The sequence below is a fragment of the Ruminococcus sp. AF37-20 genome, from assembly GCF_003460465.1.
Lineage (GTDB): Bacteria > Bacillota > Clostridia > Oscillospirales > Ruminococcaceae > Hominimerdicola > Hominimerdicola aceti.
The window spans coordinates 1-57,671 of sequence record NZ_QTVE01000013.1; the positions used below are offsets into that span (position 1 = coordinate 1).

Below are 57,671 nucleotides of genomic sequence, written 5' to 3' on the forward strand. Positions count from 1 at the left end.
CTTTTCTTTTTTCTTAATTTTGTCCAATATCTATTGTAGCACTACACTCCCCTCCTCACTTAAACTCCCCTCCCCCTTGATTTTTCCCGTAATATGTAGTATAATAAATGAAATAGTGCATAATAACAGAAAAATTCTTACAGAGAGGATCTTTATAAAATGGAAATAATCAATAAGTCCGATGAAAAACTCCTTGCAGAATATGAACAGTTCGCAAGCACCAGCAAATACGGCAATTTCATGCAATCCCTTAAATGGCCGAAGGTAAAGGACAACTGGGGCTGGGACGCTGTTATCTCCCGTGACGCTGACGGCAATATCCGTGGAACTTGCCTTATCATAATCAAAAAAGTACCTATCTTCGGTGTTACTTTTATGTATGCCCCTCATGGCCCTGTTTGCGACTGGTCTGATAAAGAGATCATGACCGACCTTTTCGAGGGCGTAAAGGTGCTTGCAAAGAAATACAAATGCTACCAGTTTATGTGGGACCCTTGTTTTGAGGAGGGCGACGACAAGTGTACAAAGCTTATCGAGGACATGGGCTTCAAGCACATACACAAAGCGGCTGAGCTGACCACTATTCAGGCTCGTAATAACTATATGCTCAGAAATATCGAGGGCAAGACCCCTGACGAGGTCATGGCTACTTTCAAGCCTGACTGGAGAAACCGTATCAGAAAAGCCCCTAGAAAGGGCGTTTACTGCAAGGCTTGCGGCACTGAGGCTCTTGACGATTTCTACCCTCTCATGCAGGCAACAGGTATCAGAGATGGCTTCTCTATCCGTTCAAAGGAGTATTTTGTAAAAATGCTCAATGGTCTTGGTCCTGAACACTGCCGACTTTTCATGTGCTATGTTGACGAGGACGGCAAGCAGATACCGTTGTCAGGTGCAGTAACAACACAGTATGCAGGCAAGACCTGCTATGTTTACGGTGCTTCCGCAAACCACCACAGAAACCTCTACCCTAACTATCTCATGCAGTGGACGATGATAAACTGGGCCTTGGAGGGCAAAAACTATATCTATGATTTTCAGGGCATACCATTCTACAACGATGAAACAAACCCTAACTACGGCGTATACAAGTTCAAAAAGGGCTTTAACGGCGAGGTCGTTACCTATGAGGGCGAATTTTTCTACATTTTCAAGCCTTTCATGAAGAAAGTCGTAGACTTCTGCGAAAAGATAGTTATGGATAGACACGAACGCAAAAGACAGAAGCTTCTCAAAAACAGAAATAAGGATATGCAGTAGACGGCAATAGATTAAATTTAAAAATTTTTGAACAGTTTATACATTTTTACCCATTCTTTACACAGACAACATTTGATCTTTACTTATATGTGATATGATTTACAAAGAGGTGAGCAAGGTGCATAAAGGCGTTATAAGGACCTTGTGGCTCATTGCCGCATTGAGCCTGGTGCTGAGTTATGCTGTGATGTGCATTGCATGGCTTTCAAAGGGCTGTCGCTATGGAGCGCAGTTTTGCATAAACGTTTTTATGAGAGCGCTCCCTCTTTGTCTTATATTCCTGTGCATCGTTGAGCTTGCAGGGCTTTTCATATGGGTATTCAAAATAAAAAAGCTCGAAAGGCTCTACGCTAAAAAGGGCGGCTGTGACGAATATTTTGAGCTTCTTGAAAAATATCTTCTCAGGCAGAACAAAGATAAGGGTCACGGGCTTTTGAAGCTTGCCGCCGTTTACATTTCAGAAAAACGCTTTGAAAACTGTTTTCTCACACTTGACCGCATAGCTTTTGATAAGCTTACCCCCTCAGATCAGAACAAGTATTTTGAACTGCTTCTTTACGGCAGGCTCATGTCAGGTGATATTTCTCAGGCAAACGAGATATTTGTTTCGGCAGAGCATTACTTCAAGCGAGGTCTTCTCGGTAAACGCAATGGGCAAATGCTTTTCACACTTGGTCTGCTGGAATATTTCAACGAACGCTTTGAAGCGGCGGTGAAGTTTTTTGATAGTGCAGAGAAAAGCCGTGACGCTGACAAAACGCTTAGGTGCAACTGTGAGCTTTACAAGGGCGAGTGTTTTCTCGCTCAGGGTGATGTGAGATCGGCAAAGGCTTCGGCTGAAAAAAGTGCGGCGCTCGTTAGTGACGATAAGCAGGAAGCACAGCTTGGAAAACTTATGACACAGGTAGAAAAAGCTTACATCAGAACAAAAGAAAAGTCTGCTGATACGAAAGCAGACAACACCACGGAAGGAGGATATGCCTTTTAAGGCATAGAAACAAGTATGATAATAAACGCACTCAGAGGCTTTTGCATGGCTCTTGCGGACAGCGTCCCCGGAGTTTCGGGAGGAACGATAGCGTTCCTGCTGGGCTTTTATGACAGCTTCATAAATTCCCTTAACGACATTATGGGACGTGACAATGCAAAGCGTAAAAAAGCATTTTTCTTTCTTATAAAGCTTGGCGTGGGCTGGGTGATCGGTATGCTTCTTGCAGTAAGCGTTCTTGCAAACGTGTTTGAAAGCGGCATCTACAAGGTAAGCTCGCTGTTTCTGGGCTTTATCATTCTGGCGATACCGGTCATGATAATGGAAGAAAAAGAGAGCATAAAGGGCAAATATTACAACATCGTATGGGCTGTTATCGGCATTGCTATCGTTGTGGGCATTTCCCTTATAAATCCCTCCGGCAGCGGTGCTGACGTTTCTCACATGAATATAGGCACAGTGATATTCGTTGTTCTTGCAGGAATGTGCGCAATATCTGCAATGGTGCTTCCCGGCATTTCAGGCTCCACCATACTTCTCACATTCGGTCTTTATATGCCTGTTATCACGGGAATAAAAGAGTTCCTTCATCTGAATTTCGAGTATTTCGGACTTCTCTGCTCTTTGGGTATCGGCATTATCCTCGGGGTGTTCATTACCCTCAGGCTTATCAAAAAGGCTCTTGAAAAGTTCAGAAGCCAGACTATCTACTGCGTTATCGGCATGATGATAGGCTCGCTGTACGCCATAGTTATAGGTCCTACAACGCTTAAAGAGCCTAAAGACCCTATGTCCTTCGGCACATTCAGCATCGTATTTTTTATCATCGGTGCGGCGATCGTGTTCGGTATTCAGGTAGCAAAGAGTGTGTTTGACAAGAAACAGCTTGCAAAGGCTGAGAAAAAGATAGAGGAAGAAAAAACGTAATAAAATGATATCATAACAAAACGGGCGACCTCAGGTCGCCCCTACTTTTTGCAGAATTTTCTCACAGGTAGGGTGCGGTCCGGGTCGCCCGTTTTTATATCGCTTTATTGTTTTGTATCCTTTTTTACGGCAAAATACATCGCCAGGAACATAAATGAAAGTCCCCATGTTTCGCCGCCTGAAAACAGCTTTGGCAGCAGTGTGCTGTCAGTTGCCGCAGTGAGCAACGCCTTTATGATGTTGAAGATAACATACAGCACCACAGGGCCGCAGATAAGCCATTTTTTGCTCACAGGGATAAGCTTTTTCACCACCATTATTATATACGTCACCGCCACAAGCAGATCGGCGATAGTCTGCCATGCTGTGCCTATCATGAACGGCATCACAAGCACTGTGAAATGCTCGTCTATCTGCTCAGGGGTCAGTCCTGAACCTGCCGCCGCTCTCAGTGCAATGACTGCCATTGTGCAAATGCTGTGTATGCCGAAGATGCCAAGGGACATCATCACCGCACCAAAGCCGTAGGTTTTCAAAAGCTTTTGGTGCTCCCCTGCAAAACTATCCTTTATGTAGGAATACATCGCCCTTGAACCAAGCCAATAACCCACCATTGCGATTATGCCGATGAAAAATGACAGCTGATAAAAAATAAGCGGCACTTCACTTATGTTCATGGAAATTATCCCGCTTATGGCTTTCGGCACACCCTCGCCTCTGAATGAAAAGAGTATATCGCCGATACCGCACAGGAACATTCCTACAAAGCCTGCCAGCAAATAGGCTTTGCGTTTGCTTTTTTCTACATATCCCATATTGCTCTCCTAAAAGTTATCTTAAACTAACTTTACTCTATGATATTCTTCGTGAACATTATATATTAAAAACCTTTCATTGTCAACAGGAACACACTTTATACCCGTAGCAAATTCATATTCTTGTGATTATATAAAAACTACCGCCCCTACTGCCCCCTTTTGCTGTTCATTCTTCCAAAATCAGCATTTTATACAATTGAACGCCTTGACAATTATGCAACTATACCATATAATAAAATTAGGCAAATACTATATCCTGTATTATATTCCAAACATAATATGACAGCTATTGCAGAAATAACATATCATCGTCTATGATTTCTACAAATCATATGCCTGCCCTATGTAAAAAGTGTTTAAATTTTAGGGGCGTTTGGCATTTTTTCTTGCAAAAATTGTCGGCTTGTGGTATAATTATCAGGAGTAGGGGCGTGCTATCCCCTCAATGGGTGAAAACTATCCTTATTTCTTAAACGTTTTCGCCAATATAGTAATAAAGGTGCAGAGCGCAAAGCTCGGCTTGAAAGTATATAGGAGGTAAAGATTTATGGCAAATAGTGCTGTAGAAAAAACAATTTCCACGCAGGAACTTAAAGAAAAGCTTCTTGACGTTCTTCACAACGATTTCCAGACAACACCTGAGGACGCTTCCGATCAGCAGGTATACGAGGCTCTTTCTAAGATCGTTGTAGGCATTCTTAAAGCTAAGAGAAGAAAGTTCACTGTTAAAACTCAGTCTGAGGGCAAGAAGAAGGTCTACTATCTTTCAATGGAATTTCTTATGGGAAGAAGCCTTAAGACTTCTCTTTATAACCTTGAAATGCAGAAGCAGGCTACAAAGGTCCTTAAGGACATGGGCATTTCTATAAACGGCATTTACGAGTGTGAGCCTGACGCAGGTCTTGGAAACGGTGGTCTTGGAAGACTTGCTGCCTGCTATCTTGACGCTCTTGCAGCCGACGGCTATCATGCTACAGGCTATTCTATCTGCTATGAATACGGTATCTTCAAGCAGAAGCTGGAGGACGGCTGGCAGACCGAGCTTCCTGACAACTGGCTCCCGGGCGGCTCTGTATGGCTCGTTCCTGTTCCGTCAAAGGCTGTCGAGGTTCGTTTTGACGGCGAGCTTAAGGAATACTGGGACAATCAGTATCACTGCGTAACTCACGAGAACTACACATCAGTTATGGCTGTTCCATACGATCTGTTCGTATCAGGCTACAACAGCGAAGCAGTTTCAAAGCTCAGACTTTGGAAAGCTGAAATGGCTGATTTTGATATGTCAATGTTCAATCAGGGCGACTATCAGAAGGCTCTTAGCAAGAACATCATTTCACAGGCTATCACAAAGGTGCTTTATCCTAACGACAACCACGCAGAGGGCAAGTCACTCAGACTCAGACAGCAGTATTTCCTTTGCGCTGCTTCTATCGGCGATATTGTAAATCAGCACATGAGCGTTTACGGCACACTTGACAACCTCCACGAAAAGGTAGCTATCCACATCAACGATACTCACCCGACACTTGCTATCCCTGAGCTTATGAGAGTTCTTCTTGATGATTGCGGCTATTCATGGGACAAGGCTTGGCATATCGTTACAAACACATTTGCATACACAAACCACACTGTAATGCCTGAGGCTTTGGAGAAGTGGGACTGCAACCTCCTCAAGAGCGTTTGCCCTAGAATCTTCTCTATCATTATCGAGATAAACGAGCGTTACTGCAAGGATCTTTGGGAGAGATACAAGGATCAGGCTAAGGTTTCACATATGTCTATCGTTGAGGACAACAAGGTGAAAATGGCTACACTTTGCGTACACGCTTGCCACAGCGTAAACGGCGTTGCAAAGATACACTCTGAGATCATCAAGAAAGAAACCTTCAAGGACGAGTATCTTGACACACCAACAAAGTTCAAGAACGTTACAAACGGTATCGCATACAGAAGATGGCTCTATCAGTCTAACGAGGGTTTGACAGATCTTCTTTGCGAGAAGATAGGCGACGGCTTCCTCAAGAATGCCGCTGAGCTTTCAAAGCTTGCTGTATTCAAGGACGACAAGGACGTTCTTGACAGACTTGCAAAGATCAAGCTTGACAACAAGAAGAGTTTTGCAAAGTATGTAAAGAATCAGTACGGCGTTGTTCTCAACACTGACTCTATCTTTGACGTTCAGGTAAAAAGACTTCACGAATACAAGAGACAGCAGCTCAACGCTTTGAACATCATTGCACAGTACAACTACCTCAAGGCTAATCCAAACGCTGATTTTGTACCAAAGACATATATCTTTGCTGCAAAGGCTGCTCCTGGCTACTACATGGCAAAGCAGATCATCAAGCTTATCTGGAACATTTCTCAGGAGCTGAAAAAAGACAAAAAGCTCAACGAGAAGCTCAACGTTATCTTCCTCGAGGACTACAACGTATCACTTTCTGAGATACTCATGCCGGCAGCTAACATCTCTGAGCAGATCTCACTTGCTGGTACAGAGGCATCTGGTACAGGTAACATGAAGCTTATGATAAACGGCGCTATCACACTTGGTACTCTTGACGGAGCAAACGTTGAGATACACGAGCAGGTAGGCGACGACAACATCATAATCTTCGGTATGAACGTTGACGAGGTAAACGCTTGCAAGTCAGGCTACAAGCCTATGGACATCTACAACTCAAACACAGTTGTTAAGCAGGCTATCGACACACTTCAGTACGGCATCAACGGACAGCAGTTCAATGAGATCGCTGACAGCCTGAAGAACTCTGACCCATACATGGCTCTCAAGGACTTCGATTCTTACCAGAAGGCACAGGCTTACGCTTCTGAGTGCTACAAGGATCAGACAAAGTGGCAGAAGATGAGCCTTGCTAACATTGCAGGCGCAGGCATTTTCTCCGCAGACCGTTCTGTTGAGGACTACGCTAGAGATATTTGGGGTCTTTCAAAGTAATTTATTAATACAAAAAATTATCGGACAGTTGCTTGGTGCGGCTGTCCGATTTTTTTGTACATATATGCAATTCATAAAGCCATAGATTTGTAGGGCGACATAACGGGCGAGAATATCGGGACGTCGGGGGCGCCGTCCCCTACATTGTTTGTGCAATATTTATACAATGTGAAAATCAACATAAATAGTTACGTGCGAGAAAAGCGGGCTGTCGAGGGCGCCAGCCCCTACATTGTTTGTGCGATGTTTATTCAATGTGAAAAGCAACATAAATAGTGACGTGCGAGAAAGGCGGGCTGTCGAGGGCGCCAGCCCCTACATTTTTTTTACACACAAAAAAGGACGGCTTTTCTTCACCGTCCTTTTGATTTCTAATTTAGTCCTCGTCAGCAAGTGCAAAATCTATCTTGCCCGAGTTTACATTTGCGTTTATCACCTTTACTCTGATAGAGTCGCCCACACGATATTCCATTCCGTTTGTAAGGTTTTTCAGGCTCACCATATCGTCGCAGACATACTCACCGTCAGGCATATTGTCCGTATGAAGAAGTCCCTCGCAGGTGTCAGGAAGTGCGATAAACAGACCGAACTCAACGGCTGAAACCACTGTTCCCTGAAACTCCTCACCGATATGAGCGTTCATATACTCAGCCTTGTAGCAATCCTCACAGCTACGTTCAACTTGCATTGCGGTAAGCTCCGTCTTTGTGGACTGGTCGGCGGAGGCGTAAACGAACTTGTTGAACTTTGTGGCGCACTCCTCTGCACTGCTGCCACTGAGAAAAGCTGACATTATTCTATGGATAGTCAGGTCAGGGTAACGTCTGATAGGCGAGGTGAAGTGGGCATAGTCCTCCAGTGCAAGTCCGAAGTGACCCACAGGCTCGGTGGAATATCTTGCCTTTGACATACTCCTCAGAACGATATTGTTCATGATAAGGTCAATATCAGTACCCTTTGCGGCTTTTAGTATCTCCGACATATCCCCAGGGCAAGCCTTTTCGCCCAGCTTATACTGGACGTTGAGCTTGACAAGGGCTTCTCTCAGGGATTCAAGCTTCTCGTCTGACGGCTCTTCGTGGATACGATAAACGAACGGCAGGTTATTATCCATGCCAAATCTTGCGGCACACTCGTTTGCAACAAGCATGAAGTCCTCTATTATCTCCTCGCTTCTTCCACGGGTACGCCTCTCAACGCCCACGCAGATATCCTCGTCATTGATGATAAGCTTGCTCTCAGAGGTTTCAAGCTCAGGACAGCCACGGTTTTTCTTGTTCTTGTACAAAATATCCGCAAGCTCCTTTATAATAGGAAGCTGACCTGAAACTTCGGCATATTTTTCTTTAAGTTCAGCATCGTCACTGCCTGCCAAAAGTGAATTTATCTCGGAATAAACGCCCTTTACACGGGAGCGGATAACAGTTTTTGCAAACTTATACTCGGTGATATTGCCCTGCTTGTCAAGCTCGCAAAGACATGAGAACGCAAGTCTGTCCTCCTGCGGATTAAGGGAGCAGATGCCGTTTGAAAGCTCCTTAGGGAGCATTGGGATAACACGGTTTGCGTAATAAACGCTTGTGCCACGTTTGAAAGCTTCGTTATCCAGCTGTGACTTTGGCTGAACATAGTGGGAAACGTCGGCAATGTGAACGCCAAGGAGATAACCTGTTTTGGTTAGTTCAACAGAAATTGCGTCGTCGATATCCTTTGTATCTGCGCCGTCAATGGTGAATATCGGCTTGTCACGGAGGTCAAGGCGGCCCGGTATCTCCTCTTTTATCCTGGAATAATCAGACACTTCCCTAGCTTCATAGATGACCTCGCTTGGGAAAACAGGGGTCAGACCATTGACCTCAAGGACGCTCATTGCGCAGGCAGAGGCTTTCATGGAGCTTCCATAGCTTGAAACTATCTCACAGACGTGTTCAGAGTGCCTGTTTCCACGCTTTGTGACCTGCGCCACAACCTTATCGCCCTCGTGAAGCTCAAGCCTCATAGGGTTCTCAAAGGTCATTGCATATTTAGACAGCATATCAGGGACTATTTTCAGCACGCCGAACTCGCTCACAAGTTCGCCTGTAAATTTAGCAAAATTCTCCTCCACAATGCTCATGACCTCGCCCTCGGTACAAGCACCCTCGCCCTTGAAGGTTCTCACAAGGACGATATCGTGTGGCATTGCGCCTTTGAGGTACTTGCCCACAACAAAAATTTCCTCGTCAGTGTCAAGATTTTTCACAAAGCCGTAGGTCTTATTGAGCCTTACCACCTCGCACTTAACGAATTTCTTAGGGTCAACGAGCCTTATGCCGAATTTATCTTCCATTATCTCGCCGTTTTTCTTCATTTTGTCAACGGCTTTTGTAAACTTCTCAAACTCAAAGCCCTTTCCTCTGCATGATCTCAGCAGTTCTTTGAAAGTCAGTGGCTTTTTGCCTGCTTTTTTAAGCTTTGAGTATATTATTTTTCTGTAATCTAACTTCATAAATTTCCTTTCTTTTACTTATATTCCAACGCTATGTATTCATCTCTGAACACAAAGCCCATTTTCTGTGCTATTGAAAGCGAGGTGAGATTTCGTGCGTCCCAGTGAGGTGTAAGCCCACGGCGTACACATTCCAGCAAAAACGCCGCCGCAGTTATCTGTGCAAGACCTTTCAGGCGGTATTCTTTACGGGTTGAAACTTCTATCTCAACGCCTTTATCGTAGTATGAGAACGCAGAAGTTCCGCTGACTATCCTGCCATTATCAGTGAGCACAAAGCCAAAGCCATGGGCTGAAAAGTCCGCAAAGTCTTTGAAATTGCACACAAAGGACTTCGACCACTGCTCTGCCAAGGCTTTCTTATAAAGTTCTTCATCTATCATTGACAGTTTAAGCTGTCCCATATTTTGTACTCTTGATAATGTTTCACGCAGTTTGTCGGTATCAAAGTCGTTTTCAGGCGGACAGGTGTGATATCTTTTGACTATTTTAAGCTGTCCGTCGCAGGCACACAAGGCTTTTGCAAGCTCCTCGCTGTCAGGAACTATGACTGCGTTTTTGTTGTCGCTGCAAAATGTGAGCATATCATCAGCACAGCTTTTATCCCCTGCGGCAAAATAAAAGTCGCCGCAGCATATGACCGCCGCCGTGGGTGCGGTTGTATCGTCGCAAAAGGCATTGCCGAAAATGCCGTCAAAATATGAAAACATCAGCGAGTCATAAAGATCCGCAAAAAGCGGTCTTATCTTATTCTTTACACCGTCTGCACATTTCATTACATTCTTTTCCCCGTTCTTACTTTCTGCAAAGAAAAAGCCCTGCACGGAGCAGGGCGGGCAATTATTTCTTGATCTGATAAATGATATTTACAGCAAGAGTTATCACGAATATCAGTATCGCACTTATCCTTGTCAGTCTGTTAAGCTTAGCGTCCTTGGTGTTTGAACCGTTCTTTCCATAGAAAGAATCGTTATATCCACCGCCGATAGCAGATGTAAGACCCTGCTCTTTGGTGTCCTGCGCAAGAACTACAAGTATGATAACGAGGCTGGCTACGATCAGCAGTGCGCCTGCAACGATCTCAATTACGCTCATTTTTGTTCCTCCAAAACATAATTATACATTTTAATATATTATAGCACACATCTTCTCAGATTGCAAGGGGTTTTCAGAATTTTTTCAATTCTTTTTCTTTTTATCGGTGCTTTCAGCCTTTGAGGTGGTATCTTTCTGCTTCTCCACCTGCTGGATAACTGTGACGTTTGACACGTCAAGACGTTTTTTCAGAAGCTCTGTGACAGTTTTGAGCTGTTCATCGGTAAGAGCCTTGTTCTCATATAGCACCACTGTTATGCCATTAACTGTTGTGGGCGAGCCTACTGAATGGCTGCTCATATGACCGCCTGCCGCTCCTGTTATGTTTGGATAAACGATAGCAAGCTCCTCGGCGATATCGCTCATGTCTATATCATAGCTCTGATAGCTGTCAAGCTGTGCTTTCAGATTTTCATTCTCGGCTTTAAGGTCGTCGTTTTCTTTCTGCGCAAGCACCTGTGCCACCTTGTTCTGTGTTTCCTCATCGTCGGCATTCTTTTCAAGCATCTTTTCGACCTCGTCAGCGGTAACACCGCTTTCCACCTCAGTCTGTGTTATCACAAGCTTATAATCCCCCAATCCGAAAGCTTTCAGCTCGCTTTGAAGTGCCTTTGTATCGGCAGTGCTTATCTTCTTGCCAAGAAGTGCCACTTCTATCATACGTTTATCGGTATCTATAGTTTTCTGCACTATCTGAGTGCCGTCAAAGTCAAAATTCTCGGTGATAAACTTCTCTGCACTGCTGTTATCCATTGTCTTTTTCACAATATCATAGCCAAGATAAATACTAGGCAGCATGGTAATAACTGTAATAAAAGCGATATTTCTGTGTATCTTTTTCAAAGCCTTCGGGGAAATATCGTTGCCGTGAGGCAGCCTTAAAAGCTTCAGCACAACGATAGCCGCAAGGCAGATGAAAAAGCTGTTTATGAAAAAGAGATACAATGCACCGCCGAAATAGTCAAGGCGATGTCTTGCCAAGCCGTAGCCTGCGGTACAAAGGGGCGGCATGAGTGCTGTTGCGATAGCCACGCCTGGGATAACGTTGCTTTTCTCCTTACGGGTCTGACCTATTATGCCGGCAAGTCCGCCAAAAAGGGCAATAAGAACGTCCCATGCTGTAGGTGTGGTTCGGGCGAGAAGCTCGGAAGAGGCTGTGGTGATAGGTGAGATAGTAAAGTAAATAGTCGAGGTGATAAGGCAAATGACCACTTGTATGCCAAGTCTTATTGCCGCACCCTTTGAAAGAGTCAGGTCATTGGTGGCGATTCCGTAGCCTATGGCTGTTATACCGCCCATAAGAGGCGAGATGAGCATAGCACCAATTATAACGGCGGTGGAGTTCATATTCAGACCTATGGAAGCTATAAGTATGGCAAGCATGAGGATACACATATTCGTACCCTGAAGCTTTGCGCCGGATATTATCGTATTATGTATCTCATCAGGGTCAGCCATATCCCAGCGCAGGCTGAACATATTTCTAAGCCCTTGTATAAATCTGCCTTCCTGTAATTTCAAATCTCAGACCTCCCCTGCTTATTTTACTGCACCCCATGCGATGTTCTGCAAACGCCTTGCAGAATCGGTGGTGCCTGCGCCTGTCTGCTGGATAAAATATAGTATGCAGAGCTGTTCTTTTGGGTCAAGGCTGAAATAGCAACCCATCCAGCCGTCCCAGCCGAAAGAGCCTTCTGACTGGATAAGTCCTGCGGCGGAAGGGTCGTCAAGGATACGCATGAAGTTACCGTAGCCGTGACCCTTTGTGCTGTCCCAGTTAAGGGTCTTGAGCTGTCCAGGTGTAAGACCGTTTCTTGTCATGAAATCGACCGTGTTTCTGCCAAGTATCCTCACGCCGTCAAGCTCGCCCTTGTTCATAAGCATTTTGGCAAACTTTGCATAGTCCTCTACAGTGGAAACAAGACCTGCTCCGCCCGACTCAAAGGCAGGAGGTACAGTGTAATCAGTAAGACAAAGGTGGAAGTGAGTGAACGGCTCGTTTCCGCCATTTTTGTATTCATAACACTGGGCAAGTCGGCTGTACTTTTCCGCTGGGATATAGAAGCCTGTATCGTTCATACCGAGGGGTTCAAAGATCTCTTTTCTAAGAAAATCTCCGAACTTCATGCCAGAAACCACTTCGATAACAGCACCCATGATGTCAGCAGATGCACCGTACATCCACTTTTCTCCAGGGGTGAACATAAGAGGACGCTTGCCCATTTCTTTGGCAAAGCTTACGGTATCCAGAAGCTTTTCGCCCTTGAGATATTTTTCAGACTGCTCGCCCCAAAGCGCACCCATTTTCTGACCTGCGGGAGTGCCGTCAGGATAAGGGATACCGGAAGTCATGGTGAGCAGGTCGCCTATGGTTATATCTCTGTTAGCAGGACGCTCACCGTTCTCATCAAGAACCACAGGGTCGGAAAACTCAGGAATAAACCACTTGAGCAGGTGACGAGTGTCGAGCAGACCACGCTCGATAAGTATCATTGCGGCAGCGGCTGTGACAGGCTTTGACATAGAAAAAAGTCTGAAAATGCTGTCAGTTTTCATAGGGATATTTTTCTCCTTGTCAGCAAGACCAAAGCTTTTGAGATAGACAGTTTCGCCTTTATGGATAACGCTGAGAACTGAGCCTGAGAAAACACCGTTGGTTATCTCTTTTTGTGCAGCAGCGTCGAGATATTTAAAATTTTCGTACATGATAGGCCTCCGTGTTATGATGTTTGATATATAGGATTATAACACAGTTCGGGTGGAAATGCAAGATTTTGTGTGGCAACAAAAAAATCCGCCCTACCACAGTAAGGCGGAATCAGGTGCAGGGGCACGCCCCCTACATTGTAAAGTTTACAAACAAACTTATTGAGCGGGACTGAAGTTTGATAACAAAAAAGCCATGACGGACAATGCCCGTCACGGCGAGCATCAAACCCTCCCAGCGTATCATACCTATGGGCGGGAGCAAAAAAATCCGCTACCATAAATGATAGCGGATCGGGTGCAGGGGCACGCCCCTGCTGGCGGAGATGGAGAGATTTGAACTCTCGCTACGGTTTTGCCGTACTACCGCATTTCGAGTGCGGACCCTTCAGCCACTTGGGTACATCTCCTTGTGTCAACTATACTATTATACAAGTAATCACAAAAAAAGTCAAGCCCTTTGTGCAAATTTAAGCACAAAGAGCTTGTCCGTTATCTATTGCTGAGCACGCCTCTGCATCTCCTTAACATATGCAAGCGTTTCAGGAGTGTAGCCTACCATTGCGTTGGGACAACATTGGGAGATCAATTGCATAAGCCCCATGGCGGTGTCCTTGCCCTTGGCGTATACGTTAAAACTCAGTACATTCTTCTTGTGTTTCGTGCAGACGATTATCTCGTTGGTGTAGCTGATGAAATTCATACTCGCTGTGTGCTGGTAAATGCCGTAGGCTTCCTCTCGCCAGCACATCTGAAATGGCGCTTTCTTGTTGGCAAGCACTCTGTCGGATACGATAATATGATCGTCCTGATATTGTATGTTGGCGTAAAGCTCGTCAGCCTGCTGTAAAAGATCGGGATTGGCTTTGAATATGCCGCTCTTTTCAGGGTGCGTCCTCCGTGACGTACCAAATATAAGAAAAATAACACCAGGCGTAAGCGCAAAAAGTCCAAGTATCAATACGCTGTATTCACCGGCTACTACCGCCGCAAATGAGATAAATCCACCCATTAGCGTGAGTATCACACCGCCAACTATCATTGCTATCATTCTTTTTCGTATGTTGGCAAATACTGCTTCTCGTCCCATTTTCGTTACCCCTCTTTACTTTTTATCCGTGATTCTGCTTTGCCACAAGGCTCTCTCCGCAGTATATCTTCCTGAGCTTCGGCTTCTCTATCTTGCCCGTCGGGTTTCTCGGTATGTCTGCAAAGATTATCTTGTGCGGACGCTTGTATCTCGGAAGCTTCTGGCAGAACGCCATTATCTCTTCCTCTGTGCATGGGTGGTCTGGCTTTAGTTCGATTATTGCCGCCGCTATCTCGCCCAAACGCTGGTCAGGCAGACCAATTACTGCCACGTCCCTGATAGCGTCGTGACTTCTCAAAAAGTCTTCTATCTGTACAGGGTAAAGATTTTCTCCACCACTTATAATAACGTCCTTTTTGCGGTCAACAAGGTAAATAAATCCGTCCTCGTCCTCCTGAGCCATGTCGCCCGTGAAAAGCCAGCCGTCCTTGAGAGTTTCAGCCGTCGCCTTTGGATCTCTGTAGTAGCAGGTCATAACGCCGGGACCTTTTACGCAAAGCTCGCCCACTTCGCCACGCTTTACAGTGTTGCCCTTATCATCAACTATCTTGACCTTCCAGCCAAAGCCTGCCTTGCCTATTGCGCCTACCTTGTCAATGTTATCAACCCCAAGGTGTACACAGCCCGGGCCTATAGATTCGCTAAGACCATAGTTAGTGTCATATTTGTGGTTAGGGAAAACCTTTTTCCAGCGTGCAATAAGTGACGGCGGAACAGGCTGTGCGCCTATGTGCATAAGCCTCCACTGCGAAAGCTCATACTTTGAAAGTGTCACCTCACCGCTGTCAATAGCGTCAAGGATATCCTGCGCCCATGGCACAAGAAGCCATACTATAGTACACTTTTCCCTCGATACAGTATCAAGTATAAATTCAGGCTTCACGCCCTTGAGAAGCACCGCCTTGCCCCCTGAGATAAGGCTTCCGAACCAGTGCATCTTCGCACCTGTGTGATAAAGCGGAGGGATACAAAGGAATACATCATCCTTTGTCTGACCGTGATGATTCTGTTCAACTCTTGCGGCGTGCATAAGGCTCTCGTGATTGTGCAGGATAGCCTTCGGGAAGCCGGTTGTGCCTGACGAGAAGTAAATTGCCGCATCGTCCTCATCAGTAAGCTCTATGTACGGAGTAGTGCTTGCACAATTTGCAGTGAGTCTGTCATAATGCTCCGCAAATGACGGACAGTTCTCGCCAACATAGAAAAGAAGTCTGTTCTTGCTTATCTCATCAGCTATCTCCTCAACTCTGCCGATAAACTCAGGGCCAAATACAAGAATATCCACCTCGGCAAGGTCAAGACAGTATTTTATCTCTTCAGGAGTGTATCTGAAATTCAGCGGCACTGCAAGCGCACCCGTCTTGAGGATACCAAAATAAATAGGCAGCCATTCAAGACAGTTCATAAGCAGGATACCCACCTTGTCACCCTTTTTTACCCCACGGGACAAAAGCAGATTGGCAAAGCGGTTAGCCTTTTCGTTGAAAACGCTCCAGGTTATCTCACGGCGATAATGACAGACCGGGTTAGGCTCGATAAGCTCATATTCCTTCCAAGTCACACGTCTGGTTTCTCTGATCTCAGGATTGACCTCTACCAGAGCAACATCGTTTCCGAACTCTCTTGCGTTACGCTCCAGTATCTCGGTTATAGGCATACAAAAACTTCCTTTCATAATTAAAAGCTTGAAAGCTAGAAAACTTAAAAGCTTAAAAGTATTCACAAACATATATGTTATTATTTTATCATATGATGACAAAAAAGTAAAGAGATTTGAAACAGAATAAGTGACAAAGTGAAAGATAAATAATTGTGGAGTTTTTACAGAAGAAAAGTGTTTGCCCCTACCTGAATTTGAGCGAATACCGTCAAAAAAGATAACCAACAAAAAAGACAGCCCCACATGGGAGCTGTCCCTTAACTTAAAAAGTGTACCGTTTCAGATCTTATTCTTCTGCCTTTTCTTCCTCTTTGCTCGCCTCAGCCGCCTGCTGTGCCTTGAGAAGATCCCTGATCTCTGTAAGAAGCACTATGTCCACCGGTGGCTCTGCAGGCTTTTCAGGCTCTTCATGCTTGCCAAGTGACGCAAGCTTGTTTATGACCTTCATTATTACAAAAATAACGAACGCCATGATTATGAAGTTGATGACTGCCGTCAGAAATGCGCCGTAGTTTATGTACTGACTTCCTAGTAAATGTATCTTGCCCTCTACGTCAGCACCGCCTATACAGCCTATTATCGGGTTGATAAAATTCTCAGTAAATGACGTCACGATATTCTGAAACGCAGCGCCTATGATAACGCCCACTGCCAAGTCCATGACGTTTCCTTTGAGAGCAAACGCCTTGAACTCATTTACAAACTTCTTGATAAAACCTTTTTTCTTCTCTTCCATAACGGTTACGACCTTTCGTTTTTTGTTCCGAGCCACGCTCTTATGGTCATTTTATCACATATTTTGACCATTTTCAATAGTTTTTCTACAAAGCCGTACGGTTTTACGTCGTTTTGCCCATATATGTTAATGTACTGTAAATGCTTTGTAAACAAACATGAAAAGGTATTGCATTTCCCGAAATGGTGTGCTATAATGATTAAGCTGTTTGAGTGAGGGACATGACGATGGGATATAGCCAAGAGGTAAGGCAGCGGACTTTGACTCCGTCATTCCGATGGTTCGAATCCATCTATCCCAACCAAAAACAAGCTAAATCGAACAAACATTGGGGTGTCGCCAAGTGGTAAGGCAACGGACTCTGACTCCGTCATTCCGAAGGTTCGAATCCTTCCACCCCAGCCACAAAAGGCCGTAGATTTTTCTGCGGCCTTTGTTTTTTATACATTCTTTCAGCAACCAAAAGAGAGGTCTTGCAATTGAGTATAAGTAAACATAAAAAACAAAATGTGAACAAAAATAATTCGGGATTGCGTGTTTACAAACCGGTAAAAACGTGTTATACTTAAAGTGCAAAAGGATTTCATCAAAGGAGGTCTGAAAAATGAAAAAGATAATAAACAGAAAAAATGCAGCGGCAGTGGCTTGCGCCGCTATGATGATATGTGCGGCAGGTGCTGTGCCTGACAGCGTGCTAAGTGTGAGTATGCCTGTGCAGGCGGCTGAAGCTGCGGAGCAGACAAGTCTGCCTCAGGTCACAGGGCTGACATCTAAAACGCCTGATATAAGCTCCATAAGACTTAGCTGGAACGCCGTGAATGGTGCGGACGGCTATTCTGTTGGAATGCGTTCAAAGGGTCAGTATCCTGAGATAGCAGACGTTACGGACACTACATATCTTGTTACAGGTCTGCCTGCGGCAACAAGGGAGAACTTCAAGGTAAGAGCCTATAAGATAGTGAACGGTCAAAAGGTCTACGGCGACTATTCAGTGAACTACAATTCCGCAACAAACCCACGCCCTATAAGCGGTCTTAAAGCTCAGACGGGCAATGCTTCTGTTAGCCTTTCATGGAAAAAAGTGGGCTGTTCAAACTATCGTGTCTTTATGCTGAAAAACGGCAAGTGGAAGCAGATAGCGCAGACGAATACAAACAGCTACACTGTCATAGGACTTGACGCAGGAAGCTATACATTTAAAGTAAGAGCCTGCAAGCGTGACGATAAGGGTGCAAATCACTACGGCAAATATTCGCAGGAGATAACGGCTCAGGCTGTCAAGGTGGACAAGGTCACAGGTTTGACCTCTAGGACTCCTAGCACAAGCTCTATAAAGCTTAGCTGGAACGCTGTGAGCGGTGCGGACGGCTATTCTGTAGGAATGCGTTCAAAGGGTAAATATCCTGAGATAGCTGACGTGAAAGGCACGACCTACCTTGTTACAGGTCTGCCTGCGGCAACAAGGGAGAATTTCAAGGTAAGAGCATATAAGATAGTAGACGGAGTTAAGATATACAGCGACTATTGCGAAAATTACAATTCCGCCACAAATCCAAGACAGGTAACAGGAGTAAAAGCTTCTGACATCACCGCTTCTACCCTTGACCTTAACTGGAAGTCTGTAGGCTGTACAAGCTACAAGGTGTTTATTTACACAAACGGCAAGTGGAAGAACATAGCTTCATCTACGGTAAATTCCTGCGCAATAAACGGACTTTACCCAAAGACTACATACAGATTCAAGGTAAGAGCCTGCAAGACGGACGATAAAGGTTCAAATCACTATGGTGCATATTCCGAGGAGATAACCGTTAAGACACCAAACCACACTGTCGAGGTCATAAACGGCATGAGCTATGTTGACGGAGTTCTTTTGGCGAACAAAACATATTCTCTCCCTGCAAGCTACGACCCAAAGGGTCTGACCAAAGAAACATCAGCGGCATTCAAAAAGATGCAGACCGCTGCATATAAAGACGGCATAAGCCTGTGGGTATGCTCAGGCTACCGCTCTTATTACGATCAGAGGTATCTTTATAATATGTACTGCAACCGTGACGGCAAGGCTGCGGCAGACACCTACTCCGCAAGACCCGGCTACAGCGACCATCAGACGGGCATGGCAATAGACGTAAACAACGCCAGCGACTCATTTAACGGTACAAGAGAAGCCAAGTGGCTTGCCAACAACTGTGCGAAATATGGTTTTATAATTCGTTATCCAAAGGGCAAAGAGGCTTACACCGGTTATCAGTATGAGTCTTGGCATATAAGATATGTAGGCACGCCTTTAGCACAAAACATAACCAACAGCGGACTTTCTCTTGAAGAATACTTCGGGATAACTTCGCAATACAAGGATTGACATATGGTTCAGACCGCTGTTCACAGGCATCTGTGGGCAGCGGTCTTTTGTTATTCTCCATGCTCACTTATCACTTGAAATCTTGCATTTCACCATGATCTGTGTTATACTATATTTAAGGCAATACCGCACAAAGATTGTGCGTCAGATGCGTAGTCAGATTTTTTTCAGATCGCATAAAAATTCCGCAGGCAGATGGCGTGCAAAGCCGTCAGGCGGGCTTTGTGCGGTGTTGCCTTATATATTCCACTAAGGAGGTCATCTCTATGCTTCTTTCAGGTAAGACGGTCGTTCTCGGCGTCAGCGGCAGCATTGCGGCTTACAAGATCCCAACTTTAGCAAGACTGCTTAAAAAGCAAGGCTGCAATGTTCAGGTACTCATGACACAGAACGCCACTCAATTTATAAACCCTATCACTTTTGAATCCCTCACAGGCAACAAGTGCCTTATAGATACTTTTGACAGAAATTTTCAATACAGTGTTGAACACGTTGCTCTTGCAAAGCAGGCTGACCTTGTTATGGTCGCTCCTGCTTCCGCTAACGTTATCGGCAAGATAGCATACGGCATTGCTGACGATATGCTCACCACCACTGTCATGGCTTGCCCTTGCAAGAAAATGATATCCCCTGCCATGAACCACAATATGTATCACAATCCTATCGTTCAGGACAATATCCGGAAGCTTGAGCGTTTCGGCTACGAGATGATCGCTCCTGACAGAGGTATGCTTGCAAACGGTGATGACGGCGACGGCAGAATGCCTGAGCCTGAGGTGCTTTTTGAATACATTCTTCGGGAGCTTGCTTTTGAAAAGGACCTTGCAGGCAAAAAGGTGCTTGTTACTGCCGGTGCGACCATGGAAGCTATCGACCCTGTGAGATACATCACAAATCATTCAAGCGGAAAAATGGGCTGTGCGGTGGCTAAAGCGGCTATGCAAAGAGGTGCAAAGGTAACGTTGGTGGCAGGTCATATGGAGGTTTTGCCGCCTATGTTCGTGGACGTTGTGAACGTAAAGTCTGCGGCGGATATGTTTGAAGCTGTCACAAAGCTTGCTCCTGAGCAGGATATTATCGTAAAGGCGGCGGCTGTGGCTGATTACACCCCTGTTGCGGTGGCTGACAACAAGATAAAGAAGTCTGACGATGACATGAAGATAGAGCTAAAACGCACGCAGGATATCCTCGGCTATCTTGGTCAGCACAAACGTGACGGTCAGGTCATATGCGGTTTTTCCATGGAAACGCAGGACGTTATCAAGAACTCTGAGAAAAAGCTCACCAACAAAAACTGCGATATGATATGCGCAAACTCACTAAAGACCGCTGGCGCAGGCTTCAAGACGGACACTAATGTTATCACCCTTATCACTGAGGGCGGTGCTGTGGAGCTGCCTATTATGACCAAAGAGCAAGCCGCTCACAGGATACTTGACGAGCTTTCGGCAATGATATAAGTGTACGATAATATGTACAGATAAATAGATCACGAAGGGAAATACCCAATATGAAACGTATTGAGATATATGAAAACGGCATTAATATAGTATTTGAGATAACAGACGAGAACGAGGCGAAGCTTTTGCACTTCTCTGCTCTGCCTTTTGATGAAGCCAAGACAGCTTCATACATGGGGCTGAAAACTTTCAGACCTGTAGAGATACAGGCGAGCGGTATTGACCGCCCTGACGAGCGTCACGGAAACAAATATATCGTGACCGCACCTGGCTGGAGAATGAAGTTCAAGGACTTCCGTGATGTGAACAATGATTACGGCAGAAAGCTTGAGCTTGTGACCTTTGATGAGGTCACAGGTCTTGAAGCTGTGTCCCACTATCAGTTTTACACCGGCACGTCTGTTGTACGCTGTTGGACTACCCTTACAAACAAGGGCAGCGAGGTACAGACCATTGAATATATGTCCTCCTTTGCGCTGACGGGCGTAGAAAAAGAGGGGATTAAAAAGCCTGAAGACAAGATGAAGATATGGGTATGCCACAACTCATGGCAGCGTGAATTGCAGTGGCAGGACTACACTCTTGAACAGGTGGGGCTTGCTTCATCTGCTAAGCCTACGGAACAGCGTTCATCAAAGGTATTTGCCTGCACAAACGTCGGAAACTGGTCGGCAAAGGAATACATACCAATGGGTGTGCTTGAAAACACAGAAGCAGGCTCGGTGCTGTTTTGGCAGATAGAGCAAAACGGCTCTTGGCACTGGGAGCTTTCGGACGTGGGAGGACACTTCTATTTACAGCTTTCTGGTCCGTCGGAGATAGAGTCACACTGGTATAAAAACCTTGCACCTAACGAGAGCATAGAAAGCGTGAAATGTGCAGTAGGCTCGGTGACAGGAAGCTTTGATAAGGCTATGGGCGAGCTGACGAAATACCGCAGAAAAATACGCCGCCGCAACAAGGACAATCAGAGGCTTGCGGTAATATTCAACGACTACATGAACTGTCTGTGGGGCGACCCAACGGCTGAAAAGGAGTTTCCCCTTGTGGACGCTGCGGCAGAGGCAGGCTGTGAATATTTCTGCATTGACGCAGGCTGGTATGCTGACGGCTTTTGGTGGGACGAGGTCGGCGAATGGAAAGAGAGCAGAAAGCGTTTTCCTAACGGCGTAAAGGAAGTTGCCGACTATATACGCAAAAAGGGCATGATACCTGGGCTTTGGCTTGAAATAGAGGTCATGGGAATAAAGTGTCCGCTTGTGGACAGTGTTTGCGATGACAGTTGGTTCTTCACACGTCACGGAAAGAGAGTCTATGACAGAAGCCGTTATCAGCTTGATTTCAGAAACCCGAAAGTCCGTCCCCACGCTGACGAGGTAATAGACAGGCTCGTTTCGGAATACGGCATTGGCTACATAAAAATGGATTACAACATAGAGCCTGGTATAGGCACTGAGCAGAACTGCGACAGCGTTGGCGAGGGTCTGTGGGGTCATGAAAAGGCTTACCTTGAATGGCTTGACGGTGTTTTTGCTCGTCACCCTGACCTTATTATAGAGAACTGCTCCAGCGGTGGGCTCAGAATGGACTATGCGATGCTTTCAAGATACTCCATTCAGTCCACATCAGATCAGGACGATTACAAAAAATACTGCACCATTGCGGCGAACTCCCCTACTGCCCTTTGCCCTGAGCAATCGGCTATCTGGGCTTATCCTATCACAACAGGTGACAGAGAAGAAGTTGTTTTCAACATGATTAACGCAATGCTTCTGCGTATCCACCAGAGCGGTCATCTTGGCAACATCGACCCTGAGCGCAAGGCGCTTGTTAAGGAAGCTATCAGCGTTTACAAGAAGATAAGGGCGGACATAAAGGAAGCAGTGCCGTTCTGGAGCTTGGGACTGTCCAAATTTTCGGACGACTGGGTATCTCTCGGTCTGAGAAACGGCAGCAAGGCTTATCTTGCCGTATGGAGGAGAGAGGGCAAGAGCGACACCTGCGTTTTGCCTATCGACTTCCTCAAGGGTGTTGACGCAAGAGTGAAGTGCATTTATCCTGATTTCAGCGAAACCCCTGTGGAGTTTTCAAAGGCGACAGGCAATGTTTCCGTTAAGTTTGACAGACCTTATATGGCCAGACTTTTTGAGATAGAGTGGTAAAAAAGTTACCTGCCAATAAGGGTAACTTTTCCCCACACCGCACCTTTTGCCTTGTCCGATTTTACGGACAGTTGCTCGCCTGTGGGAGATATTATCGCTGATATTCCGCAGTTTCCTGCACGGAGGACATATCTTCTGTTCTCAACGGCTCGCATTATGCAGTGGCGGTAATGCTGTTCACGGGCGGAGCTTTTGCCAAACCATGAATCGTTGGTGGAAACGCAAATTATCTGTGCGTCCTGCTCTTTCTGTCGGCTCACAAGGCTTGGGAAAATGGACTCTATACAGATAACAGAGCCTATGGTCATGCCGTCTGAGGCGAGGGGCTTGGTGTGTCTTTCGTCTGCACATTCGCTCATAGTGTCAAGGTGGAAAATGCCTGCAAAAGGTGTCTTTTCACCGAAAGGCACAAGCACTTGTTTCAGGTAGGGCGACGACGCAATGCCGTTTTTATCATAGGCGAAAAGGGCGTTGTAATCCTTGCCGTTTTCAAGATAGAACGAGCCTGTCACAAGGGTACATCCATGGGTGGCGGCAAAGTCTGATATAAGGGAAAATTCTTTTAGCTGTTCGTCATAGTCTTTCGACACGGCAGTTTCAGGAAGCAGAACAAGGTCAGTACCCCACCGCCAACAGCTTTCCATTATAGAAAGATAGGAGCGTGCTGAGTCAAGGGCTTTACGGTGTGATTTTTCCCTGCCCTCCAGACTATCCTGTGCGCAGATAACGTCTATCTGAGGGTAGATGTTATCAAGCTTTTTGTCCAGTTTTATGGAATACAGTCCGTAGCTTAAATTTGCCCCCTGCAAAAGCAGTGCAAAGGCGGTGTAGGCAAAACGCTTTTTGCCGGTATATATCTCCCCATGCAGACCGTTGAGCAGGAAAATTATAAAGCTTGTAAGGCGGCAGCTTATGAGCGTGGCGGATTGCAAAAGCAGCGGCGAGCTTGTTACAGTGAGCCATGCCGCAGACCACGGAAACGCCAAAATCGGAACTTTCTCTTGAAGCCACTCCCCTGCTGTCAAAAGCAGGCAGAGCAAAACTATCTCAGACAAACGGTGTTTGAGATGCGGTCGCAGGGGCAGGAAAAGGCTCAGTGGAAGATACATAAGGATACACTCCCACAAGGTCAGACCTAACCACGCTAAAGCGGCAAGAGGTATAGCGGCAAAGGGCGGCAGAGGGCATATTTTCCATATGGTGAGCATAAAAGTGAGCTGAAAAAGATAATACGGTGCAAAAAAGCACAGGAAATCAAGCCTGAAAGCCCTTTTTTCATGGCAGACTGACAGGCAATGCACCATTGGCGCAAAGATAAAAAACGCAAGCCACGGCAAATTCAAGATTGATTGCATAAGTGCGCTCACTATACCCGTGAGGGCGAGGAACGCTCTCCGTGAGATTTTGGGGTCAATTATTTTCGAGATATTCATGTAAATATTATGACCCGAAAGTCGCACATAATTCACAAAACTATAAAGGGAGGCAGTAAATTGGAGATCTTTATTCCGCAGTTTGTCAGAACGGCTCTTGACAGGCTGAACGAGTGCGGCTATGAGGGCTATATAGTCGGTGGCTGTGTAAGAGATAGTTTGCTTGGAAAAACGCCCCATGATTATGATGTCTGCACAAACTGCACCCCTGACAAAATGCTTGAAGTTTTCGCAGATTTCCGCACTATTGAAACTGGGCTGAAGCATGGCACGCTCACTGTTTTGATAGAGGGCGAGCCGGTGGAGATAACCTGTTATCGCAGTGACGGAGAATATATCGGTCACAGAAAGCCTGCTCATGTGACATTTCAAAGCTCGCTGGAGGAGGACTTAAAACGTCGTGACTTTACGGTGAACGCTATGGCATACTCACCAAAAGAGGGGCTTATTGACCTTTACGGTGGACAAGGCGACCTTGAAAAAGGCATTATAAAATGCGTTGGCGAGCCTGAAAAGCGTTTTGACGAGGACGCTTTGAGGATATTAAGAGGGCTGAGATTTTCCTCATGTCTTGGATTTGATATCGAGGAAAAGACCTCAAAGGCTATACTTGAACAACGTGGGCTTTTAAAAAGCATTTCTGCCGAACGCATTACGGCGGAGCTTAAAAAGCTTCTCTGTGGAAAGGGTGCAAGGAAGATATTGCTTGACTATCGTGAGGTCATAGCGGTGTTCATACCTGAACTTCGGGAAAGCTTTGATTTCAAGCAGAACAATCCCCACCATTTTCTTGATGTTTACGGTCACATTTGTTTGAGCGTTGAGAACGTCAGACCACAGTGGCAGATGAGGCTTACTATGCTTCTTCACGACATTGGCAAGCCGAGAATGCACACTGTTGACGAGAACGGCATTTCCCACTTTAAAAAGCACCAGTTCGAGGGTGCTTACATGGCGGAGAAGATATTAAAAAGGCTCAGGATAGACAACGCTTCGGCGAAATATATTTATGAGCTTATATGGGAGCATGACAACAGGATACCTGCCACGAAAAAGTCGGTTCGGAGATTTATGGCTCAGCATGACTTTGACTTTGTTATGGATTATCTGGAGGTGCGCAGGGCTGACACATATGCCCAGTCTGACTACAAACGGCAGGAAAAGCTTGCAGAACTTGACCATATCGCAGAGCTTGCAATGGAGATAAAAGAGGACAACGAGTGTATCCACATTTGCGACCTTGACATAAACGGCAAGGATCTTATACAAATGGGTTTCAAGGGCAAGGACATCGGCATTGGACTTGAGCTTGCATTGAATGGTGTTATAGACGAAAAGGTGGAAAACAAAAAAGAGGAGCTGAAAGGCTACATTGAAAGCAACTTCAAAAGGCAAGATAAAGATAATACTTAAAGGGTTGGCACTTATGCTGTGGTGCGTGGTGATATTCATGTTCTCGGCAAACAATGCTGACGAGTCCAACAAGCAGTCAAATGCGGTGTTTAACGCAGTGATAGAATTTGTCAACCCTGTATATGACAGCCTTGACGCTACAGCGCAGGCGGAATACAAGGTCACCGCCACGTTCATCATAAGAAAGCTTGCGCATTTCAGCGAATACGCCTTGCTTGGAATACTGGCGTTTATCAATCTTTCAAAGGTGAAAAAGCTTGTATACAGAGGGCTTTTTGCGGCAGTTTTTTCTTGCATCTACGCTTCAAGCGATGAGATACATCAGCTTTTCGTGCCGGGGCGTGCAGGGCAGGTGCGTGATGTTCTTATCGACACAAGCGGTGCAGCAGCAGGAATTTTACTTGCCATACTAATACGAAAAATATGGCTCAAAAGCCGTGGGAAAAAATCGTGATAACAAAAAATATCCGTGGGGGCATTTCGCTCTCACGGATATTTTATTCTAGCAAAACCTATTGCAAATCATATCGTGACCCATTGGTATCGCCTCATTCAAAGCCTTGGCTTTACTTAAATCACTTTATCTCAAGTCTTTTGGTTTCAGGCTTTACCTCCTGCATCTTTGGCAGGTCAAGGGTCAGGATACCATTCTTGTACTCTGCGGAGATATTGCCCGTATCAATGCCTGTAAGGTCAAAGCTTCTCTGGTAAGAACCGTATGTCCTCTCACGGCGGATATACTTGTCTTTCTTATCCTCTGTCTCTGCCTTATGCTCAGCTGTAAGAACAAGATCATTGCCTGAGATGTCAAGCTTGATATCGTCCTTATCAAAGCCCGGAAGCTCTGCTTCCATTACATATTTGTCGCCCTCGTCCTTGATATCGGTCTTGAAGCTCTGGAGTGCGTTTTCTCCAAAGAAATCATTCTCAAAATCATGGAATGCGTTAAACAGGTCGTAGCTCTTTCTTTCAAATGGTGTAAGTCCAAACATATAAATTCCTCCTTGATGTGTTATATCTTAAATTGTCTTGTAAGCTTTTATAATTTATTCTGCTCTTCCATTGGTATCATTTCCTTTCTTCATTGTCTTTATGATACCCCTGCTATATGTTCATTGTGTGAAGATATTGTGAACATTAGCTGAATTTTAGCACTCTCATTATGCGAGTGCTAGCATATTAGTTTTATGAGTGCTAAAACAACGTCATGACATGATATGATAATCAGCGGGCGAACGCTGTTCGCCCCTACTGCGTCAACGCCTATCACTGCTTATCGAAGCGGTCTTTAAGAAGCTTCAAGGCTTTCTTTTCTATCCTTGAAACATAGGAACGTGAGATACCAAGGCGTTTTGCGACTTCTCGCTGCGGCAGCTGCGGCTGACCGAAAAGACCATAGCGCAGAGTGACTATCTGTCTTTCACGCTCATCAAGAGAGCTTTCGATATAGCGGTAGAGCTGTTCACTGCGAATGGAAAGCTCTATTTTGTCGGCAACGTCCTCTCCGTCTGCGATTATGTCGATAAGGCAAAGCTGATTGCCGTCCTTATCGGAGTCAACAGGCTCGTCAAAGTGGATATCGTTGGCAGACTTTTTCTGTGAGCGGAAGTGCATTAGTATCTCGTTCTCCACGCACCTGCTCCCATAGGTGGCGAAGCGACAGCCTTTCTTGTGGTCAAATGTTGACACAGCTTTTATCAGACCGATAGTGCCGATAGAGATAAGATCCTCCTGATCTGTGGAATTTGAATAATACTTTTTTATAATGTGTGCCACAAGACGGAGATTGTGTTCGATAAGCTTATCCTTTGCCGCCTTGTCGCCCTGCGCCATTCTCTCAAAACACTCACGCTCCTCCTTCGCTGAAAGCGGTTTTGGAAACACGCTGCGGCTGTCAAAATGCAGTGCAAAAAATAGAAAATTCCCCGTAAGCAGTTCAAACAATGCTGAAAACATATTTGTCCCTCCTTATATAAAGTATCGCTCATACGCTTTTTAATCATATGTGCTTCGGGGATTGTACTATTCTGATTTTCACATAAGGTCGCAAAATGTTTCTGATTTGTTAAATTTGCTGAAATATTGATTGTCTTGTTTGCTAAAATCACGAATATTGTTAATAATCTGTAAATAGACGGCATTTTACTTTTATCGTTAATCAAATGGTGATATAATTATATCAGATAGGTATGTTTTTGGGGGTGAGCGCTCATGGTAAGCATAAAAGGACGGTCGGTATTCGGAAGCATTGCAAGAGGAAAGCTGACCTTTTATCATCGTGACGAATTTATCATCAACAAGATAAAAGTGTCCGACCCTGAACTTGAATACAAAAAATATATCAAGGCTAAAAACGCTGCTCTTGTAGAGCTTGGGGAGCTTTATGACCGTGCAAGGTTAAGCGTTGGGGAAGGCGACGCTCAAATATTTGTGATACACCAAATGCTTATCACCGACGAGCAATACGACAGCAGTATTCGCACAAAGATACTTGACGAGCATTTCAATGCCGATTATGCGGTCGCAAGCACTTCAAGAAGCTTTGCGGAAATGCTGGCACAGATGGACAGCGAATATATGCAAAGCAGAGCGGCTGACGTCAAGGACGTTTCAAACAGACTTTTAAGACACATATTAAATTGCGCCGACAAGCTTCCCATACTCAGAGAGAATGCCATTATCTGCACCGGTGACCTTATGCCCTCAGAAACCCTGCTCATGGACAAGGCGAAGATAAAGGGTTTCTGCACAAGGTCCGGTTCTGTGAACTCTCATACTGCGATACTTGCGAAAAATCTTGGCATACCTGCCATTGTGAACGTTGGAACGGAGCTTTCTGACGAATACGAGGGCAAGGAAGCCGTCCTTGACGGCTACAGCGGAACGCTTTACATAGAGCCTGATGAGCATACTCTAAGACAGCTTGAATACAAGGAAGCCGTTGAGGGCAGGAAAAAAGAACTTCTCACAAGGCTCAAAGGAAGAAAGAACATCACTCGTGATGGACATGAGATAAAGATATATGCGAATATACTCAACTCTGAGGAGCTTGAATCAGCGGTAAAAAACGACGCAGGCGGGATAGGTCTTTTCAGAACGGAGTTTATGTGCTTTGACAGACCTGCTTTTCCTGACGAGGATTTTCAGTTTTACATCTACCGCAAGGCATTGGAGGCAATGGAGGGTAAAGAGGTCATAATAGGCACTTATGATATAGGTGCAGACAAAATACCTGATTGTGCAGACATGAGTGCTGAGAGAAATCCCTCTATGGGCTGTAGGGGCATACGGTTTTGTCTTGAAAGAGAAAGCATATTCAAAACACAGCTAAGGGCGTTATACAGAGCGTCTGTTTACGGACAGCTTTCAATACTTCTGCCTATGGTCATAGACGTGAGCGAGATACTGAGGGTGAAAGAGCTTATCGTGCAGGTCAAGGCAGAGCTTATAAAAGAGGGCAGGAAATTTGCCGACAATGTTAAGCTCGGGGCAATGATAGAGACCCCTTCGGCGGTGATGACAAGCGATATCATAGCCAAAGAGGTGGACTTTTTCAACATCGGCACCAACGACCTTGAACAGTTCGCTTTCGGTCTTGACAGGCAAAACCCATGCTATGACAGAGTGTCCCCGAAAAATCACAGGGCACTGCTGAGAATGATAAAAATGGTGTGCGACAACGCCCATGCAAACGGCATAAAAGCGGGCATCTGCGGTGAGATAGCAGGCGACCCAACTCTCACAGAGATATTTCTGGAGCTTGACGTTGATATGCTGTCGGTAGTTCCGTCAAGGGTACTGCCGCTGAGAAAGGTGGTAAGGAGCATAAGTCTTAAAGACCCGAAAAAGGCAGAGAATGACCTGAAGCTGTTTTTATAAAAAGGATAATTTTCCTCATTCCATATAGGCGGTGGGATACGTTATCATGCGTGTTCCACCGCCTTTTTGCTTTGCTTGCAAATACGCTAATAAGGAGAGCGAACTGTTCGCCACTACAGATATTTAAACAAAGAACGTATTTTATCTTATGGTCTGTATGGTTGTCTTATGAAAATCTTAAGCGTTTCTTAAAGCGGTTGACAGTTGAAAAAGGCTATGATAAACTTATATATGCCACTAAAAAATACGTCTGAAAAAGATAAGACACAAGGAGGAGAAACTGTGAAACTAAGAAACATAAACAGAGGTTTGGTTCTTGGCGGTGTGCTTGCGCTGGGCGTTGTATGCTACTCAGTGTATGATAACAACCAGTTCAAGACTTCCAAGCCTGAGATAGAACAGACCATGAGGGATTATATCGCAGACTTGACAAGTGCAAACGTTGGAAGCAGTGATAAGTTAAAAAGTCAACTGACAGATTTTGTGAATAAGCATTATACTGACTACACCACTTCTGACAATGAGTACGCTTCGTCAAAGTCAGGACTTCTGGAGGAAATAAACCAAGCTGAAGTTGCAAAGCAGGGTGGAGATATCACCTCGGCTGAGTATGACATAAAAGAGATGTCAATAAACAAGAGTGGAGCTGACGGAGCAAAGGTCATTATGATATATAATGTGTGCTATGACGTGTCAAAGGGTGACCCGACTTTTCTCACAACCAACGGCATAAACACCATGACGAGCGGTAACTACACAAATTCCGACAACTATGAGCCTAGCAAATCTTCATACAAGGCGATTTTCAGCTATGAATATGCTGAATTTTATCTTTTGCGTACCTCTGACGGCTGGAAGATAGCAACGTCCAGCGACTACGGATATGGCGAGGATTACAACTTTGATGATAACAACAGTGACAGCGTGGCTGATGAAAGCAAGGCTGAGTCTGAGATAGTTCCGGACAGCAGTGCAGAAAAATCCGACAGCGAGGGGGCAGACAGCGTTGAGTGATACTATTCTAAAGATAAAGGGGCTTAACAAGACCCTTGGCAAAAAGCAGATACTTCACAGCATAGATATGGAGTGTTACAGCGGCGAGGTCTACGGCTTTCTCGGTCCTAACGGCGCAGGAAAGACCACAACTATAAAGATAGCAGTGGGACTTTTACAGCTTGACGAGGGTGAGATATCCATTGACGGAAAGGATATAAGAAAAGACTTTGAGGGAGCAATGGCGAACGTGGGCGGCATTGTTGAAAATCCTGAGATGTATAAATATCTTTCGGGCATGGAAAATCTCCGTCAGTATGCAAGAATGAGAGAGGGAGTAACTGAGGAGCGTATCAAAGAGGTGGTGGAGCTTGTAAGGCTTTCAAACCGCATTAATGACAAGGTGTCGAAATACTCTCTGGGCATGCGTCAGCGTCTTGGCGTTGCGCAGGCTATCCTGCACAGACCAAAGCTTCTTATACTTGACGAGCCTACAAACGGTCTTGACCCACAGGGCATAAAGGAGCTTCGTGACATACTCAAAGAGCTTGCTCACAAGGAAGGTACTTGCGTTGTGGTATCGTCACATCTCATGAGCGAAATGGAAATGATGTGCGACAGAGTGGGCATTATCGCAAACGGAAAAATGATAGGCTCATACACAATGGAGGAGCTTATCTCACAGTCTGACAGCAGTATGGCTGAATATGTACTTGAAGTTGACGACCCGCAAAAGGCTATGGGTCTTATAAAACTCGCAGACGAGGGCAAGCGTATCGACAAGGAAACAGGTGCAGTTGTACTTTCTATCCCTGTGGAGATAGAGAAGAAAAAGATAGCGTCGGTAAACAAGACGCTTATCGAGGGCGGAGTTTCACTTTACACTGTTCACCGCAGAGAGAACAAGAAGCTTGAGGACGTATTCATCGAGCTTACAGGAGGAAAGGAAGGGGGCGTACAGATTGGCTAGATTTTTCAGACTTGTGAAAAACGAGTACATAAAGGTTTTCAAAAAGCTATCCACAAAAATAATGATCGTGCTTATAATAATATGTGCGCTTGGACTTTCAGGCATTGCGCTTTTTGCAAAGCACAATATGGAGAGCAATAACTATTCAAGCTATGACGCAACCGGTGATTATCAGCAAACCATAGATTGGCTCAAAGACACAAACGGCGACCCTAACGAGATCGCAATGTGGCAGTATCTGATCGACAACGATATCGACAGCGATGATTGGAGATATGACGTACTGTCAGCCATGTTTGCAGACGGCACCGGTGATATGTCAGGGATAAAGAAGTATCTTGACGACAACGATTGGCGTGGCTTCTGTCAATACAGGCTGGATAATGACATACTCACAGAGGGCGAAAAGTGGGAATATCAATACAGGTTGGACAAGGATATTTCCTTTGACAAGTCAAACGAGAAGAAAAACGATCTTATCATGACAGTTGCAAACGCAAAAAACACCATTGCGACCATGGGCGACGCAAAGTCTGACGGACAGAACAGCAGAGCAAAGCTGGAGGATAATATAAAACTTGCACTCTATCAGCTTGACAATGATAAGCTCGACAACACAGCAAACCAAATGACGCTGTTTGAAACAAGCGAGCCTGAGCAGATAACATTCTGGACAGTGTTTCTCACAAGCACTTCCCTTGTAACAGTAGTCGCACTGCTTGCTATCGTTATTGCAGGCGGCATTGTATCCTCCGAATTTTCACAGGGGACTGTCAAGTTCCTGCTTATTAACCCTGTTAAACGCTGGAAGATACTCATGTCAAAATACTTCACTGTCATCACAGTGGGTTACATAATGCTTTGCATACTTTTCGTGGTAATGATACCTATTACAGGGCTTATGCTCGGCTTTGACGGCTTCTCAACGCCTTATATCTATGTAAGCGGCGGCGATGTAAAAGAAATGCCTACACTGCTTTATGCGGCAGAGCAATATCTGATGAAAAGCGTTGAAATGGTGGTAATGTCAACACTGGCGTTTGCTATCTCGTCACTTGTAAGAAGCACAGCCCTTGCTATCGGCGTCAGTGTATTCACAATGTGCATAGGCTCAACGGTCACACAGCTTTTGGGTCAGCTTGGACAGGATTGGGCAAGATTCCTTGTGTTCGCAAACACAGACCTTGCTTCTATCTCAAAGGGCTACTCAATATTTGCTCAGCACAGCCTGACCTTTGCCGTAGGCGTTCTTATAGCACACATGGTGGTGTTCCTGCTCACCGCATGGGACGGCTTTACAAAGCGTTCTGTATAAAACAGAATAAAAACATCAAACGGGAGGAGAAAATCCGCCCGTTTTTTGTTGCTGAAAAGGGTAAACAAATGAACAGATTATCATATAAACATAAGATTGACAAGGCTGAATAAATATTGTATAATAGTCGAGTTGACATAAAGACCGTTTTAAAACCATAGATAATTTACAGGAGATAGATATATGTTTGAAACTTTAGTTGACGTTTTTCTTGACGCATTAATAGACAGCCTTAAGATCCTGCCTTTTCTGTTCGGAGTTTATCTGCTTATAGAGTATATAGAACATCGTTCTGCCGACAAGCTTGGAAAGGCTCTTAGAAAAATGGGACCTTTTGGTGCGATAGGAGGAAGCATACTTGGAGCAGTGCCGCAGTGCGGATTTTCCGTTGTAGCTTCCAACCTTTACTCAGGCAGGCTCATCACAATGGGAACTCTCATTTCGGTATACCTTGCCACAAGTGACGAGGCAATACCAATGATGATAGCAAACCCTGCATTTGCCGGCAAGCTTTGGCAGCTTATTCTTATAAAGGTAGCTGTGGCTATAATAGCAGGTGTGCTTGTTGACCTTATCTTAAAGCTTATGGGCAAAAAGCAGGACGAAGAGCCTTTCAAGGAGATATGCGAGGACTGCGACTGCGAACACCACAGTATTTTGCACTCGGCACTTCACCACACTGTAAGCATAATACTTTTTATATTTGCGGTAAACCTTATTCTCGGTGCAGTAATGGAGTTTGCAGGAGAGGACACAGTAAAGACCCTGCTTATGTCTGACAGCATAGTTCAGCCGTTCATAGCAGGAATAATAGGCTTTATCCCGAACTGTGCGGCTTCTGTTGTTCTCACTCAGCTTTATATCGAGGGCGTTGTGAGCTTCGGCTCGCTTATCGCAGGACTTTGCACAGGAGCAGGAGTGGGACTTCTGGTGCTTTTCAAGACCAACAAGCACAACATGAAAGAGAATTTCGCCATAATGGGAATACTTTATGTTTTCGGTGTGGCAGCAGGCTTTGTGGCAAGTCTGTTCTAAAATATGATAGACAGATAAAAGGAGCAATTCGCAATGAACTGCTCCTTTTTGTTTGCAAAAATTCTTCGTATGTATAATGGGTTGTGATAGGCGGGCGACCCACGGTCGCACCTACACTACATCATATCCTCAATAAGATAAGGCAGGCTTATGCGGAAGCAAACGCCGCCTTTTTTCATATCGTTTTCTACCTCTATGCTGCCCTCGGAAAGCTCGATTATCCTTTTTACAAGTGCAAGTCCAAGACCGTTGCCCTCTGTTGCACGGGAGCGGTCGCCCTGATAGAACTTATCAAATATCTTCGCCTTTACGTCAGGGGCTATAGACGGACCGTTGTCCCATATCTCCGCCGAAATATTCTTCTCGCTGCGGAAAAGCTTCACGCTTATCTTTCCGCCCTCCGGGGTGAACTTGATAGCGTTGTTGATGATATTCTGCCATATCTGCGCCATAAGCTCCTCACTGCCCACATACATGATATCCTCAAGGTCGATATCAAGGTCGATTTTTTTCTTCGACCACTCAGGTTCAAGCACAAGAAGTATTTTTCTTATCTGCTCGTCAAGAGAAAATCTTGTCTTTTTGCCCACTGTTTTCTGATTTTCAAGCTTTGTGAGCCTCAAAATATTTGACGAAAGCTTTGAAAGCCGTGATGTTTCGTCGATTATTATCTGCGTGTATTCCTCACGCTCCTGCTCGGTTATATCGTCAGATTGCAGAAGCTTTGCAAAGCCCTGTATGGAAGCCAGAGGCGTTTTGAACTCGTGGGAAACGTTTGAGATAAAATCGCCTCTCAGCGTTTCCGTACCTGCAAGCTCCTCAGCCATTTTGTTAAAGTTCTGCGCAAGTATGCTGTATTCAGGATCAGACGGCTCTCTTACTCTTACCTTAAAATTGCCCTTTGCTATCTCAGCCGCCGCCGCACTAAGATCTCGTATAGGCTGTATAATGCTTCGGCTCATGAACGCTGTTATAATAGTACCGATAACGATACAGACCATAAAAGCTATGATGACAACAAGGTTTACTACCCAGTAAACGCTGTCGCTTGAAAAGCTGTCTATGATAACGAACTTATCATAGACCTGGGAGATTATAGTTGCGTTAGGCACAACACCCTCTGAGGACACATAATATCCCTTATGCACGATATCCGCAAAATGGTCGTGTACTCTTGAATCGTTTTTATCCACCACTGACAGACTATAGGCTGAATTGTTCACAATGGAAACTATCTCGTCAACAGTAAAACCGCCCTTTTCTTCAAGCTGATCCATTGCCATGGAAAGCTCCACCAACTGCTGTTCGGCATTGCTTTTCATTACAGGACTGCACACCATTACAAGCACTGACACCGATATAGAAGCCGACACCAGCATCACAAAGAAAAACATAAGAGTCAGCTTAAACTGCAAACTTGTTTTATTTTTGGTCTTTTTCTTATCCAAACCCCTCACCCCTCAGGCTTATCTATCACTGCTTTTTCACAGCCTTATAGCCAAGTCCACGAACCGTGACAATATCGAATGACTCACAGCTTCCGTAACGCTCTCTCAGCCTTTTAACGTGAACGTCAACAGTACGCTCATCAACGTCCTTATCCATGCCCCAAAGCTCGTCAAGGAGCTGACGGCGTGTGAATATCTTGTCAGGGTAGCTGAGCAGTTTAAAAAGCAGTTTGAACTCCATTTGCGGTATAGTTTCCGCCGCACCGCCGTCAACCGCCACGCTCATAGCGTCATAATCAAGCACGCAGTTTCCCACAGTAAGAGAATGTTCCGACGCCATTTTTGAACGCCTTAAAAGCGCACCCACACGGAGTATCATCTCATTTATATCAATAGGCTTTACCATATAATCGTCTGTGCCGGCAGAAAAGCCCTCCTGCTTGTCCTCGAAGGTCTCCTTTGCGGTGACCATAAGTATAGGCAGGTTGAAATCAGCCTTTCTGAGCTGTCTTGTAAGCTCATAGCCGTCCATATTCGGCATCATTATATCTGAAATTATAAGGTCAATATTCGTTTTTTCAAGAACGTCCAAAGCCTCCAGACCGTCATTTGCAAGAAAAGTCACATAGCCATGCTGTTTAAGTGCGGCAGACATGAGCTTTCTAAGGCTTGCGTCGTCCTCCACCACAAGTATCTGAAACATAAAATATCCTCCCTCGTAAAAAAGAATTCCCCAATAATGACATTATAGCTTATAATTGTGAACTGGTGATTAACATTTATTTTTTTCAAAAAACTCTCCGAAATCCCCTGAAAATTCATATTCGGTTCACACAGAACTGGTATTATATAATCACAGCAGAAGATACAAAAAAAGCTTTGGTAATTGGTAAAACTTAAAGTCAGGTTTTTATCTTCTTTCCCTCTGCGATTCCCCAAGTCGCTGATACATTTCCTCGTCTTTAGGTTTTACCAAATACCAAAGAATCCCTTTCATAATTCTATAAAAATTAATGCTCATTTCAGCCGATGGAAGTGGGTATTAATTTTTTTATTGCTCTTTTAAGACAAGATACGACAAAAAACCGCAGAAGCCATATAAAATGACCTCTGCGGATATTTTTTTGCCTTTATTAGCCGTTAGCTGCAAAGCTTTTCACGAAGCTCAGCCGCCTTTCCAAGAAGCGCACAGATGTAGCTGTCCACATCAGGCTTTGCAAATCCGCCAAGCGCTGAGCCTTTGAGCTTTCGCTGACCTGTTTCTCCGGGGATAACAAAGTTATCACCGTTCTTTTTCTTTTCGATAGCCGACTCCAGCATATAGATCTCGCTTGTTATGGTGTCGATATATTTTAATGTATCAAGCTTATCATAGCCGCCAAAAAAACACGTTTTCAGACTATCCATTATTCTTCCCCCTGCCTTACTGCTGTTTTGCACAGCAATTGTTATCAAAGCCTACAATCTTTATTTGGTTTAATTATATCACAAATACTTAGCTTTGTCAATAGGTTTGAAAATGAATGTTCACATTTAAGTAATTTTATATGAATTTTCGTGGCGTTTTCTGTTGAATCGTTATATATATAAAAAGCAGCCCTTGCAGACTGCGTTTTTACGTTATATAAGTCTTTTGATTATAGTGATGTTGTTGTATCTTGAAAAATACTCAACATTTGAAATAACGATACCAGTGGCAGTGTTCTGGGCGTGTACCATTTTGCCGTCGCCGATATAGATAGCAACGTGGTAAATGCTCGAGATCGACGCTCCGCCAAAGAAGATAACGTCGCCCTTCTTCATGTTGTTATATGAAACTGTAGTGCCGTATAAAGCCTGCGAAGCCGCATAGTGCGGAAGATTTATTCCCACCTGTGCGAACGAGAGCATCACAAGACCCGAACAATCCGTTGCACCAAACTGTGAACCGCCCCATACATACGCTCCGCCCACCATGCTTTTGGCATATGAAACAACAGTGTCTATTTTAGAACCGCTTGAATTATCAGGCTTAGGTGCAGGCGCTGCTGTTGTTGTGGTAGTGGTCTTTTTGCTTGTTTCAGGCTTTGGCTTAGCTGTTTCCTGCGGAGTTGTGGTAGTCTGAACCGTAGTTTCGTCAGGCTTTTCCGTTTGAGCCGGCTTCTTCGTGGTGGTGGTCTTTTCACCGCTGTTACCACTCTTTTTGGTGGTGGTAGTCTTTTTCTTGGTGGTGGTCGCAGTCGTGGTGGTATTCGCCTTTGAGGACACCTCCGAATACTTATTGTCCACCTGCTGTGACTTATTTTCAAGGTCGCTCTTATCGTTCTTTATCTGCTCGATAAGCTTGCCCGACTCCTGCTCCATTTTCAAAAGCTCCGCCTGCTCGCCCGCCAAAGTTTTCTGCTCCTTGGCATATTCCTCAGCCTTTGCTTTGAGCTGTTTTATCTGCTCATCAAGCTCCGCCTTGGTCTTTTCAAGCTTTTTATACTGATCCAAAAGCTCGTTAAGCTCGTCATTATCGTGCTTTGCAACTCTCGTCACAAGCTCTATCCTCATAAGAACGTCATAAAAATCAGATGAATTTATCAGCACGTTTGTGTACGAATTTGCTCCGCCTGCAACATACATTGCACGAATACGCTCCATAAAATCGTCCTTGCCCTCGTTTATTGCAGCTTCCTGCAAGTCAAGGCTGTGCTGAGTGTCAAGCTGTTTGCCGTCAAGCTCTGCCATTTGGTCTTCAAGCTCAGAGGAATATTTCTCTGAATTTGCTATCTTTTTCTGTATGGACTTATATTTTTTCTTTATAGCCTCAAGGTTATCCTGCTCGTCGGCAAGCTTTTTGTCAGCGTCAGCTATCTGCTTATCAAGCTCCTGCTGTTGCTTTTTTAGCTCTTCAAGCTGACTGCTGTATGTATCGTTATCCGCCATTACGACATCTTTCACACTGTTGTCAGAAAAACCAAAGGCGACAAAAGCTATGCACAGAGCCATACAGCCTGTGGCTATTCTTTTCATGGGGTAAATTTTTTTCATAATATCAGTTCTCCAAAATATAAGCGTATTATATATTTCTCACGCTGTAACGTTTATGTAGTCCCTTTTATTATAACGCAAAACCCCGTTCTTGTCAAGAAACCGACCGCTAAAAGCTGTATTTTCGGCATTTTAAGACAATTCGCCACACATATTTTGTGCGTTATTGCACCTATTCTCCTCCGAACATCTCACCCAAGGTCTTTCCTATAAGCTCGCCTGTATACTGTGCCTGAGTGATAGAATTGCCGTGACTTCCCACCTCTATAAGAAGCGAGCCGGTGGTCAAGTCCTGATTATAGTGGCGATAGTCGAAAAGTACAGGCCTTGTAAGCCCCTGCCAATCGCTCTCCAAAGCCGACTGCAAGGCACAGGCAAAGTGAAAATTCTTCATATAGTCAGGCATACCCATAGTGCCGTCATCACACCCTGATATTATCATAAGCTGAGCCGCTTCCCTGCCCTCTATCTCCGCCACAGGTGCAAGCCTTGTGCCGTCCTCACGCTCTATGCCGTCACGGTGAACGTCAAGGCACACCTTTATAGAGGGGTACTCCTCCAATATCTGCTTTACCGCCATACGGCTCGAATCGTAAGACCCGTCATAGCTTGGATAATCATGCACAAGTGTATCGTGGATATACGCAACGCCTGCTTTGTCAAGCTGTTCGCATATCTTGTCCCCTACCGACAGCATATTCATTTCGGGGTCGGTAGTCTTGCAGGAAAAGGAGCTGTCATAATGGTCTTTGTCTGTTGGCTCAAAGCTTTCCGTGGCGTGGGTGTGATAAATAAGTATCTGCGGCTCAGAGGAATTTCCGTCTATTTGAAAATCATACGGCTTTGAGCTTTCCTCGTAAAGCTCATCATTTGAAAGCTCCGTGCAGTTTCTTACCTGACCGCCGCCGTCAAGATCGAAATACTGCTCGCCGTCATATCTGCCGTAGGTGTATTTTTCTATAACACCGTCATTTCCCTCCATGCTTGCAGGATATGGTATCTTGTCAGTCACGTCCTGTGCAGGCAAAGGACTTGGCACTTCTGCGCTTACAGAGGGCGTTTGCTTCTCCTGTGGTGCCATATCCATATCCCATATGCTGTGCTTTGACACCACCGCTGCTTCAAGCTTGTTTGATACCACAGGCTTTGATGCCGTGTCCGTTTCACTTTCCATAGCGAAACAAGGCTTGTATTCTCCCATAGCCACCCCTGCCGCCACAGCCGCCACCCTGCTGAACCTGCTTGCAGATCTTGCATAAAGCCATATCCCCGTGGGCATAACGAACGCCACAATTATAACTGCAACACAACGCAGGCAAACTTTCTTTATATCCAATGCTGTCACTCCCATGTACATCTTAGTATTATAATGTATATGCAGGACGAGCCGTCATATTACCTGCCCAGCTTCACCTTAACAGGCTTGCCCACTGTCATAGAGTCATGGGTCACGTTGCAGTCATAGCATAGTATCTTCACGCCCTTTCGGGAAGCTTTCTCCAAAGCCTCTCCGAACTCAGGGTGAGTGTCATAATTTGGAGTGAAATATTTCACATCGCTCATCTGAACGAGTATCATTATATAAGCCTCATACCCCTCGTCAAGGCAGTGAGAAAGCTCCTCTATATGCTTCACCCCACGGAGGGTAGGAGCGTCAGGAAAAAGCACAACTCCGTCCTTCTCCAGCGTACAGCCCTTGACTTCCATGAAAATTTTTCTGTCCTGCGACTCTAAGTAAAAATCAAAGCGTGAATTGCCGTATTTCTTTTCGGGATAGACCGAGAAGCCCTCGCCAAAAGGCATTTTTTCTCTCAGCCACTCCCCTACCGCCTTATTGGGGGCTTGGCTGTCCATGTTTATGAGCCTGTCACCTTTTTCCACTGCAACAAGGTCAAAAGCGGTCTTTCTTGACGCACTGTCTGAATGTTCAAGCCAAACAGTACACCCCTCGATCAAAAGCTCTTTGCATCTGCCCGTATTTTTCACATGGCAGACCTCGGCTTTACCGTCTATCTCAACGTTGGCGATAAACCTGTTCGGTCTTGATAGAAATTTGCCTTTATGTATATTATCGTATCTCATAATTCGCTCCTTTTATTCTTACTATTCACATTATACCACAAATATGTTTGATTATAAATACCTAAATCATGCTTTCTTAGCTTTGCTGATTTGTGGTTCGATACGAAAAGGGAAAAATATTTCACAAAATCTATTGACGTTATTTGTGAAATGTGTTATAGTTTTGAGTATAGGTTATATAACTATAATAATTTATTAAAATTTCAGAAAGAGGTATTTATATGAAAAAAATAACTGCACTTCTCGTTTCACTTATAATGTCATGCGCAGTAATGGCAGGCTGTTCTGACAGCAGTTCTTCAAGCTCATCAAAAGCAGACAGCACATCAAAGGCAGAAACAAGCGCAGCCGCTGACGAGTCAACCGCTTCAGAAGCAGGCACAGCCACAGATCTCGAGGATACTCTCACAGCGCAGTATACAAAGAAGATACAGGGCGAGAGCCTTGCTATCGACATGACAGTGGCAAGCGAATATGACAATTCATCAGCCGTTGTTGAGATAGCAGGCGGCAATATGCACATGAAAATGAAAGTTATGGGCGTGGATATGGACATCTATAGTATCGACGGCGTTATGTACACACTTGACAGCGAGTCAAAAACGTATTACACTGTTGATATGGAAGAATCTATCGACGACTTCAAGAGCGAGATAGGCTACGGCATTAACGACAGCTACAAGTTCATAAGCTCTGAAACAACTGACGACGGTCTTATCTGCGAAACTTTTGAAAAAGCAGAAGATTCGGGCATTGAGCTTGAATCAGGCGTAACTCTCGACACAAGCAATTCTGACGATAATTCTTTCACAACAACATTCAAGTATTACTTCAATGCTGACACAAAGGATCTGGTTAAGATAGAAACTATTTCTGACGGCTCAACGACTACTGTTACAGTAAACTCATTCACAACTGAAAACGTTGAAGTCAAGCTCCCTGACGATTTTGACAGTTGGACAGAGCAGTCTTTCGATATGAGCACTGACGATATCCCTTATGACGCTGAACTCGATGTTGAGTCAGGCGCTGAGTCAGCCGAGTAATTCTTGTCATTTTTCGGAGGCAAAATATTATGAACAAGAAAATGGTAACTATTATTGCAGCTTTGGCAATGTGTACAGCAATGGCAGGCTGCACTGAGAACGATACTGCAAGCTCTTCAAAGGCTGAAACAACTACTACAACAACGGCTGCCGCAGAGTCTGCCGCTCCTGCTGAAAGCACAGCAGACGAAAGCACAGCTGACAGCACTTCCACAAACGCAGGCACAACAGATTATGACGTTGACGGCGATTTCAGAGCATTTGAGCAGCTCAAAGAAAAATATGCAGACGGCTACCTCGTTACACTTGAGGGGCAGATGTCAAACAGCGGAACAAAATATACTATCTGCGTAAAGGATGGCAAGGCTTACGAGTCAAGCACCATACAGGGCATGAAGTCATATGCTGTTTACCCAGGCGACGGCAAGAAGTATAACGTTTCTGAGGCAACAACTACTTACTCGGTAAATGAAGCTGACGAGAACGCTTGGAAGGACTCTGACATTCTTTTCGGTGCGGCTCTCGATTTCGACCACGCATATGTTGACGCAAGCACAAATGTTGTTCACGAATACTATAAGCTCGACAGTGCCGTTGCAGGTGCTGAGGGTCAGATAGTTTACAGTTTTGACGGCGCTACATATGACCTTCAGCAGATAGTTCTGCTCCCAGAGGGTGCTGACGAATCAAATGCAGTTTATTTCACTGTAGATTCCATAGGCGAAGCGGACGACAGCCTGCTTGCCGTTCCAGACCTTTCTGCTTATACAGAAGAATAATTATATCGGATATTTTTCCAACATTGGGCGGACAGACCACTGCGGTCTGCCCGCTTTTTGCATTTTCAGCAAAGCGTTGTGCAATATGACGGAAAAGAAGTTCAAATATTTTTGAAATTTGTGAGAAAAATAGTCTTAAACCCCTTGACAAAATTGTCAAAAGGGTATAAACTATACTTAGCACTCGAGAAGAAAGAGTGCTAACACTTAAATACAATAAGTGCTAACAAGAAGAACGGGTGGTGAGCAAATGGACGACCGCAAGCTGAAAATACTTTCAGCGGTAGTCAATGAATATATCGTAACAGGCGAGCCTGTAGGCTCAAAGGCGATAATGGCTCACGTCAAAGCGTCCTCAGCGACCATAAGAAATGAAATGGCAGAGCTTGAGAAGCAAGGCTATCTCGAACAGCCACACACCTCCGCAGGCAGGATACCAACATATAAGGGCTACAGGCTTTATGTTGACCAGCTCATGGAACAAAACCAGCTTACAGCAAATGAAAAGAAGATGCTGGATTCAATGATACCGCAGGAATATGTCACAGAGGAAGATCTTGTGAACAAGGCTTCAATGGCATTGGCGGATCTTACGAAATGTGCGGCAGTGGTCGCAAACGCAACGCCAAAGTTCTCCCTTATCTCAAAGGTAGAGGTAATACCTGCAGGAAAGAGAATGTACGTTATTTTGATGATAACGTCCAACGGCTCTATTAAGAATAAGGTTTGCCGATTGGAGTTCGACCTCAGTCAGGATCAGCTTGAGTTTTTTGATAACTTCGTAAAGGAAAATCTCAACGGCGTGCCTATCGACAGTCTTTCGGACGCTTATCTTGAAAAGCTCACAGAAGCAATGGGAACGTACATGATGACCCTTTCACCGCTTGTTTCCGAGATAATGAAGATGACAAAGGAAATGAGCAGCGTGTCTATCAAAGGTCAGAGTAATCTTCTCACCTGCAAGGACTTCAACCAAAATGAGATAATAAGCTTTCTCGATAATCAGAAGGAGCTTAAAGGATTTATAGACGAAACGTTCTCAGGGCTTCACGTTATGTTCTCCCCTGAGCGTGACGGATTTGTTATCCACAACTCCTCTATTATAACAGCTCCGTTCTCAAAGGACGGCAAAACAGCAGGTGCGCTGGGGCTTATAGGACCTATGAGGCTCGACTATGCGAAGTTTATCCCATATCTCGAGTATTTCACAGGAAAGATATCGGAAATGATATCCGAAAAGCCACAAGAGCAAAACAAAGAAGATGACGAAAATGAATAAAAAGAAAGGCAGGCGGCGTAAATTGAGTAAGGAAACTGAAAAGGACACCGAGCTTGAAAAAGAGGAAAACACCTCTGCTGAAAGCGAAGAAGTGAAAGAAGCGGCGGATACCGCAGAAAATGCCACTGAGGATACAGAGAAAAAGGCGGAGGAGAGCGAAACAGAAAAGCTGAAAAAAGAGCTTGCCGAAGCAAATGACAAGTATCTCAGACTTATGGCTGAATATGATAATTTCAGAAAAAGAAGCGCAAAGGAAAGACTGGAGCTTACAGACACAGCAAAGGGAAATGTGATAAACGGCTTCCTACCGGTGTTTGACAACTTTGAAAGAGCGTTAGGCACAGAAACTCAGGACGCAGTTTATAAACAGGGTGTTGAAATGATCTTCAATCAGTTCAGTGACGCTCTGAAAAAACTCAACGTTGAGGTCATGGAGCTTGCAGGCAAGGAATTTGACCCGAACGTTGCAACGGCTGTAAGCACAGTTGACGACCCTGACCTCGGTGAAAATATTGTGGCGCAGGTTCTCCAAAACGGCTACACCATAGGCGGCAAGGTCATAAGACACGCAATGGTAATAGTCGCAAACCCATAAACAAAGACATCGGGACTAAAGGTCTTGATATAAATTAAGTAAATTTTGAAAGGACTTGATCTTATGAGCAAAATCATCGGTATAGATTTAGGTACAACAAACTCTTGTGTAGCAGTTATGGAGGGCGGCGAAGCCGTTGTTATCCCTAACAGCGAGGGTGCAAGAACAACTCCGTCAGTAGTTGGCGTTTCAAAGAACGGCGACAGACTTATCGGTCAGGTAGCAAAAAGACAGGCTGTTACAAACTATGACAACACTGTAATTTCTATCAAGAGACATATGGGCTCTGACTACAAGGCTCACATGGGCGGCAAGGATTACACTCCACAGGAGATCTCAGCTATGATACTTCAGAAGCTGAAAGCTGACGCAGAAGCTTATCTGGGTGAAAAGGTAACAGAAGCCGTTATCACAGTTCCTGCTTACTTCACAGACGCACAAAGACAGGCTACTAAGGACGCAGGTCAGATCGCAGGTCTGACAGTAAAGAGAATAATCAACGAGCCAACAGCCGCTGCACTTTCTTACGGAATCGATAAGGAAGACGATCAGAAGGTCATGGTTTACGACCTGGGCGGCGGTACATTCGATGTATCTATCATCGAAATGGGCGACGGTGTTACAGAGGTTCTTGCTACAGCAGGTAACAACCACCTTGGCGGTGACGACTTCGACCAGAGAATTATCGACTGGATGATCGCAGAGTTCAAGAAGACTGAGGGTGTTGACCTCTCAGGGGATAAAATGGCAATGCAGAGACTTAAGGAAGCTGCTGAGAAGGCTAAGATAGAGCTTTCTTCTACTGCTTCATCAACTATCTCTCTCCCATTCATCACAGCAGACGCTACAGGTCCAAAGCATCTTGAAATGACACTTACACAGGCTAAATTCAACGAAATGACAGCAGACCTTGTTGAGTCAACAATGGGACCGGTTCGTCAGGCACTTTCAGATTCTGGTCTGTCAGCTAACGACCTCCAGAAAGTCCTTATGGTCGGCGGTTCTTCAAGAATACCAGCCGTTCAGGAAGCTGTTAAGAAATTCCTTGGCAAAGAGCCATTCAAGGGCATCAACCCGGATGAGTGCGTAGCACTTGGCGCTGCATATCAGGGCGGCGTACTTGCAGGCGACGTTAAGGACGGTCTGCTCCTCCTCGATGTAACTCCACTGTCACTTGGTCTTGAAACAATGGGCGGTATCTGCACAAAGATCATCGAGAGAAATACAACTATCCCTACAAAGAAGTCACAGATATTCTCAACTGCCGCTGATAATCAGTCAGCCGTTGATATCAACGTACTTCAGGGTGAGCGTGAGTTTGCTAAGGACAACAAACAGCTCGGTATGTTCAGACTTGACGGAATCGCTCCTGCTCCAAGAGGTGTTCCACAGATCGAGGTAACATTCGATATTGACGCTAACGGTATCGTACACGTTTCCGCTAAGGATCTTGGCACAGGCAAGGAGCAGAACATCACGATCACTTCTTCAACAAATATGTCTAAGGACGATATAGATAAGGCTGTCAAGGAAGCTGAGGCATTCGCAGCAGAGGATGCTAAGAAGAAAGAGGACGTTGACGCAAGAAACGCTGCTGACCAGCTTTGCTTCCAGGCTGAAAAGTCACTGGGCGAGTTCGGCGACAAGGTAGACGCTGCTGACAAGTCAGCTTGTCAGGCTAAGATAGACGCTCTTAAGGAAGCCCTCAAGGGTACTGATATCGAGGCTATCAAGGCTAAGCACAAGGAGCTTGAGGAAACATTCCAGGGCGTTGCAACTAAGGTATATCAGCAGGCTGCACAGGCACAGCAGGCAGCAGGCGGTGCCGCAGGCTTTGACCCTAACAACATGGGCGGAGCAAATGGCGGCAGCAACGGCGGCGCTTCAAACAACGGCGGCGACGATGTTATAGACGCTGAATTTACTGACGCAGAATAAATCATAACGGCTGCCTCTGCTCCGATTTTCCGAGCAGGGGCTATTGCCGTATTAAAAGGCTGTGTGAAAAGCGTGAAAGGACTATACTTACAAAAAGGAGGCAAGCCCATGCCCCAAGACTTTCACGATCTGCAGCTTACAGAGCATGGGCGTTTATATGGCTGAAAAAAGAGATTACTATGAAGTGCTTGGCGTTTCTAAAACTGCCACAGACGATGAATTAAAAAAGGCATTCCGTAAGCTTGCAAAGCAGTATCACCCTGACCTTCACCCCGGCGACAAAGAGTGCGAGGAAAAGTTCAAGGAAGTAAATGAAGCTTATGAGGTGCTTTCAGATAAAGATAAAAGAGCAAGATATGACCAGTTTGGTCATGCAGGAGTTGACCCGAACTACGGCGCAGGAGGCGGAGCAGGTGCAGGCGGCTTCGGTGGATTTGGCGACATGGGCGATATTTTCGATTCCATTTTCGGTGGATTTGGCGGTGGCTTCGGTGGCGGACGTTCTGCTAACCCTAACGCACCAAGACGTGGCGAGGATATAAGAGCGAACGTTGTTCTTGACTTCATGGAAGCCTGCAAGGGCAAGACTGTGAAAATTCGCATAAACAGAGCCGAAAAATGTCCTGACTGTCACGGCACAGGCGCAGCCGCAGGTTCTTCGCCTAAGACCTGTCCTGACTGCCACGGCACCGGTACAGTAAGGATAACACAGAGAACGCCTTTCGGAAACATCGCTCAGACCACGACTTGCAGTCGCTGTGGCGGTAAGGGTCAGATAATCGACAACCCTTGCCATACCTGCAATGGTCAAGGCAGAGTAAAGAAGGTATCTGAAAAGGAGATAAACGTTCCTGCTGGCATCGACGATGGTCAGACGCTTAGAGTAGGCGGTGAGGGCAACTGCGGTATAAACGGGGGTCCTAACGGCGACCTGCACATCAACATTACAGTTCGACCTGACCCTATTTTCGAGCGTGACGGCTATGACGTGTGGACAGAGATACCGCTTACTTATGCACAGGCTACTCTCGGTGACGAGATAACAGTTCCTACAGTTGACGGCAAGGTAAAATACACAGTGCCGGAGGGTACACAGACAGGCACAGTGTTCCGCCTGAGAGGCAAGGGCATAAAGAAGGTAAACAGAAACGACCACGGCGACCACTACGTTCGTGTAACAGTTGAAGTTCCACGCAATCTGACCAAAGAGCAGAAAGAAAAGCTCCGTGACTACGAAAAGTCCCTCGGTGAAAAGAACTACGCAAAGCGCAAAACATTCTTTGACAAGCTCAAAGACAAATTCAAATAACAAAAAGGAGAACGGCACAAGCTGTTCTCCCTTTTTTGTTTGCAATAAAAAAATGCCGCAGGAAGACCCACGGCAATTATCATCTTATCAAGCCATACCTGTGTGCTTTTTGATAGCCGCAAAGGACTCCGCACTGATAACGTGTTCCATACGGCAAGCGTCCTCTACTGCAACTTTCTCGTCAACACCAAGCTTTATGAGCCACTGTGAAAGCAACGTATGACGCTCATACATTTTCTCGGCTATCTCCAAGCCCTTGTCTGTCAAACGAATATAACCGTCCTTGTCGACAGTTATATAGCCGTTCTCACGGAGATTTTTCATTGCCACACTTACGCTCGGCTTTGAAAACTCAAGTTCGTTTACTATATCTATGCTTCTTACCTCGCCTTTGCCCTTGCGCTGGCTGAGAATAAGTATCGTTTCGAGATAATTTTCAGCTGATTCTCTTATCTGCATTATAACGTCCCTCCCTAGAACAAGTTTGTCATCAGGTCATCACGACTATTATATCACATTTCAAACCGCATTTCAAGTGCAAGCACGCTTTTTCAGCGATTTCGATAAACTTTACATCAATGAATTGTGTTGATATACAAAGGCACTGCTCACAAAAAGCAGTGCCTTTAAAGCTGTCTGTTATTTACTGTATACCGCACTCGTCATAGTCTTTCCACTTTTCGGCATACTCCTTATCCTCAAAATATTTGTATACAAAAAGTGCAGTTGACGCAACAACAAGTATCATCGCACCCATTAAAGTCCAGAACGACTTCCTTCTTGAATAGTTTGACATAACAAAACTTCCTTTCTTTCGCAATAGCATACAAAAACTTGCGGCTATCGCTCATAGCTTTGTTATAATTATACTACACAATGCTCTTTCTGTCAATTATTTTCACAGGATTTTCAGATATATTTTTCCGAGTAAAAGTGCAGAAATTCCTCAAGGCAAAGCCCTCCTGCGGCAATGATACGAGCGGCTTCAACGCCCACATAACGATAATGCCACGGCTCAAAATCAATGCCGGTCATCTGCTCTTTAAGGCGAGGATAGCGAAGGATAAAGCCGAAATCTGCGGCATTTGCACAAAGCCACCGTGATTCAGGCGTCTTGTAAAAATCCTCGCTCACATCATTGTCACCCTCTCTGCCGAGATCCACAGCAAGCCCTGTGTTGTGTTCGCTTGACCCTGGGAGAGCGAGAGTTCTGCCCACCTTTTCCACAGCCTTTTCATAACTCAGACCGCCCCACATTTCGTGAGATACTTCACGCTCCCAAAGCATCTGCTGATATTCAAAAGAGCGATAGGCGGAAATAATTTTCAGCTTTATGCCGTCAGCTTCCGCCTTTTTGAGCAGAAGCCTGAGCCTGCTTCCTGCCTGAGATTCCATAAACTTGCCGTTTACCTCCGTCAACTCCACACGATCGCAAAATCCCATATCTATGGGATTGAATTTATCCACAAGCATAAGATAATCCATATACTGACCTCCTTGTCCTGATGGGGAGAAATGTTTTAACTTAGTATATGCAGATGTGTGTGGAGAGTATACACGGCGAAGCTAAATGAGGAGTGAGGAGTGAGGAGTGAGGAGTGAGGAATTAGGAATGAGGAATTAGGAATTAGCATAGCTGACCAAAGTTGTGTACAAGCACCGAGCGAAGCGACTTTGCGGCATGGCAAACTCTCCCGAATATCCGCTTGTATTCAGAATTTGCATAATTTCAGCATTGTAGGGGCTGGCGCCCTCGACAGCCCGATATTTCTCGCCTGTTGAATTGTTGAAAAATATCGCACAATGTCACCCCAAAATAATTTGGCATTAAGGATATGGCAACCACAGCATCGCTCCCCTACACATTTCAAAAAGCGGTGCAAAATTACATCATTTCACAAATTGCAACGTAAAATAGCCGTCACGGCCAGTGACCTATATCCAGCACCCGTCAACTCTGACGACCTGCCCGTGAATGTAATCTGCTCCCTCTCCACTGAGAAAACGCACAACATTCGCCACATCTCTCGGCTTGCCTATCCTGCCTGCCGGTATATCATCAACTATCACACGAACATCTTCCTCGGTCAGCTCGCCGTTCATTTTCGTGTCTATCATTCCGCAGGATACGCAGTTCACCCTTATACCGCTTATGGCAACTTCCCTCGCCAACGCCTTCGTAAATCCTATAAGCCCAGCCTTTGCCGCCGAGTATGCAACCTCGCAGGAAGCTCCCTTTTCGCCCCATACGGAGGTTATATTTATCACATTTCCACTGTGTTCCCTTATCATCTCAGGAAGCACCGCCCTGCTCATACGCATTGCGCCAAGCAGATTCACGTTCATCATCTCCCATAGCTTCTCGTCCGTCATGTCAGTAAAAAGCTCTATATCCGCTGTGCCTGCGTTGTTTACAAGAAGCGTAACAAAGCCCAAACTGTCCCTGACTTCCGCCACGCATTTATCTATACTGTCCTTGTCGCCAATGTCGCAGTAAAAAACCTCTGCACATAAGCCACGCTCTTTAAGCTCAGATACCAACGCTTCCGCCGCCGCCCTGCCATTCTTGTAGCATACAGCCACCTGCCAGCCGTCCTCAGCAAGCACCCTGCATATCTCCGAACCTATCCCACCGGAGCCACCTGTTACCAATGCTGTCTTTTTCATAAAAATACCCCCCGCAGATCATGATATACTGTAATTATATCACACCTGCGGAGGTTTTTCAACGGCTACTTTTCGTTCTCGTCTACCCATTTTCTCGCCCAGCCTGCATTCTGCTCCTGACGATTGTATACTCTGCCGTTTGGCGCAGTGTAATTATCCGTCACAACATATTCCTGTCCTGCCGAGATAACGTCATGGGGCTTGTATACCTTTGTTCCGTCTGAAGCCTGCGGGAAACGGCTCTTGTCACGCTTTTTCATGGCTATCACTCTCCTTTTTATGTTATTATCCTGCCCAAAGCTTTTGTGATTATCAGATGAAAAATCTGCATAACAGTTGAAAATATAACGATAACGTGATATAATCATTTTATACTATTTTTTATCGGGAGTATTAAAATGGAAAAATACAACAAACAAAAAGCTATACTCACCGCACTGCTGAAATGGGTGGAAACAGAGTTCTTCGGAATTTTTGTATTTCTCTTTTTTATCGCAGTTGCAAAGCCTTTCGGTGCATTGGCAAATATAATTTTCGGTCTTACAGGACTTCTCACAGTGGTCTGCCTTATGGCTGACTTTGGTCTGAAACAGGGAGAGGAAGCCAGAAATAAGGTCACATTCCACGGTGAAAAGGATTGCCCTAACTATGGCTTCACCCTTGGTCTTATTGCAAGCATACCATGCTACATAACAATGATACTGCTGATGATATCCAAAGTCAGCGGTTCGTTCAATTTCATGCCTGCCTATAAGCTTCTCGACGCCTGCTTCTATCCTCTTATAGACTGGGCTGCCCACTCTGCTGACGTCAAGGATATGTCGCCGTTCGTATTTATTATGACTGCAATATTCCCTCTGCTTTATCCTTTCTCAACGTGGATAGGCTTCAAAATATCCTACAAACAGATAGACGTAAAAGAGCGTGTGGTCTACAAGCACAAATAAAATCAAGCCTGCCGTATCAGTCCGATACGACAGGCTTTTATCTTTTGCATCAAGCGAACTCAGTTCGCCCCTACACATTAAACTATTTCATTACTGAAAATCTATCTCTATATCTTTTAGCGTCACATAGTTTACTACATTGCAGTTTTTATCGTTTGAAATGTTTGCGATAAGCGTTATCTTTGCTGTGCCTTTCACATAGTCGGCACCAATATCCGTCTTGTAGTCCTCCGTGTAGCTCTCTCCGGCTTTGAGCAAAGTGTTCACGGTGTTTCTGTCGCCATTTTCGCCATAGCTCGTGGAATTGCCCTTACTGTCCTCTGTGGTGATATACTGGTCAGTCGTGAAGTCAAGCATCATGTCCTTGTCCCAGTTGTTTGTGTAGGTAATATGGCTTATGAACTCGCCTCCGCTTACCTCATAGGAGTATTTCGCCGTGAGCCTGCCGTCCTTTGTTGTAAAGGTATTGTCCCCAACGTCCTCAAAATAGTCGATATATCCAATATCAGCTTCGTCAGCCATATCAGAATCGTCCTTGGCGACAGAAGTCACTGCTTTCTCACTAGGGTCAACATCGCCAGCGACCTCAGCGTTTTTCTTTTCGTCAGTGTATTCGCAGTTCTCATTGAGCCAGTTTTCAAGCTTTTCTGCCTTTTCACCGCCTATATCAAATTTTAATACATCTCCTGCAAAAAGCTGAACATACAGATCTCCGTTAGCAGTAAAATAAGCCGTACCGTTGACGTCAAGTCTTTCTACATAGAAGCTTATTGTTATTCCGCCCTCAATGTAATATTCATCATCATTTGTTACCGACAAATTAATATCAGGGTCGCTCTCATAAGCGTCTCCCTCATATACCGCATTGTATGAACCATTATCGTCCTTTAACAGGTCGAGCAGCTTTGAGAGGTCGGTATTAGTATACTTTCTGAGCCTGCCCATTCCTGCATCATTGTAAGCATAGTCCACACGAGCCGTTTTTTCAAGACTTACGTCATTTATTATGTCATCAAGGGTCATATCGGTCTTGCAATCAGGTGAGTATTTCCAATCATCATACCACGCCACAGAGCCGTCATCAAAGACCACCGCCAGATAAACGCTTGGTGACAAGTCCTTTATAGAATAAATATCCGCTTTTGTTGTTTCCTTTTTGTTTGTCTCATAGTTTTCCGTTTCAAGAGTCATGGTGGTGAGCTTGCTGTCAAGAAAAGACTTATCAACATGTCCCATTGAAACATATTCCACATCGTTATATTCAAACGTCTCATATTTTGCATTCATTGCATATTCGTCCCAAGGAACTCTATATGACACTGTTGCTTCCTCGTCTGCCATCTGCTGGTCAGCCGAAGCCTTTGCTTTTATATCTCTGTCCGACCTGCCTGCAAACATCATAACACCCGTCGCTGCAGCGAAAACACCGCAGGCTGCAACTGCTGCCCACTTTTTCCACACGGTTTTTATCTTTACTCCGCTTCCGCTCTGCCGACACTCCTCGATAAAATGCTCGTCAGCATTTTCCAAAGCTTTGAAAATATCCTCTCCTGTTGTTTTCATAAAAGAACTCCCTCCTTTTCAAGCAAAGCCTTTAACTTATTTCTGCTTCTGAAAAGGCTCGCCTTAACTGTGTTCAGGTTCATAGCATACTTTTTTGATATCTCTTTTATAGGCGTTGCAAACCAATATCGCTGGAGAAATATATTTCTGTCTCTCTCCTGCAACTCACCAAGAAATTCGTTTATAAGCCACTCAAGATGTCTGCCGTCGCAAAGACTCTCGGTGGTGTCATTGTCAGGTATGCACTCGTCAAGCTCCTCCAAGACCGCCGCTATCTCACCTTTTCCACGCTTTGCAGTCTTTGACGCACGATATCTGTCAAATGCGATATTTCTTGTTATCCGCCCGAAAAATGCCGACAGCATTCTGGGTTTCTGTGGCGGAATGGAGTTCCATGCCCTGAGCCAAGTTTCGTTCACGCACTCCTCCGTGTCCTCCCTGACTCCAAGAATATTGTAGCCCACAGAATAACAGTATCCGCCGTATTTTATATCCGATTGTGAGATAGCCTGCTGATCTCTGTTTTCATAAAGCTCGATTATCTTGCTGTCCTCCATTTTCCGCCCCCCTATACAATATACTTCATTGAAAGTCCTTTCACCTGTAATGACGAGATATCCGCCGAAAGGTTTTATGAAAACGCAAAATAATTATAACATAAGATAAAAAATTTTGCAACACAAAAACGACGTCCCACATCACTATGGAAACGCCGTTTTTATGAAAGAATGATTTTATGACATTGTTTTATGACAACTCGTTAAGAAGATCCATATACAATTCGTTGTAATCTGTTCTGTTGTCTTTCAGGAAAGCGATAGCCGCACGAGGGTGGCGGTTGAGCGCACCTGTGAGCATATAAGGCACGTCATAGCCCCACTGTGAACCCTTTGCCCTCTCCTCAGCAACGTACTTTTCAACAAATTTCAGTGTAGGAGTAAGCTTGTAGTTAGGGTTTCTCAGGAAGCTGAGCATCTGCTCCATGAAGCAGTTTCCTGCACCTCTGCCCATTCCGCTCATTGTAGCATCCGCAAAGCTTGCGCCGTGAGAAATGCTCTCGATAGTGTTTGCGAAAGCAAGCTGCTGATTGTTGTGCATATGAACGCCCACCTTTTTGCCACTAGCCTCAGCCACCTCGCAATACTGCGCAGTAAGTCTTCTCACCTGCTCTGGGAAAAGTGAGCCGTAGCTGTCAACAAGATAGATAACGTCAACAGGGCTTTTTGCCACAAGGTCAAGAGCCTGTGCGATATCGTCCTCACGGCTTGCAGAAACAGCCATGATGTTGATAGTTGTTTCATAGCCCATGTCGTGACAGTAATTTATCATCTCCAGCGCACCGGGCATCTGATGAGTATATGTTGCGATCCTTATCATGTCGATAACGCTCTCGCTCTTTGGCAGGATATCTTTCTTGAAATCACATCTGCCAACGTCAGCCATAACAGAAAGCTTCAAAGGGCTGTCATTCTCACCAACGATAGCTCTGATATCCTCCTCATCACAGAACTTCCACTTGCCGAACCCCTTGACGTCAAAAAGCTCCTTAGAAGCCTTGTAGCCGAACTCCATGTATTCAACGCCTGATTTTATGTTAGTTTTATAGAGTTCTTTTACAAACTCGTCTGAAAATCCAAAATTATTTACAAGTCCTCCGTCACGGATAGTTGCGTCCAGAAGCTTTATATCAGGACGATATGACATAAGGTCACCTTTCTGATTTATTGTCTTTGCCTGATTTGCCATTGTGATTACTTCCTTTCCAAAAGCAGGTACTTATCATGTCTGTATAAGTTCATCACTTTAAAGATTTTATGCTTTTAAGCTTTTACGTATTAAAGTATAACACTATTTTTCTTCCCTGTCAATAGCCCCAAAGCCCTTTAAACACATTTTTTACATTTTAATAATATTTCCCGTCATTTTACACCCAACTTTTATATACTTCTCCCTATGAAGCTTCTGCCCATTTGTAAAATTCGCCGAAAAATCATCATACGACTTGACAAAATAACCCCCTCAGAGCCACGCTCCAGGGGGTTTTATCTTTCTGTTCTCTATTAATCCATGACCGCATTAGCAAGCATAAGCTTGATACGGTTCTCCTGATTGACCTTTGTCGCACCCGGGTCATAGTCGATAGCAACTATATTAGCGTCCGGATAAGCCTGCTTGATAGTTCTTGACATACCCTTTGCAACAATATGGTTAGGCAGACAGCCGAACGGCTGAGTGCATATTATGTTTTTTGTGCCAGTTTCAGCAAGAGCCGCCATTTCTGCGGTGATGAGCCAGCCCTCGCCCATTTTAACACCCTGACTAATATACTTATCAGCACACTTTCTAAGGTGTTCAAAATCATGCGGCGGCTGGAAAATGCCCTGTTCGTTGATGACCTTTATCTGCTGCTTCTGGAACTTGTAAAGCACGTCATAACCAATGCCGTACATAAGCGTGCGGCTGGTTTTCTTGTCATAAAGCTTTTCGTCATTGATAGCGTCCGACGCACAGTAAAGCACGAAGTCCAACAGTCCTGGCACGTTAGGCTCACAGCCTTCAGACAGCAGGAAGTCGTTCAGGTGATTGTTTGCCAGAGGCGAATACTTAACGTATATCTCCCCCACGATACCTACCTTAGGTTTTTTCTCCTTTGTCCTCGGCAGCGCCGCAAAGTCTTTGAGCATAGCATTGTAAATGCTCTTTGTGTGCATATATCTGCTCGGGGTAGCAAACAGCTTTCCAAGCCTGTGCTGCCACCTTGCCAAAAGCTCGTCAGTAGAATTTTTCTCTATCTCGTAAGGCTTGCACTGATTGTAAAGAAGCATGAGCATATCGCCGTAAAGCACAGCATAAATAAGCTTCATTGCAATGGCAGGGGTGATATCTATGGAAGCGTCCTTTTCAAGTCCGCTGAAATTCAGCGACAGAACAGGCACTTCAGGGAACTGCGTTGACAGCGCCTTTCTTATAAGGTGGATATAGTTTGAAGCACGACAGCCGCCGCCCGTCTGCGACATAAGCAGAGCCGTGTGTTCAAGGTCATACTTGCCGCTTTTGAGAGCGTCCATAAACTGTCCGATAACAAGAAGCGCAGGATAGCAAGCGTCATTATGTGTGTTTTTAAGTCCCTCGTCTATAACGTTTCGTGAGCAGTTTTGCAAAAGCTCCATGTTATAGCCGTATTTTTTGTATATCGCCATGATAAGCTTGAAGTGTATAGGAAGCATATCTGGTATAAGTATAGTGTATTCCTCACGTCTTGACTTGTCAAAATAAGACCTTTTGACTCTGTCCGAGCCTGCGTGTTTTATCTCCTTTTCAGCCATTACATTGCCTCCTTGTCCATTTTCTTCTCAGCATTTGCGCTGGCTTCTTTTTCCTCCAGTGCCGCTGCCAAAGACCTGAGTCTTATCTTAGCCGCACCGAGATTCGTTATCTCGTCTATCTTTAGCTGAGTGTAAAGCTTGCCCTTTTCTTCAAGTATAGCTCTTACCTCGTCTGTTGTAACAGCGTCGATACCACAGCCGAAGGATACAAGCTGAACGAGCTGCATATCATCATTCTCGCATACATACTCTGCCGCTCTGTAAAGCCTTGAATGATAAGTCCACTGATTGAGTACGTCAAGTGGAGGTGTATCCACTTTCATCGCCACGCTGTCCTCAGTAATAACAGCAAAGCCAAGAGAAGCGATAAGCTTGTGTATGCCGTGGTTTATCTCAGGGTCGATGTGGTAAGGTCTGCCTGCCAGAACGATTATTTTCTGACCCTTTGCCCTTGCCTCAGCGATTATCTCCTGCGCCTTAGCCTCGATATCCCTATGGTATCTCACCTGCTCAGAATAAGCCTTGTTAAGCACTCCAAGCACCTGCTTTGCAGTGATGTTATACTTTGAAAGCGCTCTTGCCATTGCCTTTGCAACGTGCTTTTTGATGTTTATGTCAAGATAAGGCATGATGAAATTATCATCATTCAGCTTGTCATTGTTAGCCTTTAGAAGCTCAGGATAATAAGCAACAACAGGACAGTTATAGTGATTGTCCGACTGACCCTCGTCAGCATTGTAGCTCATGCAAGGATAGAAGATAAAGTCCACACCCTTGTCAAGGAGGCTCTCTATATGACCGTGACAAAGCTTTGCAGGATAACATACCGTATCAGACGGAATAGTTTGCTGACCCTTGTAATATGTATCTCTCGTTGACTCCTCAGACAGCACCACCTCAAAGCCAAGGCTTGTGAGCAGTGTTGAGAAAAACGGCATAAGGTCATAATAAGACAGCGCAAGCGGCAGACCTACCTTTGCAATAGGCTTTGCAGGCTTGTTGTCAGCATAAGAGAGTATCTTGTTATACTTATACTCTATCATGTTCTCCGTTCTGTCGGTTATCTTTATGCCTGCACCCTTTTCACAGCGGTTTCCGGAAGTAAATCTTCTGCCGTCATTAAATCTTATTATAGTAAGGTTGCAGTGCGCACCACAGCCACCGCACTGAACGGCTCTTGAATTGTAAGCAAATTCTTCAAGCTGAGCCTTTGTAAGAACGCTTGACTTGCCGTCCCTGCCCTGAGATTTTTCTTTTGCGAAAAGCGCACAGCCGAACGCACCCATAAGTCCCGCAATGGCAGGTCTTATAACGTTTCTGCCAAGCTCCATTTCAAATGACCTGAGCACAGCGTCGTTAAGGAACGTTCCGCCCTGAACGACTATATTCTTGCCAAGCTCGTCAATAGACTTTGCTCTTATTACCTTGTAAACTGCGTTCTTGATGATAGACGAAGAAAGTCCTGCAGAGATATCCTCAACGGAAGCTCCGTCCTTTTGCGCCTGCTTTACAGATGAGTTCATGAACACTGTACATCTTGAGCCAAGCTCCACAGGTGCTTTTGCAAACAGACCGAGCCTTGCAAACTCTGCAATGTCATATCCCATTGCACCTGCAAAAGTCTGAATGAACGAGCCACAGCCTGATGAACAAGCCTCGTTGAGCATAATGCTGTCGATAGCGTTGTTTTTTATCTTGAAGCACTTGATATCCTGTCCGCCGATGTCGATGATAAAATCAACGTCAGGACAGAAATAAGCCGCCGCCTTATAGTGCGCAACAGTTTCAACTATACCATAGTCAACGCCCAGACCTGCCTTTATAAGATCCTCACCGTAGCCTGTTACCGCAGAAGCTTTTATGTTAAGCTCAGGGGTAGCAAGGCTGTAGATCTCCTCAAGCTTTGAAGCGATTATATCCAGCGG

General features: G+C 45.1%; 49 protein-coding genes and 3 tRNA genes (1 of these 52 running past the window's edge). 23 read left to right on the forward strand and 29 right to left on the reverse strand.

The features are described from left to right. Positions 1-159: 159 nt before the first annotated feature. The 3 genes from DW015_RS09195 (at position 160) to DW015_RS09205 (ending at position 3,175) form a co-directional block, all read left to right on the forward strand. The gene (locus DW015_RS09195) at positions 160-1,260 is read left to right on the forward strand and encodes a peptidoglycan bridge formation glycyltransferase FemA/FemB family protein (RefSeq protein ID WP_022287539.1); all 1,101 of its coding nucleotides are present in this window, start codon (positions 160-162) and stop codon (positions 1,258-1,260) included. A gap of 94 nt (positions 1,261-1,354) precedes the next feature. Continuing rightward, positions 1,355-2,248 (forward strand): hypothetical protein, encoded by an 894-nt coding sequence (locus DW015_RS09200; protein WP_147338149.1) that lies wholly within the window; start codon positions 1,355-1,357, stop codon positions 2,246-2,248. A gap of 15 nt (positions 2,249-2,263) precedes the next feature. Continuing rightward, a complete protein-coding gene (locus DW015_RS09205) occupies positions 2,264-3,175 on the forward strand; it encodes a DUF368 domain-containing protein (RefSeq protein ID WP_347501044.1) in 912 nt (303 codons plus the stop codon). 104 nt (positions 3,176-3,279) lie between these two features. Here the strand turns inward: DW015_RS09205 and DW015_RS09210 are convergent, their stop codons facing one another. Further along, entirely contained in the window at positions 3,280-3,990 is a 711-nt protein-coding gene (locus tag DW015_RS09210; RefSeq protein WP_117905426.1) for a DUF6796 family protein, read from the reverse strand. A 550-nt stretch (positions 3,991-4,540) separates the two neighbouring features. Here DW015_RS09210 and DW015_RS09215 point away from each other — a divergent pair. Continuing rightward, positions 4,541-6,952, forward strand: coding sequence for a glycogen/starch/alpha-glucan phosphorylase (locus DW015_RS09215; RefSeq protein WP_117905427.1), 2,412 nt, complete (start codon positions 4,541-4,543; stop codon positions 6,950-6,952). Positions 6,953-7,328: 376 nt separating this feature from the next. Here the strand turns inward: DW015_RS09215 and rnr are convergent, their stop codons facing one another. The 9 genes from rnr to mscL all read right to left on the reverse strand — a co-directional run bounded on the left by rnr (position 7,329) and on the right by mscL (position 16,727). Continuing rightward, a complete protein-coding gene (gene rnr / locus DW015_RS09220) occupies positions 7,329-9,440 on the reverse strand; it encodes a ribonuclease R (protein ID WP_117905428.1) in 2,112 nt (703 codons plus the stop codon). Between the two features lie 14 nt (positions 9,441-9,454). Continuing rightward, entirely contained in the window at positions 9,455-10,216 is a 762-nt protein-coding gene (locus DW015_RS09225) for a GNAT family N-acetyltransferase (protein ID WP_117905429.1), read from the reverse strand. 64 nt (positions 10,217-10,280) lie between these two features. Continuing rightward, on the reverse strand, positions 10,281-10,535 hold the full coding sequence (secG, locus tag DW015_RS09230; protein WP_022287545.1) for a preprotein translocase subunit SecG: 255 nt from the start codon (positions 10,533-10,535) through the stop codon (positions 10,281-10,283). An 84-nt stretch (positions 10,536-10,619) separates the two neighbouring features. Continuing rightward, positions 10,620-12,056: a DUF389 domain-containing protein gene (locus DW015_RS09235; RefSeq protein ID WP_117905430.1), complete on the reverse strand. Its 1,437-nt coding sequence runs from the start codon at positions 12,054-12,056 to the stop codon at positions 10,620-10,622. Positions 12,057-12,074: 18 nt separating this feature from the next. Next, complete coding sequence (locus DW015_RS09240; protein ID WP_117905431.1) at positions 12,075-13,241, reverse strand: serine hydrolase domain-containing protein; 1,167 nt, start codon at positions 13,239-13,241, stop codon at positions 12,075-12,077. 318 nt (positions 13,242-13,559) lie between these two features. Continuing rightward, positions 13,560-13,651: transfer RNA gene (locus tag DW015_RS09245), tRNA-Ser, on the reverse strand. An 86-nt stretch (positions 13,652-13,737) separates the two neighbouring features. Then, the gene (locus tag DW015_RS09250) at positions 13,738-14,331 is read right to left on the reverse strand and encodes a hypothetical protein (RefSeq protein WP_117905432.1); all 594 of its coding nucleotides are present in this window, start codon (positions 14,329-14,331) and stop codon (positions 13,738-13,740) included. Positions 14,332-14,353: 22 nt separating this feature from the next. Then, entirely contained in the window at positions 14,354-15,988 is a 1,635-nt protein-coding gene (locus DW015_RS09255; protein ID WP_117905433.1) for a class I adenylate-forming enzyme family protein, read from the reverse strand. Positions 15,989-16,277: 289 nt separating this feature from the next. Continuing rightward, the gene (mscL, locus tag DW015_RS09260) at positions 16,278-16,727 is read right to left on the reverse strand and encodes a large conductance mechanosensitive channel protein MscL (protein ID WP_242993259.1); all 450 of its coding nucleotides are present in this window, start codon (positions 16,725-16,727) and stop codon (positions 16,278-16,280) included. A 228-nt stretch (positions 16,728-16,955) separates the two neighbouring features. Between mscL and DW015_RS09265 the strand changes: the two genes are divergently transcribed. From DW015_RS09265 to DW015_RS09285, 5 genes are all read left to right on the forward strand, one after another. Continuing rightward, positions 16,956-17,031: transfer RNA gene (locus tag DW015_RS09265), tRNA-Gln, on the forward strand. 25 nt (positions 17,032-17,056) lie between these two features. After that, positions 17,057-17,132: transfer RNA gene (locus tag DW015_RS09270), tRNA-Gln, on the forward strand. Positions 17,133-17,331: 199 nt separating this feature from the next. Beyond that, positions 17,332-19,092, forward strand: a complete 1,761-nt coding sequence (locus DW015_RS09275; RefSeq protein WP_117905434.1) for a D-alanyl-D-alanine carboxypeptidase family protein — start codon at positions 17,332-17,334, stop codon at positions 19,090-19,092. 266 nt (positions 19,093-19,358) lie between these two features. Next, the gene (gene coaBC / locus DW015_RS09280; protein ID WP_117905435.1) at positions 19,359-20,552 is read left to right on the forward strand and encodes a bifunctional phosphopantothenoylcysteine decarboxylase/phosphopantothenate--cysteine ligase CoaBC; all 1,194 of its coding nucleotides are present in this window, start codon (positions 19,359-19,361) and stop codon (positions 20,550-20,552) included. 50 nt (positions 20,553-20,602) lie between these two features. Next, the gene (locus DW015_RS09285) at positions 20,603-22,714 is read left to right on the forward strand and encodes a glycoside hydrolase family 36 protein (RefSeq protein ID WP_117905436.1); all 2,112 of its coding nucleotides are present in this window, start codon (positions 20,603-20,605) and stop codon (positions 22,712-22,714) included. A gap of 5 nt (positions 22,715-22,719) precedes the next feature. Here the strand turns inward: DW015_RS09285 and lnt are convergent, their stop codons facing one another. Beyond that, complete coding sequence (gene lnt, locus DW015_RS09290) at positions 22,720-24,327, reverse strand: apolipoprotein N-acyltransferase (protein WP_117905437.1); 1,608 nt, start codon at positions 24,325-24,327, stop codon at positions 22,720-22,722. On the opposite strand from lnt, the gene DW015_RS09295 reads away from it, so the two are divergent. Next, positions 24,208-25,560: an HD domain-containing protein gene (locus DW015_RS09295; RefSeq protein ID WP_117905438.1), complete on the forward strand. Its 1,353-nt coding sequence runs from the start codon at positions 24,208-24,210 to the stop codon at positions 25,558-25,560. The genes lnt and DW015_RS09295 overlap by 120 nt on opposite strands. Beyond that, positions 25,520-26,014, forward strand: a complete 495-nt coding sequence (locus tag DW015_RS09300; protein ID WP_117905439.1) for a VanZ family protein — start codon at positions 25,520-25,522, stop codon at positions 26,012-26,014. Before DW015_RS09295 ends, DW015_RS09300 begins: the two co-directional genes overlap by 41 nt. A 121-nt stretch (positions 26,015-26,135) precedes the next feature. On the opposite strand, the gene DW015_RS09305 is transcribed toward DW015_RS09300, so the two are convergent. Both DW015_RS09305 and sigK read right to left on the reverse strand, forming a co-directional pair. After that, positions 26,136-26,552 (reverse strand): Hsp20/alpha crystallin family protein, encoded by a 417-nt coding sequence (locus tag DW015_RS09305; protein WP_117897306.1) that lies wholly within the window; start codon positions 26,550-26,552, stop codon positions 26,136-26,138. Positions 26,553-26,826: 274 nt separating this feature from the next. Next, positions 26,827-27,516: an RNA polymerase sporulation sigma factor SigK gene (sigK, locus tag DW015_RS09310; protein WP_041337407.1), complete on the reverse strand. Its 690-nt coding sequence runs from the start codon at positions 27,514-27,516 to the stop codon at positions 26,827-26,829. A gap of 255 nt (positions 27,517-27,771) precedes the next feature. On the opposite strand from sigK, the gene ptsP reads away from it, so the two are divergent. From ptsP to DW015_RS09335, 5 genes are all read left to right on the forward strand, one after another. Next, positions 27,772-29,439 (forward strand): phosphoenolpyruvate--protein phosphotransferase, encoded by a 1,668-nt coding sequence (ptsP, locus tag DW015_RS09315; protein ID WP_117905440.1) that lies wholly within the window; start codon positions 27,772-27,774, stop codon positions 29,437-29,439. A gap of 282 nt (positions 29,440-29,721) precedes the next feature. Then, positions 29,722-30,453: a hypothetical protein gene (locus tag DW015_RS09320; RefSeq protein ID WP_117905441.1), complete on the forward strand. Its 732-nt coding sequence runs from the start codon at positions 29,722-29,724 to the stop codon at positions 30,451-30,453. After that, positions 30,446-31,402 (forward strand): ABC transporter ATP-binding protein, encoded by a 957-nt coding sequence (locus DW015_RS09325; protein WP_242993260.1) that lies wholly within the window; start codon positions 30,446-30,448, stop codon positions 31,400-31,402. The genes DW015_RS09320 and DW015_RS09325 overlap by 8 nt, the downstream gene beginning before the upstream one ends. Next, positions 31,395-32,717: an ABC transporter permease gene (locus tag DW015_RS09330; RefSeq protein ID WP_117905442.1), complete on the forward strand. Its 1,323-nt coding sequence runs from the start codon at positions 31,395-31,397 to the stop codon at positions 32,715-32,717. Before DW015_RS09325 ends, DW015_RS09330 begins: the two co-directional genes overlap by 8 nt. A 183-nt stretch (positions 32,718-32,900) precedes the next feature. Then, the gene (locus tag DW015_RS09335) at positions 32,901-33,752 is read left to right on the forward strand and encodes a putative manganese transporter (RefSeq protein ID WP_022287705.1); all 852 of its coding nucleotides are present in this window, start codon (positions 32,901-32,903) and stop codon (positions 33,750-33,752) included. Between the two features lie 116 nt (positions 33,753-33,868). On the opposite strand, the gene DW015_RS09340 is transcribed toward DW015_RS09335, so the two are convergent. The 6 genes from DW015_RS09340 to sfsA form a co-directional block, all read right to left on the reverse strand. Beyond that, on the reverse strand, positions 33,869-35,200 hold the full coding sequence (locus tag DW015_RS09340) for a sensor histidine kinase (RefSeq protein WP_242989586.1): 1,332 nt from the start codon (positions 35,198-35,200) through the stop codon (positions 33,869-33,871). Positions 35,201-35,225: 25 nt separating this feature from the next. After that, positions 35,226-35,903 carry a response regulator transcription factor gene (locus DW015_RS09345; RefSeq protein ID WP_022287707.1) on the reverse strand — a complete coding sequence of 226 codons (678 nt, stop codon included), beginning with the start codon at positions 35,901-35,903 and terminating at the stop codon, positions 35,226-35,228. A 437-nt stretch (positions 35,904-36,340) separates the two neighbouring features. Continuing rightward, positions 36,341-36,607 carry a hypothetical protein gene (locus DW015_RS09350; RefSeq protein WP_022287708.1) on the reverse strand — a complete coding sequence of 89 codons (267 nt, stop codon included), beginning with the start codon at positions 36,605-36,607 and terminating at the stop codon, positions 36,341-36,343. Between the two features lie 213 nt (positions 36,608-36,820). Further along, on the reverse strand, positions 36,821-38,215 hold the full coding sequence (locus tag DW015_RS09355) for a C40 family peptidase (RefSeq protein WP_117905443.1): 1,395 nt from the start codon (positions 38,213-38,215) through the stop codon (positions 36,821-36,823). A 172-nt stretch (positions 38,216-38,387) separates the two neighbouring features. Beyond that, complete coding sequence (locus DW015_RS09360; RefSeq protein WP_117905444.1) at positions 38,388-39,551, reverse strand: stage II sporulation protein P; 1,164 nt, start codon at positions 39,549-39,551, stop codon at positions 38,388-38,390. A 59-nt stretch (positions 39,552-39,610) separates the two neighbouring features. Continuing rightward, complete coding sequence (gene sfsA / locus DW015_RS09365; RefSeq protein ID WP_117905445.1) at positions 39,611-40,297, reverse strand: DNA/RNA nuclease SfsA; 687 nt, start codon at positions 40,295-40,297, stop codon at positions 39,611-39,613. Between the two features lie 221 nt (positions 40,298-40,518). Between sfsA and DW015_RS09370 the strand changes: the two genes are divergently transcribed. The 6 genes from DW015_RS09370 (at position 40,519) to dnaJ (ending at position 47,243) form a co-directional block, all read left to right on the forward strand. Next, on the forward strand, positions 40,519-41,343 hold the full coding sequence (locus DW015_RS09370; RefSeq protein ID WP_117905446.1) for a hypothetical protein: 825 nt from the start codon (positions 40,519-40,521) through the stop codon (positions 41,341-41,343). Positions 41,344-41,372: 29 nt separating this feature from the next. Continuing rightward, positions 41,373-42,122 (forward strand): hypothetical protein, encoded by a 750-nt coding sequence (locus DW015_RS09375; protein ID WP_117905447.1) that lies wholly within the window; start codon positions 41,373-41,375, stop codon positions 42,120-42,122. Between the two features lie 250 nt (positions 42,123-42,372). After that, entirely contained in the window at positions 42,373-43,401 is a 1,029-nt protein-coding gene (gene hrcA / locus DW015_RS09380; RefSeq protein ID WP_117905448.1) for a heat-inducible transcriptional repressor HrcA, read from the forward strand. Beyond that, a complete protein-coding gene (grpE, locus tag DW015_RS09385) occupies positions 43,394-43,996 on the forward strand; it encodes a nucleotide exchange factor GrpE (RefSeq protein ID WP_117857895.1) in 603 nt (200 codons plus the stop codon). Before hrcA ends, grpE begins: the two co-directional genes overlap by 8 nt. 63 nt (positions 43,997-44,059) lie before the next feature. After that, positions 44,060-45,934, forward strand: a complete 1,875-nt coding sequence (gene dnaK, locus DW015_RS09390) for a molecular chaperone DnaK (RefSeq protein WP_117905449.1) — start codon at positions 44,060-44,062, stop codon at positions 45,932-45,934. Between the two features lie 157 nt (positions 45,935-46,091). After that, the gene (gene dnaJ / locus DW015_RS09395; RefSeq protein WP_041337735.1) at positions 46,092-47,243 is read left to right on the forward strand and encodes a molecular chaperone DnaJ; all 1,152 of its coding nucleotides are present in this window, start codon (positions 46,092-46,094) and stop codon (positions 47,241-47,243) included. Positions 47,244-47,330: 87 nt separating this feature from the next. Here the strand turns inward: dnaJ and DW015_RS09400 are convergent, their stop codons facing one another. The 5 genes from DW015_RS09400 to DW015_RS09420 all read right to left on the reverse strand — a co-directional run bounded on the left by DW015_RS09400 (position 47,331) and on the right by DW015_RS09420 (position 50,170). Further along, on the reverse strand, positions 47,331-47,702 hold the full coding sequence (locus DW015_RS09400; RefSeq protein ID WP_022287718.1) for a metal-dependent transcriptional regulator: 372 nt from the start codon (positions 47,700-47,702) through the stop codon (positions 47,331-47,333). A gap of 184 nt (positions 47,703-47,886) precedes the next feature. Continuing rightward, on the reverse strand, positions 47,887-48,039 hold the full coding sequence (locus tag DW015_RS09405; protein ID WP_242993261.1) for a hypothetical protein: 153 nt from the start codon (positions 48,037-48,039) through the stop codon (positions 47,887-47,889). A gap of 113 nt (positions 48,040-48,152) precedes the next feature. Next, positions 48,153-48,728: a M15 family metallopeptidase gene (locus DW015_RS09410; protein WP_117905451.1), complete on the reverse strand. Its 576-nt coding sequence runs from the start codon at positions 48,726-48,728 to the stop codon at positions 48,153-48,155. Positions 48,729-49,178: 450 nt separating this feature from the next. Beyond that, the gene (fabG, locus tag DW015_RS09415; protein WP_117905452.1) at positions 49,179-49,910 is read right to left on the reverse strand and encodes a 3-oxoacyl-ACP reductase FabG; all 732 of its coding nucleotides are present in this window, start codon (positions 49,908-49,910) and stop codon (positions 49,179-49,181) included. A 65-nt stretch (positions 49,911-49,975) separates the two neighbouring features. Continuing rightward, positions 49,976-50,170: a hypothetical protein gene (locus DW015_RS09420; RefSeq protein WP_022287722.1), complete on the reverse strand. Its 195-nt coding sequence runs from the start codon at positions 50,168-50,170 to the stop codon at positions 49,976-49,978. A 138-nt stretch (positions 50,171-50,308) separates the two neighbouring features. Here DW015_RS09420 and DW015_RS09425 point away from each other — a divergent pair, with 138 nt between their 5' ends. Beyond that, on the forward strand, positions 50,309-50,857 hold the full coding sequence (locus tag DW015_RS09425; RefSeq protein ID WP_117905453.1) for a hypothetical protein: 549 nt from the start codon (positions 50,309-50,311) through the stop codon (positions 50,855-50,857). Positions 50,858-50,947: 90 nt separating this feature from the next. Here DW015_RS09425 and DW015_RS09430 read toward each other — a convergent pair whose 3' ends face one another. The 5 genes from DW015_RS09430 to DW015_RS09450 form a co-directional block, all read right to left on the reverse strand. Beyond that, positions 50,948-52,420 (reverse strand): hypothetical protein, encoded by a 1,473-nt coding sequence (locus DW015_RS09430; protein WP_117905454.1) that lies wholly within the window; start codon positions 52,418-52,420, stop codon positions 50,948-50,950. Then, a complete protein-coding gene (locus tag DW015_RS09435) occupies positions 52,417-52,977 on the reverse strand; it encodes an RNA polymerase sigma factor (RefSeq protein WP_117905455.1) in 561 nt (186 codons plus the stop codon). The genes DW015_RS09430 and DW015_RS09435 overlap by 4 nt, the downstream gene beginning before the upstream one ends. A 190-nt stretch (positions 52,978-53,167) precedes the next feature. Beyond that, a complete protein-coding gene (locus tag DW015_RS09440) occupies positions 53,168-54,166 on the reverse strand; it encodes an aldolase catalytic domain-containing protein (protein WP_022287726.1) in 999 nt (332 codons plus the stop codon). A gap of 314 nt (positions 54,167-54,480) precedes the next feature. Then, a complete protein-coding gene (locus DW015_RS09445) occupies positions 54,481-55,746 on the reverse strand; it encodes a 2-hydroxyacyl-CoA dehydratase (RefSeq protein ID WP_022287727.1) in 1,266 nt (421 codons plus the stop codon). Further along, positions 55,746-57,671, reverse strand: the 3' portion of a protein-coding gene (locus DW015_RS09450; RefSeq protein WP_117905456.1) for an acyl-CoA dehydratase activase-related protein. Its footprint extends 1,053 nt past the window's final position; only the last 1,926 of its 2,979 coding nucleotides appear in the window; the start codon falls outside the window, past its right edge; the stop codon is at positions 55,746-55,748. Before DW015_RS09450 ends, DW015_RS09445 begins: the two co-directional genes overlap by 1 nt.

Coding starts and splice junctions, on each gene's coding strand:
- DW015_RS09195 (WP_022287539.1), top strand. CDS start 160: ATGGAAATAATCAATAAGTCCGATGAAAAACTCCTTGCAGAATATGAA.
- DW015_RS09200 (WP_147338149.1), top strand. CDS start 1,355: ATGATTTACAAAGAGGTGAGCAAGGTGCATAAAGGCGTTATAAGGACC.
- DW015_RS09205 (WP_347501044.1), top strand. CDS start 2,264: ATGATAATAAACGCACTCAGAGGCTTTTGCATGGCTCTTGCGGACAGC.
- DW015_RS09210 (WP_117905426.1), bottom strand. CDS start 3,990: ATGGGATATGTAGAAAAAAGCAAACGCAAAGCCTATTTGCTGGCAGGC.
- DW015_RS09215 (WP_117905427.1), top strand. CDS start 4,541: ATGGCAAATAGTGCTGTAGAAAAAACAATTTCCACGCAGGAACTTAAA.
- rnr (WP_117905428.1), bottom strand. CDS start 9,440: ATGAAGTTAGATTACAGAAAAATAATATACTCAAAGCTTAAAAAAGCA.
- DW015_RS09225 (WP_117905429.1), bottom strand. CDS start 10,216: ATGAAATGTGCAGACGGTGTAAAGAATAAGATAAGACCGCTTTTTGCG.
- secG (WP_022287545.1), bottom strand. CDS start 10,535: ATGAGCGTAATTGAGATCGTTGCAGGCGCACTGCTGATCGTAGCCAGC.
- DW015_RS09240 (WP_117905431.1), bottom strand. CDS start 13,241: ATGTACGAAAATTTTAAATATCTCGACGCTGCTGCACAAAAAGAGATA.
- DW015_RS09250 (WP_117905432.1), bottom strand. CDS start 14,331: ATGGGACGAGAAGCAGTATTTGCCAACATACGAAAAAGAATGATAGCA.
- DW015_RS09255 (WP_117905433.1), bottom strand. CDS start 15,988: ATGCCTATAACCGAGATACTGGAGCGTAACGCAAGAGAGTTCGGAAAC.
- mscL (WP_242993259.1), bottom strand. CDS start 16,727: ATGGAAGAGAAGAAAAAAGGTTTTATCAAGAAGTTTGTAAATGAGTTC.
- DW015_RS09275 (WP_117905434.1), top strand. CDS start 17,332: ATGAAAAAGATAATAAACAGAAAAAATGCAGCGGCAGTGGCTTGCGCC.
- coaBC (WP_117905435.1), top strand. CDS start 19,359: ATGCTTCTTTCAGGTAAGACGGTCGTTCTCGGCGTCAGCGGCAGCATT.
- DW015_RS09285 (WP_117905436.1), top strand. CDS start 20,603: ATGAAACGTATTGAGATATATGAAAACGGCATTAATATAGTATTTGAG.
- lnt (WP_117905437.1), bottom strand. CDS start 24,327: ATGGGGCGTTTTTCCAAGCAAACTATCTCTTACACAGCCACCGACTAT.
- DW015_RS09305 (WP_117897306.1), bottom strand. CDS start 26,552: ATGTTTGGACTTACACCATTTGAAAGAAAGAGCTACGACCTGTTTAAC.
- sigK (WP_041337407.1), bottom strand. CDS start 27,516: ATGTTTTCAGCATTGTTTGAACTGCTTACGGGGAATTTTCTATTTTTT.
- ptsP (WP_117905440.1), top strand. CDS start 27,772: ATGGTAAGCATAAAAGGACGGTCGGTATTCGGAAGCATTGCAAGAGGA.
- DW015_RS09335 (WP_022287705.1), top strand. CDS start 32,901: ATGTTTGAAACTTTAGTTGACGTTTTTCTTGACGCATTAATAGACAGC.
- DW015_RS09345 (WP_022287707.1), bottom strand. CDS start 35,903: ATGTTTCAGATACTTGTGGTGGAGGACGACGCAAGCCTTAGAAAGCTC.
- DW015_RS09350 (WP_022287708.1), bottom strand. CDS start 36,607: ATGGATAGTCTGAAAACGTGTTTTTTTGGCGGCTATGATAAGCTTGAT.
- DW015_RS09355 (WP_117905443.1), bottom strand. CDS start 38,215: ATGAAAAAAATTTACCCCATGAAAAGAATAGCCACAGGCTGTATGGCT.
- sfsA (WP_117905445.1), bottom strand. CDS start 40,297: ATGAGATACGATAATATACATAAAGGCAAATTTCTATCAAGACCGAAC.
- DW015_RS09370 (WP_117905446.1), top strand. CDS start 40,519: ATGAAAAAAATAACTGCACTTCTCGTTTCACTTATAATGTCATGCGCA.
- DW015_RS09375 (WP_117905447.1), top strand. CDS start 41,373: ATGAACAAGAAAATGGTAACTATTATTGCAGCTTTGGCAATGTGTACA.
- hrcA (WP_117905448.1), top strand. CDS start 42,373: ATGGACGACCGCAAGCTGAAAATACTTTCAGCGGTAGTCAATGAATAT.
- grpE (WP_117857895.1), top strand. CDS start 43,394: ATGAATAAAAAGAAAGGCAGGCGGCGTAAATTGAGTAAGGAAACTGAA.
- dnaK (WP_117905449.1), top strand. CDS start 44,060: ATGAGCAAAATCATCGGTATAGATTTAGGTACAACAAACTCTTGTGTA.
- dnaJ (WP_041337735.1), top strand. CDS start 46,092: ATGGCTGAAAAAAGAGATTACTATGAAGTGCTTGGCGTTTCTAAAACT.
- DW015_RS09400 (WP_022287718.1), bottom strand. CDS start 47,702: ATGCAGATAAGAGAATCAGCTGAAAATTATCTCGAAACGATACTTATT.
- DW015_RS09405 (WP_242993261.1), bottom strand. CDS start 48,039: ATGTCAAACTATTCAAGAAGGAAGTCGTTCTGGACTTTAATGGGTGCG.
- DW015_RS09410 (WP_117905451.1), bottom strand. CDS start 48,728: ATGGATTATCTTATGCTTGTGGATAAATTCAATCCCATAGATATGGGA.
- fabG (WP_117905452.1), bottom strand. CDS start 49,910: ATGAAAAAGACAGCATTGGTAACAGGTGGCTCCGGTGGGATAGGTTCG.
- DW015_RS09420 (WP_022287722.1), bottom strand. CDS start 50,170: ATGAAAAAGCGTGACAAGAGCCGTTTCCCGCAGGCTTCAGACGGAACA.
- DW015_RS09425 (WP_117905453.1), top strand. CDS start 50,309: ATGGAAAAATACAACAAACAAAAAGCTATACTCACCGCACTGCTGAAA.
- DW015_RS09430 (WP_117905454.1), bottom strand. CDS start 52,420: ATGAAAACAACAGGAGAGGATATTTTCAAAGCTTTGGAAAATGCTGAC.
- DW015_RS09435 (WP_117905455.1), bottom strand. CDS start 52,977: ATGGAGGACAGCAAGATAATCGAGCTTTATGAAAACAGAGATCAGCAG.
- DW015_RS09440 (WP_022287726.1), bottom strand. CDS start 54,166: ATGGCAAATCAGGCAAAGACAATAAATCAGAAAGGTGACCTTATGTCA.
- DW015_RS09445 (WP_022287727.1), bottom strand. CDS start 55,746: ATGGCTGAAAAGGAGATAAAACACGCAGGCTCGGACAGAGTCAAAAGG.